This is a genomic window from Nocardia sp. GTS18 (assembly GCF_013839555.1).
Taxonomy (GTDB): Bacteria; Actinomycetota; Actinomycetes; order Mycobacteriales; family Mycobacteriaceae; genus Nocardia; species Nocardia rosealba.
On the sequence record NZ_JACBIU010000017.1, the window covers coordinates 1 to 55,302 of the forward strand.

Annotated in this window: 60 protein-coding genes and 1 rRNA gene; 35 read left to right on the forward strand and 26 right to left on the reverse strand. The window is 68.0% G+C overall.

Translation table 11 applies throughout. From position 1 onward, the window contains the following. The first annotated feature begins 3 nt into the window (after positions 1-3). Positions 4-120 (forward strand): 5S ribosomal RNA (gene rrf / locus HYG95_RS15360). Between the two features lie 34 nt (positions 121-154). Here rrf and HYG95_RS15365 read toward each other — a convergent pair. After that, positions 155-1,933 (reverse strand): hypothetical protein, encoded by a 1,779-nt coding sequence (locus tag HYG95_RS15365; protein WP_181698697.1) that lies wholly within the window; start codon positions 1,931-1,933, stop codon positions 155-157. A gap of 126 nt (positions 1,934-2,059) precedes the next feature. On the opposite strand from HYG95_RS15365, the gene HYG95_RS25175 reads away from it, so the two are divergent. The 6 genes from HYG95_RS25175 (at position 2,060) to recN (ending at position 8,370) form a co-directional block, all read left to right on the forward strand. Continuing rightward, positions 2,060-3,226, forward strand: coding sequence for a hypothetical protein (locus HYG95_RS25175; protein WP_370465812.1), 1,167 nt, complete (start codon positions 2,060-2,062; stop codon positions 3,224-3,226). Between the two features lie 426 nt (positions 3,227-3,652). Then, positions 3,653-4,546: an HAD-IIA family hydrolase gene (locus HYG95_RS15375; RefSeq protein WP_181698619.1), complete on the forward strand. Its 894-nt coding sequence runs from the start codon at positions 3,653-3,655 to the stop codon at positions 4,544-4,546. A gap of 13 nt (positions 4,547-4,559) precedes the next feature. Continuing rightward, complete coding sequence (locus tag HYG95_RS15380) at positions 4,560-4,844, forward strand: hypothetical protein (protein WP_181698620.1); 285 nt, start codon at positions 4,560-4,562, stop codon at positions 4,842-4,844. Between the two features lies 1 nt (position 4,845). Then, positions 4,846-5,667, forward strand: coding sequence for a TlyA family RNA methyltransferase (locus HYG95_RS15385; RefSeq protein WP_181698621.1), 822 nt, complete (start codon positions 4,846-4,848; stop codon positions 5,665-5,667). Next, positions 5,664-6,620 (forward strand): NAD kinase, encoded by a 957-nt coding sequence (locus tag HYG95_RS15390; protein WP_181698622.1) that lies wholly within the window; start codon positions 5,664-5,666, stop codon positions 6,618-6,620. Before HYG95_RS15385 ends, HYG95_RS15390 begins: the two co-directional genes overlap by 4 nt. Beyond that, the gene (recN, locus tag HYG95_RS15395) at positions 6,598-8,370 is read left to right on the forward strand and encodes a DNA repair protein RecN (protein ID WP_181698623.1); all 1,773 of its coding nucleotides are present in this window, start codon (positions 6,598-6,600) and stop codon (positions 8,368-8,370) included. The genes HYG95_RS15390 and recN overlap by 23 nt, the downstream gene beginning before the upstream one ends. Here the strand turns inward: recN and HYG95_RS15400 are convergent, their stop codons facing one another. After that, entirely contained in the window at positions 8,371-8,790 is a 420-nt protein-coding gene (locus tag HYG95_RS15400) for an SRPBCC family protein (protein WP_181698624.1), read from the reverse strand. A 114-nt stretch (positions 8,791-8,904) separates the two neighbouring features. On the opposite strand from HYG95_RS15400, the gene steA reads away from it, so the two are divergent. From steA to der, 11 genes are all read left to right on the forward strand, one after another. Next, entirely contained in the window at positions 8,905-10,104 is a 1,200-nt protein-coding gene (gene steA / locus HYG95_RS15405; RefSeq protein WP_181698625.1) for a putative cytokinetic ring protein SteA, read from the forward strand. Further along, the gene (locus HYG95_RS15410) at positions 10,101-11,042 is read left to right on the forward strand and encodes a copper transporter (protein WP_181698626.1); all 942 of its coding nucleotides are present in this window, start codon (positions 10,101-10,103) and stop codon (positions 11,040-11,042) included. Before steA ends, HYG95_RS15410 begins: the two co-directional genes overlap by 4 nt. Before the next feature lie 193 nt (positions 11,043-11,235). Next, positions 11,236-12,957, forward strand: a complete 1,722-nt coding sequence (locus HYG95_RS15415; protein WP_067493949.1) for a CTP synthase — start codon at positions 11,236-11,238, stop codon at positions 12,955-12,957. Positions 12,958-12,975: 18 nt separating this feature from the next. Beyond that, complete coding sequence (locus HYG95_RS15420; protein WP_181698627.1) at positions 12,976-13,629, forward strand: NUDIX hydrolase; 654 nt, start codon at positions 12,976-12,978, stop codon at positions 13,627-13,629. Between the two features lie 62 nt (positions 13,630-13,691). Beyond that, positions 13,692-14,630, forward strand: a complete 939-nt coding sequence (gene xerD, locus HYG95_RS15425) for a site-specific tyrosine recombinase XerD (protein WP_181698628.1) — start codon at positions 13,692-13,694, stop codon at positions 14,628-14,630. A gap of 191 nt (positions 14,631-14,821) precedes the next feature. Next, positions 14,822-15,715: a ParA family protein gene (locus HYG95_RS15430; RefSeq protein ID WP_067494410.1), complete on the forward strand. Its 894-nt coding sequence runs from the start codon at positions 14,822-14,824 to the stop codon at positions 15,713-15,715. After that, positions 15,712-16,593 carry a ScpA family protein gene (locus tag HYG95_RS15435; protein WP_370465808.1) on the forward strand — a complete coding sequence of 294 codons (882 nt, stop codon included), beginning with the start codon at positions 15,712-15,714 and terminating at the stop codon, positions 16,591-16,593. Before HYG95_RS15430 ends, HYG95_RS15435 begins: the two co-directional genes overlap by 4 nt. Before the next feature lie 52 nt (positions 16,594-16,645). Next, a complete protein-coding gene (gene scpB, locus HYG95_RS15440; RefSeq protein ID WP_181698630.1) occupies positions 16,646-17,302 on the forward strand; it encodes an SMC-Scp complex subunit ScpB in 657 nt (218 codons plus the stop codon). An 8-nt stretch (positions 17,303-17,310) separates the two neighbouring features. Then, positions 17,311-18,666 (forward strand): pseudouridine synthase, encoded by a 1,356-nt coding sequence (locus HYG95_RS15445; RefSeq protein ID WP_181698631.1) that lies wholly within the window; start codon positions 17,311-17,313, stop codon positions 18,664-18,666. Between the two features lie 68 nt (positions 18,667-18,734). Beyond that, positions 18,735-19,409, forward strand: a complete 675-nt coding sequence (gene cmk / locus HYG95_RS15450; protein ID WP_067494413.1) for a (d)CMP kinase — start codon at positions 18,735-18,737, stop codon at positions 19,407-19,409. Further along, entirely contained in the window at positions 19,406-20,821 is a 1,416-nt protein-coding gene (der, locus tag HYG95_RS15455; protein ID WP_181698632.1) for a ribosome biogenesis GTPase Der, read from the forward strand. Before cmk ends, der begins: the two co-directional genes overlap by 4 nt. A gap of 46 nt (positions 20,822-20,867) precedes the next feature. Here der and HYG95_RS15460 read toward each other — a convergent pair whose 3' ends face one another. After that, positions 20,868-21,464 (reverse strand): TetR/AcrR family transcriptional regulator, encoded by a 597-nt coding sequence (locus HYG95_RS15460; RefSeq protein WP_181698633.1) that lies wholly within the window; start codon positions 21,462-21,464, stop codon positions 20,868-20,870. Between the two features lie 94 nt (positions 21,465-21,558). Here HYG95_RS15460 and HYG95_RS15465 point away from each other — a divergent pair, with 94 nt between their 5' ends. Both HYG95_RS15465 and HYG95_RS15470 read left to right on the forward strand, forming a co-directional pair. After that, a complete protein-coding gene (locus HYG95_RS15465; RefSeq protein ID WP_181698634.1) occupies positions 21,559-22,464 on the forward strand; it encodes an alpha/beta fold hydrolase in 906 nt (301 codons plus the stop codon). Between the two features lie 95 nt (positions 22,465-22,559). Then, complete coding sequence (locus HYG95_RS15470) at positions 22,560-22,835, forward strand: YggT family protein (RefSeq protein WP_181698635.1); 276 nt, start codon at positions 22,560-22,562, stop codon at positions 22,833-22,835. Here the strand turns inward: HYG95_RS15470 and HYG95_RS15475 are convergent. Continuing rightward, positions 22,825-23,946: an ACT domain-containing protein gene (locus HYG95_RS15475; protein ID WP_181698636.1), complete on the reverse strand. Its 1,122-nt coding sequence runs from the start codon at positions 23,944-23,946 to the stop codon at positions 22,825-22,827. The two genes, HYG95_RS15470 and HYG95_RS15475, sit on opposite strands and share 11 nt — an antisense overlap. A 202-nt stretch (positions 23,947-24,148) precedes the next feature. On the opposite strand from HYG95_RS15475, the gene HYG95_RS15480 reads away from it, so the two are divergent. Beyond that, a complete protein-coding gene (locus HYG95_RS15480) occupies positions 24,149-25,405 on the forward strand; it encodes an aspartate kinase (RefSeq protein WP_181698637.1) in 1,257 nt (418 codons plus the stop codon). Positions 25,406-25,411: 6 nt separating this feature from the next. Here the strand turns inward: HYG95_RS15480 and HYG95_RS15485 are convergent, their stop codons facing one another. Further along, positions 25,412-26,131 carry a GNAT family N-acetyltransferase gene (locus HYG95_RS15485; protein ID WP_181698638.1) on the reverse strand — a complete coding sequence of 240 codons (720 nt, stop codon included), beginning with the start codon at positions 26,129-26,131 and terminating at the stop codon, positions 25,412-25,414. A 565-nt stretch (positions 26,132-26,696) separates the two neighbouring features. Here HYG95_RS15485 and HYG95_RS15490 point away from each other — a divergent pair. Further along, complete coding sequence (locus HYG95_RS15490) at positions 26,697-26,990, forward strand: hypothetical protein (RefSeq protein WP_181698639.1); 294 nt, start codon at positions 26,697-26,699, stop codon at positions 26,988-26,990. Here the strand turns inward: HYG95_RS15490 and HYG95_RS15495 are convergent. From HYG95_RS15495 to HYG95_RS15510, 4 genes are all read right to left on the reverse strand, one after another. Then, the gene (locus HYG95_RS15495) at positions 26,966-27,121 is read right to left on the reverse strand and encodes a hypothetical protein (RefSeq protein ID WP_157104676.1); all 156 of its coding nucleotides are present in this window, start codon (positions 27,119-27,121) and stop codon (positions 26,966-26,968) included. The genes HYG95_RS15490 and HYG95_RS15495 overlap by 25 nt on opposite strands. A 12-nt stretch (positions 27,122-27,133) precedes the next feature. Further along, the gene (locus tag HYG95_RS15500; protein WP_181698640.1) at positions 27,134-27,865 is read right to left on the reverse strand and encodes a metallophosphoesterase; all 732 of its coding nucleotides are present in this window, start codon (positions 27,863-27,865) and stop codon (positions 27,134-27,136) included. Between the two features lie 5 nt (positions 27,866-27,870). Beyond that, positions 27,871-28,683 carry a nucleotidyltransferase gene (locus HYG95_RS15505; protein WP_181698641.1) on the reverse strand — a complete coding sequence of 271 codons (813 nt, stop codon included), beginning with the start codon at positions 28,681-28,683 and terminating at the stop codon, positions 27,871-27,873. A gap of 71 nt (positions 28,684-28,754) precedes the next feature. Further along, positions 28,755-28,955, reverse strand: a complete 201-nt coding sequence (locus HYG95_RS15510) for a hypothetical protein (RefSeq protein ID WP_067988858.1) — start codon at positions 28,953-28,955, stop codon at positions 28,755-28,757. A 180-nt stretch (positions 28,956-29,135) separates the two neighbouring features. Here HYG95_RS15510 and HYG95_RS15515 point away from each other — a divergent pair, with 180 nt between their 5' ends. Beyond that, positions 29,136-29,630, forward strand: a complete 495-nt coding sequence (locus HYG95_RS15515) for a DUF6328 family protein (protein WP_181698642.1) — start codon at positions 29,136-29,138, stop codon at positions 29,628-29,630. A gap of 1 nt (position 29,631) precedes the next feature. Here the strand turns inward: HYG95_RS15515 and HYG95_RS15520 are convergent, their stop codons facing one another. After that, the gene (locus HYG95_RS15520) at positions 29,632-30,045 is read right to left on the reverse strand and encodes a low affinity iron permease family protein (RefSeq protein ID WP_255495389.1); all 414 of its coding nucleotides are present in this window, start codon (positions 30,043-30,045) and stop codon (positions 29,632-29,634) included. A 143-nt stretch (positions 30,046-30,188) separates the two neighbouring features. Here HYG95_RS15520 and HYG95_RS15525 point away from each other — a divergent pair, with 143 nt between their 5' ends. Both HYG95_RS15525 and HYG95_RS15530 read left to right on the forward strand, forming a co-directional pair. Beyond that, a complete protein-coding gene (locus tag HYG95_RS15525; protein WP_067493989.1) occupies positions 30,189-30,422 on the forward strand; it encodes a hypothetical protein in 234 nt (77 codons plus the stop codon). A gap of 8 nt (positions 30,423-30,430) precedes the next feature. Next, positions 30,431-30,898 carry an SRPBCC family protein gene (locus HYG95_RS15530; protein WP_370465809.1) on the forward strand — a complete coding sequence of 156 codons (468 nt, stop codon included), beginning with the start codon at positions 30,431-30,433 and terminating at the stop codon, positions 30,896-30,898. Between the two features lie 3 nt (positions 30,899-30,901). Here HYG95_RS15530 and HYG95_RS15535 read toward each other — a convergent pair whose 3' ends face one another. Then, positions 30,902-31,885, reverse strand: coding sequence for an NAD(P)H-dependent oxidoreductase (locus HYG95_RS15535; RefSeq protein WP_181698643.1), 984 nt, complete (start codon positions 31,883-31,885; stop codon positions 30,902-30,904). A 99-nt stretch (positions 31,886-31,984) separates the two neighbouring features. On the opposite strand from HYG95_RS15535, the gene sigJ reads away from it, so the two are divergent. Then, complete coding sequence (gene sigJ, locus HYG95_RS15540; RefSeq protein WP_181698644.1) at positions 31,985-32,872, forward strand: RNA polymerase sigma factor SigJ; 888 nt, start codon at positions 31,985-31,987, stop codon at positions 32,870-32,872. On the opposite strand, the gene HYG95_RS15545 is transcribed toward sigJ, so the two are convergent. Beyond that, a complete protein-coding gene (locus HYG95_RS15545) occupies positions 32,869-33,720 on the reverse strand; it encodes an SDR family NAD(P)-dependent oxidoreductase (protein ID WP_181698645.1) in 852 nt (283 codons plus the stop codon). The two genes, sigJ and HYG95_RS15545, sit on opposite strands and share 4 nt — an antisense overlap. Positions 33,721-33,775: 55 nt before the next feature. Here HYG95_RS15545 and HYG95_RS15550 point away from each other — a divergent pair, with 55 nt between their 5' ends. Continuing rightward, complete coding sequence (locus HYG95_RS15550) at positions 33,776-34,747, forward strand: alpha/beta fold hydrolase (protein WP_370465810.1); 972 nt, start codon at positions 33,776-33,778, stop codon at positions 34,745-34,747. A gap of 13 nt (positions 34,748-34,760) precedes the next feature. On the opposite strand, the gene HYG95_RS15555 is transcribed toward HYG95_RS15550, so the two are convergent. From HYG95_RS15555 to HYG95_RS15580, 6 genes are all read right to left on the reverse strand, one after another. Further along, the gene (locus HYG95_RS15555; protein ID WP_181698647.1) at positions 34,761-35,351 is read right to left on the reverse strand and encodes a dihydrofolate reductase family protein; all 591 of its coding nucleotides are present in this window, start codon (positions 35,349-35,351) and stop codon (positions 34,761-34,763) included. After that, positions 35,348-36,142, reverse strand: a complete 795-nt coding sequence (locus HYG95_RS15560) for a metalloregulator ArsR/SmtB family transcription factor (protein ID WP_181698648.1) — start codon at positions 36,140-36,142, stop codon at positions 35,348-35,350. Before HYG95_RS15560 ends, HYG95_RS15555 begins: the two co-directional genes overlap by 4 nt. Before the next feature lie 99 nt (positions 36,143-36,241). Then, positions 36,242-36,415 (reverse strand): CsbD family protein, encoded by a 174-nt coding sequence (locus tag HYG95_RS15565; RefSeq protein ID WP_067494014.1) that lies wholly within the window; start codon positions 36,413-36,415, stop codon positions 36,242-36,244. 99 nt (positions 36,416-36,514) lie between these two features. Continuing rightward, positions 36,515-37,231 carry a beta-phosphoglucomutase family hydrolase gene (locus tag HYG95_RS15570; RefSeq protein WP_181698649.1) on the reverse strand — a complete coding sequence of 239 codons (717 nt, stop codon included), beginning with the start codon at positions 37,229-37,231 and terminating at the stop codon, positions 36,515-36,517. Next, positions 37,228-39,558 (reverse strand): glycoside hydrolase family 65 protein, encoded by a 2,331-nt coding sequence (locus HYG95_RS15575; RefSeq protein ID WP_181698650.1) that lies wholly within the window; start codon positions 39,556-39,558, stop codon positions 37,228-37,230. Before HYG95_RS15575 ends, HYG95_RS15570 begins: the two co-directional genes overlap by 4 nt. A 33-nt stretch (positions 39,559-39,591) precedes the next feature. Beyond that, entirely contained in the window at positions 39,592-41,070 is a 1,479-nt protein-coding gene (locus HYG95_RS15580; RefSeq protein WP_181698651.1) for a sugar porter family MFS transporter, read from the reverse strand. 246 nt (positions 41,071-41,316) lie between these two features. Between HYG95_RS15580 and HYG95_RS15585 the strand changes: the two genes are divergently transcribed. Beyond that, positions 41,317-41,637 carry a hypothetical protein gene (locus HYG95_RS15585; RefSeq protein ID WP_181698652.1) on the forward strand — a complete coding sequence of 107 codons (321 nt, stop codon included), beginning with the start codon at positions 41,317-41,319 and terminating at the stop codon, positions 41,635-41,637. A gap of 35 nt (positions 41,638-41,672) precedes the next feature. Here HYG95_RS15585 and HYG95_RS15590 read toward each other — a convergent pair whose 3' ends face one another. Beyond that, complete coding sequence (locus HYG95_RS15590; protein ID WP_067639812.1) at positions 41,673-42,041, reverse strand: DUF5313 family protein; 369 nt, start codon at positions 42,039-42,041, stop codon at positions 41,673-41,675. Continuing rightward, the gene (locus HYG95_RS15595; protein ID WP_181698653.1) at positions 42,038-42,499 is read right to left on the reverse strand and encodes a MarR family winged helix-turn-helix transcriptional regulator; all 462 of its coding nucleotides are present in this window, start codon (positions 42,497-42,499) and stop codon (positions 42,038-42,040) included. Before HYG95_RS15595 ends, HYG95_RS15590 begins: the two co-directional genes overlap by 4 nt. 111 nt (positions 42,500-42,610) lie before the next feature. Here HYG95_RS15595 and HYG95_RS15600 point away from each other — a divergent pair, with 111 nt between their 5' ends. Together HYG95_RS15600 and HYG95_RS15605 are read left to right on the forward strand one after the other, a co-directional pair. Beyond that, a complete protein-coding gene (locus HYG95_RS15600; protein WP_181698654.1) occupies positions 42,611-43,720 on the forward strand; it encodes a glutamate--cysteine ligase in 1,110 nt (369 codons plus the stop codon). After that, on the forward strand, positions 43,717-44,178 hold the full coding sequence (locus tag HYG95_RS15605; RefSeq protein ID WP_181698655.1) for a VOC family protein: 462 nt from the start codon (positions 43,717-43,719) through the stop codon (positions 44,176-44,178). Before HYG95_RS15600 ends, HYG95_RS15605 begins: the two co-directional genes overlap by 4 nt. 5 nt (positions 44,179-44,183) lie before the next feature. Here the strand turns inward: HYG95_RS15605 and HYG95_RS15610 are convergent, their stop codons facing one another. Both HYG95_RS15610 and HYG95_RS15615 read right to left on the reverse strand, forming a co-directional pair. Continuing rightward, a complete protein-coding gene (locus HYG95_RS15610) occupies positions 44,184-46,223 on the reverse strand; it encodes a CocE/NonD family hydrolase (protein WP_181698656.1) in 2,040 nt (679 codons plus the stop codon). Then, entirely contained in the window at positions 46,224-47,510 is a 1,287-nt protein-coding gene (locus tag HYG95_RS15615; protein ID WP_181698657.1) for an acetyl-CoA carboxylase biotin carboxylase subunit family protein, read from the reverse strand. A gap of 129 nt (positions 47,511-47,639) precedes the next feature. On the opposite strand from HYG95_RS15615, the gene HYG95_RS15620 reads away from it, so the two are divergent. From HYG95_RS15620 to HYG95_RS15630, 3 genes are all read left to right on the forward strand, one after another. Then, positions 47,640-48,701: a hypothetical protein gene (locus HYG95_RS15620; RefSeq protein ID WP_181698658.1), complete on the forward strand. Its 1,062-nt coding sequence runs from the start codon at positions 47,640-47,642 to the stop codon at positions 48,699-48,701. A 135-nt stretch (positions 48,702-48,836) separates the two neighbouring features. Next, a complete protein-coding gene (locus tag HYG95_RS15625; protein ID WP_220139476.1) occupies positions 48,837-49,922 on the forward strand; it encodes a sorbosone dehydrogenase family protein in 1,086 nt (361 codons plus the stop codon). A gap of 126 nt (positions 49,923-50,048) precedes the next feature. Beyond that, complete coding sequence (locus HYG95_RS15630) at positions 50,049-50,744, forward strand: type 1 glutamine amidotransferase domain-containing protein (RefSeq protein ID WP_181698660.1); 696 nt, start codon at positions 50,049-50,051, stop codon at positions 50,742-50,744. 39 nt (positions 50,745-50,783) lie between these two features. On the opposite strand, the gene HYG95_RS15635 is transcribed toward HYG95_RS15630, so the two are convergent. Both HYG95_RS15635 and HYG95_RS15640 read right to left on the reverse strand, forming a co-directional pair. Beyond that, positions 50,784-51,212 carry a helix-turn-helix domain-containing protein gene (locus tag HYG95_RS15635; protein WP_255495391.1) on the reverse strand — a complete coding sequence of 143 codons (429 nt, stop codon included), beginning with the start codon at positions 51,210-51,212 and terminating at the stop codon, positions 50,784-50,786. A gap of 94 nt (positions 51,213-51,306) precedes the next feature. Next, on the reverse strand, positions 51,307-52,029 hold the full coding sequence (locus HYG95_RS15640) for an alpha/beta fold hydrolase (RefSeq protein WP_181698661.1): 723 nt from the start codon (positions 52,027-52,029) through the stop codon (positions 51,307-51,309). A gap of 94 nt (positions 52,030-52,123) precedes the next feature. Here HYG95_RS15640 and HYG95_RS15645 point away from each other — a divergent pair, with 94 nt between their 5' ends. Continuing rightward, positions 52,124-52,693, forward strand: coding sequence for a TetR/AcrR family transcriptional regulator (locus tag HYG95_RS15645; RefSeq protein ID WP_220139477.1), 570 nt, complete (start codon positions 52,124-52,126; stop codon positions 52,691-52,693). A 9-nt stretch (positions 52,694-52,702) separates the two neighbouring features. Here HYG95_RS15645 and HYG95_RS15650 read toward each other — a convergent pair whose 3' ends face one another. Next, positions 52,703-53,002, reverse strand: a complete 300-nt coding sequence (locus HYG95_RS15650; RefSeq protein WP_181698662.1) for a DUF1905 domain-containing protein — start codon at positions 53,000-53,002, stop codon at positions 52,703-52,705. A gap of 164 nt (positions 53,003-53,166) precedes the next feature. Between HYG95_RS15650 and HYG95_RS15655 the strand changes: the two genes are divergently transcribed. Continuing rightward, positions 53,167-53,715 (forward strand): hypothetical protein, encoded by a 549-nt coding sequence (locus tag HYG95_RS15655; RefSeq protein ID WP_181698663.1) that lies wholly within the window; start codon positions 53,167-53,169, stop codon positions 53,713-53,715. A gap of 41 nt (positions 53,716-53,756) precedes the next feature. Here the strand turns inward: HYG95_RS15655 and HYG95_RS15660 are convergent, their stop codons facing one another. Then, positions 53,757-55,247, reverse strand: coding sequence for an aminotransferase class V-fold PLP-dependent enzyme (locus HYG95_RS15660; RefSeq protein ID WP_220139478.1), 1,491 nt, complete (start codon positions 55,245-55,247; stop codon positions 53,757-53,759). Positions 55,248-55,302 lie beyond the last annotated feature (55 nt).

Consider the following 55,302-nt stretch of genomic DNA (forward strand, 5'->3'; position numbering starts at 1 on the left):
TGTTACGGCGGTTATAGCGGTGGGGAAACGCCCGGTCCCATTCCGAACCCGGAAGCTAAGGCCACCTGCGCCGATGGTACTGCACTCGACAGGGTGTGGGAGAGTAGGACACCGCCGGACAATCATTGCGATAGGGGACCCTTATTTGGGTCCCCTATCGGCGTTTGTGGGGCAGAAATGTCCCCGGCACGCCAGGCGGACGATGCCCCGTTGTCCGTCCGTGGTTGAATTCTTTGCAGGCGGGGCCATGACAACACTCCCCGGAGGCCGGGGAACCTAGAAAGGGATCGCCGTGTCGGAACACAACGACGGACGGAAGTCTTTCCGCCGGGACGGAGACGCCCGCGGTTTCGGCCGGCGCGGCGAACCGACCGACCGCCCCCGTGGCGGTCAGGGCGACAATCGTGGCTCGGCAGGCGGCTCCGGCCGCGGCGGCTACAACCGTGACGATCGCGGCGGTTCCGGCGACCGAGGCGGTTTCCGCCGCGACGACAGCGGCGATCGTGGGGGTTCGGACCGCGGTGGCTACCAGCGCCGCGACGACAGCGGCAAGGGCGGCTACCCCCGGCGCGACGACGCCGCACGCGGTGGTTCCGGTGATCGTGGTGGCTTCCGCCGTCGCGACGAATCCGACCGTCCCGCAGGCGGTTTCGACCGCGGTGGTGACCGCGGCGGCTCCCGTCGCAACGATGACGACCGCCCCCGTGGCGGTGGTGGATTCCGTCGCAACGAGGGCGATGACCGTTCGCGCGGTAGTTCGGATCGCGGTGGGGATCGCGGTGGCTTCCGCCGGAACGAAGGTGACGACCGTTCGCGCGGTGGATTCGATCGCGGCGGAGACCGTGGTGGTTTCCGTGGCACCGACGACCGTCGAAGCGGTAGTTCGGACCGTGGTGGCTTCCGACGTAATGAAGGTGACGACCGTTCGCGCGGCAGCTCGGATCGCGGTGGGGATCGCGGTGGCTTCCGACGCAACGAAGGCGACGATCGGTCGCGCGGTAGTTCTGACCGCGGTGGTTTCCGCGGCAATGACGACCGTCGTGGTGGTTCCGATCGTGGCGGTTTCCGGCGCAATGAAGGTGATGATCGTTCGCGCGGTAGTTCGGATCGCGGTGGGGATCGCGGCGGTTTCCGACGGAACGAAGGTGACGATCGTTCGCGCGGCGGGTTCGATCGCGGCGGAGACCGTGGTGGTTTCCGTGGCAGCGACGACCGCCGAAGCGGTAGTTCGGACCGTGGTGGCTTCCGCCGCGAAGGTGATGATCGGTCGCGCGGTAGTTCGGATCGCGGTGGGGATCGCGGCGGTTTCCGACGCAACGAAGGCGACGATCGTTCGCGTGGCTCGTCGGATCGTGGTGGCGATCGCGGCGGCTTCCGCCGTAACGAGGGCGATGACCGTTCGCGCGGCAGCTCGGATCGCGGTGGGGATCGCGGCGGCTTCCGCCGTAATGAAGGTGATGACCGTTCGCGTGGTTCCTCGGATCGTGGTGGTTTCCGTCGCACCGAGGGCGGCGACCGTTCGCGCGGTGGAGTCGATCGCGGTGCGGACCAGGGTGGGTTCCGACGTGGTGAGAGCGATGACCGTTCGCGGGGTGGCAGCTCCGATCGGGGCGGGTACCAGCGACGCGATGACGATCGCGGTGCCCGTCGCGACGACGACCGTGGACGCGGCGGGTTCAAGCGCAATGCCGGGACCGGCGGTCGCGGCAAGTTCGTCGGCGAGGACGGCGCGCCCCTGGACGGGACCTACCGTGAGAAGCGGAAGGAACGCGAAGGCGATGTGCTCGGTGTGATCTCGGCGGGCGACGTCGAGGGTGTTCCGGCAGACCGCGTTGCCGAGGACGCGTCCACTGAGCAGGGTAAGTCGGCGACCGAACACGTGGATTCCGGTTCCGGGCGTGAAGAGGCAGGCGGCCCGAGCGAGTCCGAGCACCGGAAGAGCTCGGACCCCGACGACCAGCCTGGTGACTCCGGTGCCAATCGCTCCGAGCTCTCGGACCGCGATGACCATGCAGCTGGCTCGGGCGTCGATGATCGCCGCTCGGCGAGCAACAGCCCGATCGACGACATCGATGGCAATACGAAGTCGCGCGGCTCGGACAACGCTGCGGAATCAGCGGGCGGCACCGATGTCGACAGCTCGAACGCCGGCGAGAACGAGTCGGATCGCGCGAGCTCCGGACCTGACCGTGGCAACGACGATTCGGCTCGTGACTCCGCTCGCGCATCGCGTGAGAGCGAGGATTCGGCCCGTTCCGACGATCGTTCGAGCCGTGAAGACGTCGGCTCGGACCGCGGTGCAGACGACTCGAACCGTGCGGATGACCGGGCACGCGACGATGATCGCTCCAGTCGTGGGGGCTTCCGCTCGGATCGTGGTAGCGACCGCGCACCGCGTGGCGACGATCGTTCGGACCGCCGCGACGACCGCGGCGGGAGCGGTTACCGTGACTCGGGCGCCAGCCGGTTCGACAACGATGATCGCCGTCGTGGCGGAGAGGGTGCTCGTGCCGCGGGCGGTAGGCCGACCGATCGTCGGGCGGCCCGTCCCGAAGAGCCTGATATCCCCGAGGACGTGCAGGCCTCCGATCTCGACCCGGCTGTGCGCCGCGATCTGCTGAGCCTGGACAAGAGCAATGCCGAGACCGTTGCTCGGCACATGGTCATGGCCGTCGAACTGCTCGAAGACGATCCGCGGCTGGCGCTGGCCCATGCCAGGGCCGCCAGGCAGCGGGCGGGGCGGATCGCTGTGGTGCGTGAGACGGCCGGTGTGGTGGCCTATCACGCCGAGGAATGGGCCGAGGCGCTGTCGGAGCTGCGGACCGCTCGGCGCATGTCGGGTGGGTCCGGGCTGCTCGCTGTGATGGCCGACTGTGAGCGTGGGCTCGGGCGGCCGGAACGGGCCATCGAGTTGGGGCGTAGTGAGGAAGCTCAGGCGCTCACCGGTGACGAGGCGACCGAGTTGCGGATCGTTGTCGCTGGTGCCCGGATGGACCTGGGGCAGTTCGATCAGGCTGTGGTGACGTTGCAGTCCTCGGATCTGGATCCGGCGCGTACGGGGTCGGCTGCTGCGCGGCTGTTCTATGCGTATGCGGATGCTCTGGTGGCTGCTGGGCGTACTGATGAGGGTTTGCAGTGGTTCCTCAATGCTGCGGCTGCCGATGAAGATGGTGAGACTGATGCGGAAGAGCGCGCTACCGAATTGACCGGTGGGGACGCTCAGTAGTTCGTTGAATGCGCAGCCGTCGGCTGGGGTCTGTAAGGGCTTCCGGTCGGCGGCTGTTGCTGTGTGTGGGCTGCGGAAGATGCAGGCCGAGACCGCACGTTCGGTCCATGTTCGGTGCTTGGCGTCGATATCGAGAGTGCCTGCTCACTAGTCCCGACAACTCTCGGCATTACTTGAGGCTGCGGTGGTCGGTCTTCCGACTGCGTTCGAGTGTTGGAGGAGTGATGCCGGAAGGGCTTGTTCGACGGCAGCGGTGGGGCGACGCGCCGGGGGACGGGGTGAACATGGGCACTCTGGGGGTCGGGGGTGGTGGGGATGCTCGATCATGAAGGTGGCGAGGGCGATTCGGGGTGAGCCGAATTTGTCGGTGGTCTCGCTTAGGGTCGCAGATGTACTCGGCCCGGCACGACGACGGAGTGAGGGTGTGTGAATCGGCTACGGGATCAATATGAGGCCTTGCTGCTCGATCTGGACGGGACGCTGTACCGCGGGCCCGAGGTGATCGATGGCGCACCCGAAGCGCTTGTGCCGCAGGGTGATTCAGCGCAGCGGTTGGTTTATGTGACCAATAACGCGGCGCGTGGGCCCGCGAAGGTGGCGGGGCATCTGGCCGAATTGGGGTATCCGGCGGCTGCCGAGGATGTGGTGACCAGTGCGCAGGCGGCTGCGCGCATGCTCGGTCAGCGGCTGTCGGCGGGGGATGAGGTGCTGGTTGTCGGCACCGATGACCTCGCGGCCGAAGTCGAGGCGGTCGGTCTGAAGCCGGTTCGCCGGTTCGCGGACGTGCCGCCGGCAGCTGTGGTGCAGGGGCATTCGCCGGCTACCGCCTGGCCCGACCTTGCCGAGGCTGCCTACGCCCTGCGCGCGGGGGTGCTGTGGGTGGCCGCCAATACCGACCGGACCCTGCCGAACGAACGGGGGCTCGCGCCCGGCAACGGGTCGATGGTCGCCGCGCTGCGGACCGCGTCCGATCGCGAACCGCTGGTGGCCGGCAAGCCCTATGCGCCGCTGATGGAAGACGCCGTCGAGCGGGCGGGGACGCGAAACGCGCTGGTCGTCGGAGACCGGCTCGACACCGATATCGAGGGTGCGAACGGTCTCGGCCTCGATTCGCTGCTCGTGCTGACCGGGGTGAGCACCCTGGACGAGGTGGCCGCCGCGTCCCCCGAGCAGGTGCCTACCTACATCGCGCAGTCCCTCGACGCACTCAATGCCGAGATCGTTCCGGGAGTGGTCGCACCCGCCGATGTCGCGGATCTGTTGCGGCAGCACCCGGGCAGGGCGGTACGGGTGCGCGCGGCCGATTCGGAAATCCGATAGCGTTGACGTCACGATGAGTACTCCGAGTTCGCCGCCGCCCGGCGCGTCACCGCAACCCCGACCAGGGATCCCGATGCCCGGCAGTCACCTGCCGGGCGCTCAGGCGCATCACGTACCGGCCGACCCGAACCGGATCAGATCCCAGGTCGACGAGTTGCTCGCCGAACTCGGCGAGCGACCCGCAGCGGGACCTGCGGAGAACACCGAGACCGGGGCCGACATCACCCGCCGCGCGCGCATCCTCGAGCAGGCGCACGAGGTGCTGGTGGACGCCCTGGCGACCGTGGACAAGATCTGAGGTGGCCAGACGAGCGCGGGTGGATGCCGAACTGGTTCGCCGCGGATTGGCCCGATCGCGGGAACACGCGGTCGAGCTGATCGGCGCGGGCCGGGTCTTGATCGCCGGGACTGTCGCGGTGAAGCCGGCTACCGCCGTGGAGGCGGGCACGCCGCTGATCGTGCGCGAGGAACCCGACGAGGTGTCGTGGGCGTCGCGTGGCGCCCACAAGCTGCTGGGTGCCCTCGAGGCGTTCGAGCCGCAGGGACTCGAGGTCGCCGGTAAGCGGTGCCTGGACGCGGGCGCCTCGACGGGCGGGTTCACCGACGTGCTGCTGAGCAAGGGCGCGCGGGAGGTCGTCGCGGTCGACGTCGGCTACGGACAGCTGATCTGGCGTCTGCAGAACGACGAACGCGTGCGCGTGTTCGACCGCACCAACGTGCGCGGCATCACCACTGAAACCATCGGCGGCACCGTCGAATTGGTCGTCGGCGATCTGTCGTTCATCTCGCTGGGACTCGTGCTGCCCGCACTCGCGGCCTGCGTGAGCGACGGCGCCGATCTGCTGCCGATGGTGAAGCCGCAATTCGAGGTCGGTAAGGAACGGGTCGGTTCCGGTGGCGTGGTCCGTGACCCGGCGCTGCGCAGCGAAGTGGTGTGCGAGGTCGCGGCAGCGGCGGGCGCGCTCGGTCTGCGCACCCTCGGTGTCGTCGCCAGCCCACTGCCGGGACCGTCCGGCAATGTCGAATATTTCCTGTGGTTGCGCAAGGTCGGGCCGTTCGACTACGACGCCGAACAGGTGGCGGCGCTCGTCGCCCAGGCTGTGGAGGAGGGGCCGCAGTGAGTTCGCGTGAGAGCGGCCGCGAAATTCTGCTCGTCGCCCATCCGGGACGTGCGGAGATCATCGAAACGGCGCACCGGGTGGCGAAGATCTTCGCCGCGGCGGGTATCTGCCTGCGCGTGCTGGCCGACGAGGCCGACAGCACCCGATTCGAGGACGAGCCGGGCGGATACCCGGTGCGCGTCGTCCCGCACAGCCCGTCGGCGGCCAAAGGGTGCGAGATGGTGCTCGCGCTCGGCGGCGACGGAACGTTCCTGCGCGCCGCCGAACTCGGCAGGCCGAGCGGTGCTCCGGTGCTGGGAATCAACCTCGGCCGCATCGGTTTCCTCACCGAGGCCGAGGCCGAACACCTCGACGAAGCACTCGCCCAGGTGGTCGACCGCGACTACCGGGTCGAGGACCGGCTGACCATCGACGTCAGCGTCCGGGTGGACGATGTCGTCACCGAACGCGGCTGGGCCCTGAACGAGGCCAGCATCGAGAACGCGCAGCGCATGGGCGTGCTCGAAGTGGTGCTCGAAGTGGATGGGCGCCCGGTATCGGCCTTCGGCTGCGACGGAATTCTCATCGCCACCCCCACGGGTTCGACCGCGTACGCCTTCTCGGCGGGTGGTCCGGTGGTGTGGCCGGAGCTCGAGGCCATGCTGGTGATTCCCAGCAACGCGCACGCGCTGTTCGCCCGGCCGCTGGTGACGAGCCCGGAATCGTTGATCGCCGTGGAAGCGGTGGCCACCGGGCACGACGCGATCGTCTTTCTCGACGGGCGGCGCACGCTCGCCTTGCCGCGCGGCGGCCGTGCCGAGGTGGTGCGCGGCGAACGACCGGTGCGGTGGGTGCGGCTGGACTCCGCGCCCTTCGCCGACCGGATGGTGCGCAAGTTCCAGCTGCCGGTCACGGGCTGGCGGGGTAGACAGCGAACGGGGAAGGACACCGATGCTGACCGAGATCAGGATTGACGGACTCGGCGTCATCTCGACGGCCACCGCGCAATTCCACGAGGGACTGACCGTGCTCACCGGCGAGACGGGTGCGGGTAAGACGATGGTCGTCACCAGCCTGCACCTGCTCAGCGGCGCCCGCGCGGACGCGGGCCGGGTACGGGTCGGTGCGTCGAAAGCCGTGGTCGAAGGCCGTTTCGTCGTCGACGACGTGAACGACGCCGCCCGCGCCGCGATCGGCGAGGTACTGGAATCGGCCGGTGCCGAGGCCGACGAGGACGGCAGCGTGATCGCCGTGCGCACCGTCAACAGCGACGGGCGTTCGCGAGCCCACCTGGGTGGTCGCGGCGTGCCCGCGGCGGTGCTCGGCGAGTTCACCTCCCGCCTGCTGACCGTGCACGGACAGAACGATCAGCTGCGCCTGCAGCGGCCCGAACAGCAACTCGCCGCACTCGACCAGTTCGCGGGCGACGGTGTGGCGTCGTTGCTGCGCAAGTACCAGGTGCACCGCCGCACCTGGCTCGACGCGCGCACCGAACTCCTCGAACGCACCGCCCGCAGTCGTGAACTCGCTCTGGAAGCCGACCGGCTCAAGCATTCGCTCGCCGAAATCGACGGCATCGCACCCGAACCCGGTGAGGACACCCGGCTGGTCGCCGAGATCCGCAGGCTCAGCGACCTCGACTCGCTGCGTGAGGCCGCTGCCGCAGCCCACGAGGCGCTGTCCGGGCCCGCCGACTCCAGCGCCGACGGCGGCGGGGTGCTCGACCTGCTCGGTGGGGCGCGTGCCCGCCTCGACTCGGCCGACGACCCCGCCCTGACCGCACTCGCCCCGCGCCTCGGTGAGGCGATCGCGGTGGTCGTCGATGTGACGACCGAACTCAGCGGCTACCTGTCGGAACTGCCCTCGGACCCCAGCGCCCTGGACACGATGCTCAACCGCCAGGCCGAACTGAAATCACTCACCCGCAAATACGCACCCGACATCGACGGCGTGATCGCCTGGGCCGACGAATCCCGCGCCCGCCTCGACTCTCTCGACGTGTCCGAGGACGCGCTGGCCAAACTGGCCGCCGAGGTCGAGATCGCCGCGGGCAAAGTGCGCGAGGCCGCCCGCAAACTCAGCGCCGCCCGCACCAAGGCCGCGACCAAACTGGCCGCCGCCGTGAGCACCGAACTCGGCGGGCTGGCAATGGGCAAGGCACGCTTGGAAGTTCAGGTGCGGCCGCTGCGGGCGAGTGCCCAGGACTCCGCGCCGCTCGATGTCGACGGGACCACCCTGCACGCGGGCTCCAACGGCGTCGACGAGGTGGAATTCCGGCTGTCGGCGCACTCGGGCGCGCAATCGCTACCGCTGAGCAAGAGCGCCTCCGGTGGTGAGCTCTCGCGCGTGATGCTCGCGCTGGAAGTAGTGCTCGCCGGCTCGGATCACGGCGCGACCATGGTGTTCGACGAGGTCGACGCGGGCGTCGGCGGTCGGGCCGCGGTGGAGATCGGCAAACGCCTCGCCCGCCTGGCCCGCACCCATCAGGTGATCGTCGTGACCCACCTACCGCAGGTGGCGGCCTTCGCCGACACCCACCTGGTGGTGAACAAGTCCGACGACGGAAAAGGCAAGGTGGACAGCGGGGTTCGCACCCTCACCGACGAGGAACGCGTGGTGGAACTGGCCCGCATGCTGGCCGGCCTCGACGACACCGAGACCGGCCGGGCACACGCGGAAGAACTGCTGGAGACCGCTCGATCAGAGCGAAGCGTCTCGCTCTGATCAGCGCAGCGCCTTGCGGATGCCGCCGATGAGCTGGTTGGTCAGCTGGCGCAGGCCGAACTCCATGGCCTTGGCCGGAACGGGCAGCGACGGCTCCGATTCCATGGTGTAGACCACGCGGGTGCCGCCCTCGGCGGTGTCGGCGAAGGTGATGATGCCGACGTGGCGCTTGACCGGCGCGCCCTTGACGATCTTGTACTCCATGCGCTCGCCGGGGACCAGCGCGGTGATCTCCTCGGTGACGCCGAGCTTGCCGAAGCCGAGCAGGTGCTGGGCGCCGACACCGGTGACGGCGTCGCCCTGCTTCACGAGCTTGACCTGGATGGGCAGGTGGGGGTTCACGCTCTCCCGCTCACTGAAAAGGCGGTAGACGATGTCGCGTGGGGCGTCGAGAACCGTCTCGACAGTGCTGCTCGGCATTGTTTTCTGCTCCTGATCGAAGTATCTGTGACAGGGAGCATACGGGTATCGGGGCGGTCGGTGACTCGGCGCGCCTCCACCAAAGGTTGAGGGTTTGGCTTCATCATCGGGCTCATGAAGATGCCGGCGTTGTTGTCACGGAACACCGAAACGCTGCCCGGTGTCGCCGGGATCGCGCGGGTGGATCGCAATACCCGGCGATTGCTCGGCCGGGTCGGTGCGGGCGATGTCGCGGTCCTGGACGAGACCGATCTGGATCGCCATACCGCCGACCGGCTCGTCGAGGCGGGCGTCGTGGCGGTGATCAACACGTCGCCGTCGATTTCGGGTCGCTATCCCAATCTCGGTCCGGAGGTGCTGGTCGCCAACGGGATCGTGCTCATGGACGCGGTTTCCTCCGACGCGTTCGGCAAGATCAAGGACGGCGCGAAGATCCGCATCGACGCCGGTGTCGCCTATGCCGACAAGCTGACCAAGAAGGAACCCGAGGTCCTGGTGGAGGGCATCGAGTTCGACGAGTCGACGATCGCGGACCGGATGATCGAGGCCCGCAACGGGCTGGCCGATCACCTCGACGCCTTCGCGGGCAACACCACCGAGTTCGTGCGCACCGAGAGCGCGCTGCTGATCGACGGTATCGGTGTGCCCGACATCGAGCTGGATCTGCGCAACCGGCACGTGGTCGTGATCGCCGACGGGCCGGGGCATCTCGAGGAGTTGCAGCGGCTCAAGCCGTTCATCAAGGAGTACGCGCCGATCCTGATCGGTGTGGGCCGCGGTGCGGATACGTTGCGCAAGCTCAAGTACAAGCCGGACCTGATCGTCGGTGATCCGGACGAGATCAGCACCCCCACCTTGCGTTCCGGTGCGGAGATGATCCTGCCCGCCGACACCGACGGCCACGCGCGTGGGCTGGAACGCATCCAGGACCTCGGTATCGGCGCGACGACGTTCCCGTCGTCGGGGTCGCCGACCGATCTGGCGTTGATGCTCGCCGATCACCACGGTGCGTCGCTGATCGTGCTGGCCGGTGCGCACGCGTCGCTGGAGGACTTCTTCGACCGTGGCCGCCGCGACAGCAATCCGGCGACGTTCCTCACCCGGCTGAAGGTCGGCGCGAAACTAGTCGATGCGAATGCCGTGTCGACGCTGTACCGGCATCGGTCGACCGGTGCGGCGCTGGCGTTCGTGGTGCTGGCGGCGCTGGTGGCGGTGGTCGTGGTGATTCTGGCCTCGCAGAGCGGGTCCGAGGTGTTCGATGTGGCCGCCGGGTATTGGGACCGGCTCGTCGAGTGGGTGCGGGTCCAGCTGTGATCTCACTGCGGCAGCACGCCATTTCGATCGCGGCGATCTTCCTGGCTCTCGCGATCGGGGTGGTTCTCGGTTCCCAGACGGTGGCCGCCGATCTGCTGTCGGGTCTGCGTTCGGACAAGGATGATCTCAGCGGTCAGGTCGAGGCGTTGAGCGCCGAGAACGACCAGCTCACCAGCCGCCTGGACGCGACGGACGGCTTCATCGCCGGCGCGTCGGGCCGCATTCTGGCAGGCACTTTGGCCGACCGTCGCGTGCTCGTGTTCACCACCCCCGATGCGGATCCCGCCGATGTCGACGGTGTGCGCAAGGCACTCGAAACGGCGGGCGCCTCGGTGACCGGCCGGATCGCGCTCACCGATGCTTTCGTCGACAGCGGTGAGGGTGATCGCATGCGATCGGCGCTGACCAATGTCGTCCCCGCGGGCGCGCAGCTGCGCACCGGCGCCGTCGACCAGGGCAGCATGGCGGGCGACCTGCTCGGCCTGACGCTGTTCACCGACCCCGCGACGAACAGTCCACGCGCCACCGCCCAGGAACAGGCCCTGCTCCTGGAAACCCTGCGCGGCGGCGGCTTCCTCGCCTACGGCGACACGCCGACCGACCCCGCCCAGATGGCCGTCGTCGTCACCGGCGACGGCATCGCCGACGACGCCGGCCAGGGCGCGACCATCGCCCGGTTCACCGGCGCCGTCCGCGCCCGCACCGCCGCCACCGTCCTGGCGGGCCGCCCCGGCGCCGCCGAAGGCAACGCCCCCATCGCCCACGTCCGCGCCCAGGCCCCCCTCGCCACCACCGTCACCACCGTCGACAACATCGACCGCGAAACAGGCCGCGTAACAACAGCCCTCGCCCTCCCCGAACAACTCAACGGCGTAGCCGGACGTTACGGAACAGGCCCGTCAGCAACCTCCCTGACACTGGTAGCAATGCCCCGCTGATTGAGAACCTCACCACCACAAAAAGGTGACTTTCCGCGCCGGCGATCCCAACAAAACCCCTGATCTGGCAAGCACATGGGTAACTCCCCGGGTACGGGCCAAGTCCTCCCCAGCCAACCGCAAGCGGCCGACGCGACAGTTAACCCACCTCGGTTGCGCTTGAAGTTCCGGGGAGGCGGTACTGTGGTGGTCCGTGGGTCATCAACGGAATCAGGCTCGAAATGCCACCAAGCACATCTTCGTGAGCGGTGGCGTCGCCTCCTCTTTGGGTAAGGGTCTCACCGCTTCCAGCCTCGGTCAGTTGCTGACCGCGCGCGGTATGCGGGTGACGATGCAGAAGCTCGACCCGTATCTGAACGTCGATCCGGGCACCATGAACCCGTTCCAGCACGGTGAGGTGTTCGTCACCGAGGACGGCGCCGAGACCGATCTGGATGTCGGTCATTACGAGCGTTTCCTCGATCGCGATCTGTCCGGTGCGGCGAATGTGACGACCGGTCAGATCTATTCGACCGTGATCGCCAAGGAGCGGCGCGGCGAGTATCTGGGTGACACCGTGCAGGTGATCCCGCACATCACCGACGAGATCAAGAACCGCATCATGGCGATGACCGGTCCGGATCTGCAGGGTCATGTGCCGGATGTGGTGATCACCGAGATCGGTGGCACCGTCGGTGACATCGAGTCGCAGCCGTTCCTCGAGGCGGCGCGCCAGATCCGCCACGATGTGGGCCGCGACAATGTGTTCTTCCTGCACGTGTCGCTGGTGCCGTACCTGGCGCCCTCGGGCGAGCTCAAGACCAAGCCGACGCAGCATTCGGTGGCGGCACTGCGCAATATCGGTATCCAGCCCGACGCGCTGATCCTGCGCTGTGACCGTGAGGTGCCGCAGGGTCTGAAGAACAAGATCGCGCTGATGTGCGACGTCGACGTCGAGGCGTGCATCTCCACGCCGGACGCGCCGTCGATCTACGACATCCCGAAGGTGCTGCACAGCGAGGGCCTGGATGCCTACGTCGTGCGCAAGCTGGGGCTGCCGTTCCGCGATGTCGACTGGACGGTGTGGGGCGACCTGCTCGAGCGGGTGCACTCGCCGCGCGAGACCGTGGAGGTGGCGCTGGTCGGCAAGTACGTCGATCTGCCCGATGCCTACCTGTCGGTGACCGAGGCGCTGCGTGCAGGTGGCTTCGCGCATCGATCGAAGGTGCAGATCCGCTGGGTGCCCTCCGACGAGTGCGAGACCGAGGCGGGCGCGCAGGCCGCGTTGCGTGATGTGGACGCGGTGCTGATCCCCGGCGGTTTCGGTATCCGTGGCATCGAGGGCAAGCTCGGCGCCATCAGTTACGCGCGTAGGCGCGGTATCCCGCTGCTCGGCCTGTGTCTCGGCCTGCAGTGTGTGGTGATCGAGGCGGCCCGTTCGGTCGGCATCGCGGACGCGAATTCCGCCGAGTTCGAGCCGGATACCAAGAACCCGGTCATCTCGACCATGGCCGACCAGGAAGACGTGGTCGCCGGTGAGGCCGATCTGGGCGGCACCATGCGTCTGGGCGCGTACCCGGCCACCCTGCAGAAGGGTTCGGTCGTCGCGCAGGCCTACGGCAGCGAGCACGTGTCCGAGCGACACCGCCATCGCTTCGAGGTGAACAACGCCTACCGCGACGCGATCGCCAAGAGCGGTCTGGTGTTCTCGGGCACCTCGCCCGACGGGCATCTGGTGGAGTTCGTGGAGTACCCGGCATCGGTGCACCCGTTCTTCGTCGCCACCCAGGCGCACCCGGAGCTCAAGAGCCGTCCGACCCGGCCGCATCCGCTGTTCGCCGCGCTGATCCACGCCGCGTTGAAATACAAACTGGCCGAACGCCTTCCCGTAGACTTCCCGGAGGAAGAGCTCGCGGAGCAGGCCGCGGAACTCTGAATCGGTGGCAAGGCGGCGATGAGCGAACCCGGTAAGCACGACTTCGAGACGGTATCGAGCCGGGTGCTCTACAGCGGCGCGATCGTGGCATTGCGCCAAGATCAGGTCGCGATGCCCGACGGGCGGGTCGCCGAGCGTGAGGTCATCGAGCATCACGGTGCGGTGGCGGTACTCGCGCTCGACGACGAGGGACGGGTGGTGCTGATCCGTCAGTACCGCCATCCCATCCGCACCCGGCTGCTCGAACTGCCCGCCGGGCTGCTCGATATCGACGGCGAGGACCCGCTCACCGCTGCCAAGCGCGAGCTGGCCGAGGAGACGGGCCTGGCCGCCGCCGAATGGTCGGTGCTGGTGGACGTGGCGTTGTCGCCGGGTTTCACCGACGAGGCGCTGCGGGTGTTCTTCGCGACCGGGCTCACCGAGACTCATCGTCCGGACCCCGAGCACGAGGAAGCCGACCTGGAACTGGTACGGATGCCGCTCGACGAGGCGGTGCGTGCGGCGTTGGCAGGCGAGATCGTGAACGCCACTGCCGTGGCGGGCGTGCTCGCGTACGCCTCGGCTCAGGCGAACGGGTTGACCCTGCGTCCGGCCGACGCACCGTGGCCCGGTCAGCCGACGGCGTTCCTGCGACGCAAAGCAGCCGAGGCGCGAACCGACGCCCGGTCGTGACGCGGCTTCCGGAGCACGTACAGGCAGCCGCGTTCCGGTACGGCGGCGGCGGGTAGGCGCGGATGAGCGTGCTGGCGCGGGAGATCGACGCCTACCTCGACCATCTGGCGGTCGAGCGCGGCGCCGCGCGCAACACGCTGGGCGCCTATCGGCGTGACCTGGCCCGCTACCAGGGGTTCCTCACCGCTCGCGGTGTCGGGTCGTTGCGCGACGTATCCCAAGGGGACGTCGCCGAATTCACGATGGCCCTGCGTGCGGGCGGCGAGGATCATCCGCCGTTGGCCGCGGGGTCTGTCGCCAGGGCATTGATCGCGGTGCGCGGGTTGCACCGGTTCGCGGCCGCCGAGGGCATCACCGACACCGATGTGGCGCACGCGGTGAAACCACCCGCGCCGGGTCGGCGGTTGCCGAAAGCCTTGCCGTACGACCAGGTCCTGCGCGTACTCGAAGCAGCGGGCGGTGAGGGCGGCGTGGACGACGGCGGACCGCGCGGTCTGCGGGACCGGGCGCTGCTGGAATTGCTGTACTCCACGGGCGCCCGCATCTCGGAAATGGTCGGTCTCGACGTCGACGACATAGACACCGAGCAGCGGTGCGTCGTGCTGCGCGGCAAAGGTGGCAAACAGCGCCTCGTCCCCATCGGCAGGCCCGCGCTCGCCGCCGTCGACGCCTACCTCGTGCGCGGTAGACCCTCGCTCGCCGCGAACGGAAAGGGAAGCGGCGGCGCCCTTTTCCTCAACAACCGGGGCGGCAGGCTGTCACGGCAGAGCGCCTGGCAGGTGTTGCAGACCGCGGCCGAACGCGCGGGCATCGGTGCGACGGTGTCGCCGCACACGCTGCGCCACTCCTTCGCCACCCACCTGCTCGACGGTGGCGCCGACGTGCGCGTGGTGCAGGAGCTGCTCGGGCACGCCTCGGTGACGACCACCCAGATCTACACCCTCGTCACGGTGAGCACCCTGCGTGAAGTGTGGGCGACGGCCCACCCGCGTGCCCGCTGAGGGTGACCTCTCCACTCCGGGTGAAGCGGGTATCGTGCGAACACGCCCGGCGTTGCCATGCCGTACCCGAGCGGTGCGAGCGGTAGCGTCTACCCGGAGCTGGACCGTACGAAAGTGAGGCGGGTGGCGAACCGGCCTCGCTACCCTCGACAGGGGTTACCGGCAAGGAAACGTATAAGGAGCAGCGGATCGTGACGACAGCGGAAACACCGTGGGACGGTGGGCCGGAACAGGTCACCGAGGCCGTCGAGATCGGCCCGACGGGCCGCCCGCTGCGCCTGGTACCCGAACCACCGCAGGTCAAGCAGCACGGCGACGCGCTCGTCGTGGCCATGTGCAATCAGAAGGGCGGGGTCGGCAAGACCACCTCGACCATCAATCTCGGTGCGGCACTGGCCGAATACGGGCGCCGCGTACTGCTGGTCGACCTCGACCCGCAGGGCGCGCTGTCGGCCGGTCTCGGCGTCGCCCATCACGATCTCGACCTGACCGTGCACAACCTGCTGATCGGCGGCAAAGCCTCGGTCGACGACGTGCTGCAGACCACCAAGGTCGACGGCATGGACCTCCTACCCAGCAACATCGACCTCTCGGCCGCCGAGATCCAGCTGGTGAACGAGGTGGGTCGCGAACAGTCCCTCGGCCGCGCGCTGGCCGGAGTGCGTGATCGCTACGACTACATCCTCATCGACTGTCAGCCCTCCCTCGGGCTGCTCACCGTCAACGCGCTCGCCTGCTCCGACGGGGTCATCATCCCGATGGAATGCGAGTACTTCTCGCTGCGCGGACTGGCCCTGCTCAACGACACCGTGGAGAAGGTGCGCGACCGCCTCAATCCGCGGTTGAGCCTGTACGGGATCGTGGTCACCATGTTCGATGCCCGGTTGCTGCATTCGCGTCAGGTGATGTCGCGCGTGGTCGAGGTGTTCGGCGACCTCGTCTACGACACCGCCATCTCGCGCACCGTGCGGTTCCCGGACGCCAGCGTCGCCGGTGAGCCGATCACCACCTGGGCGCCGAAATCGGCGGGCGCGGAAGCGTATCGCGCCATGGCACGCGAGGTCATCCACCGGTCGGGCCGGTGATCGAGGCACAACCTGCGGTGCAAGCAGTACCCGAAGAGGCAGTACCGGCGGAAACCAGCGGATTCCATCTGCGGCTCACCAACTTCGAGGGGCCGTTCGATCTGCTGCTGACGCTGATCAGTTCACGCAAACTCGATGTCACCGAGGTGGCGCTGCACAAGGTCACCGACGAATTCATCGCCTACACCAAGGCATTGACCGCCGAGCTGGCCGAGAACACCAAGCTGCGCGCGGACAAGATCCTCGATCAGACCACCGAATTCCTCGTCGTCGCCGCGACTCTGCTCGATCTGAAAGCCGCCCGGTTGTTGCCGTCGGGGGAGATGACCGACGCCGACGACCTCGAACTGCTCGAGGCACGCGACCTGCTGTTCGCCCGGCTGCTGCAGTACCGCGCGTTCAAACAGGTGGCCGAACTGCTCGCCGAGCTGGAAGCCGCCGCGCTGCGCCGGTATCCGAGGTCGGTGGCGCTGGAAGATCAGTTCGCCGGGCTGCTCCCCGAAGTGACCCTCGGAGTGGATGTCGCCGCGTTCGCCGAGATCGCGGCCGCCGCGTTTCGGCCGCGTCCGATCGCCGAGGTAGGGCTCGGACATCTGCACATGCACACCATCTCGGTGGCCGAACAGGCCGAGCTGGTGCTGGCCCGGCTCAAGGAACGCGGACCCGGCGGGTGGACGACCTTCGCCGAGCTGGTGTCCGATTGCACGGTTCCGGTGGAAATCGTGGCCCGGTTCCTGGCGTTGCTCGAGTTGTATCGCGGCAAGACGATCGCCTTCGACCAGCCCGACCCCCTCGGCCCACTGGCCGTGAGCTGGCTCGGCGAACTCGACCCCGACGCCGAGGCGGCGGCACTGACCTTCGAGGAGGATTACGGGTGATCGGCGCACCGAAACAGACCCGAGGGCTCCCGAACAGCCAGCAGGAGGCGGCATGAGCGAGACAGTGGCTGAATTCACGTCCGAGCAGCTCGACGACGCGGAACTGCGGTCCGCGCTCGAGGCCATGCTGCTCGTCGTCGACGCTCCCGCGCCGGTAGAACAGCTGGCCGCGGCCCTGGACGACACCAGCGAACGGGTCGAGGAAACCCTGCGCGCGATGTCGGCGGAACTGACCGCACGCGGCAGCGGCATCGACCTGCGTTTCGTCGGTGACGGTTGGCGCTTCTATACTCGACAGGAGTACGCGCCCTATGTCGAGCGGGTACTGCTCGACGGGGCCCGGACGAAGCTCACCCGGGCCGCCTTGGAAACCTTGGCGGTGGTCGCCTACCGCCAGCCGGTGACCCGCACCCGGGTCAGCGCGGTTCGCGGGGTGAACGTCGACGGAGTGATGCGCACGCTGCTGGCGCGGGGCTTGATCGCGGAAGCGGGTCAGGACCCGGAAACCAACGGCACGCTCTACCGCACCACCGAGTTGTTCCTCGAACGGATCGGGCTCGCCTCACTGGGCGACCTGCCACCGCTGGCGCCGCTGCTTCCCGGCGTCGATCTGATCGACGAGATCAGCGAGAGCCTGGACACCGATCCCCGGTACACCAGGCTGCAAAAACCCGCCGAGTCCGACATGGATCTCGGCACCGACGATTGACAGGACAGATGAATAATTCCGCTCGCCGAGATGGCACACCGGATCGAAGAAAACGCAGCGACCAGCCCCGAAGTGGCGCGAACCGAACCGCGGCTCCCCGCGGCGGCAGTGCGCGCACCGGTCAGGCCGGTACCCGTGGCGAGGCCCCCGGCCGCCGCGGCACCAGCGCGGGTGGCTTCCAGCGCGGCAATCAGACAGCGGCCCGATCGGCCGGCTCCTTCCAGCGTGACGCCGAATCCGGTGGTCGCCGCGGCTCGACCGGGGGCTACCAGCGCGACGACCGTCGCAGCGCCCCCGGTGGTTACCAGCGTGACGATCGACGCAGCGCCCCGGCCGGTGGCGACCGTCGTGGCCCGTCCGCCGGTGGTTACCAGCGCGACGACCGTCGCGGCGCAGGCGCTTCCAACGGTGGCGGTTACCCGCGTGGTGACGCCGACCGCGGACAGCGTGGCGACACAGCCGGACAGCGCAGCGGCACTTCGGCCGGCACGCAGGCCTTCGTGGCGCGCAACAAGAAGTCCGCGAAACCGCAGCGCAAGGTCGTCGCCCCGACGATCCTGAACAACGCCAAGCCTGCCCGTCATCAGCACGCCGACACCGCCGAGGGCCCCAAGAAGCTCCCGTGGGGTGAAGGCGAACGTCTGCAGAAGGTGCTGGCCAAGGCCGGTGTGGCCTCGCGCCGCGCCGCCGAGGAGATGATCGCCCAGGGCCGCGTCGAGGTCGACGGCAAGATCGTGCGCGAGCAGGGTCTGCGCATCGACGCCGAGAACGCCGTCGTGCGCGTGGACGGCACCCGCGTGGTCGTGCGGGACGAACTCGTGCACCTGGTGCTGAACAAGCCCAAGGGCTGGCAGTCCACCATGTCCGACGACCTGGGCCGCCCCTGTGTCGGTGACATCGTGGCCGAGCGGATCGCCGCGGGTCAGCGCCTGTTCCACGTGGGTCGGCTCGACGCCGACACCGAGGGCCTGCTGCTGCTCACCAACGACGGTGAGATGGCGCATCGCCTGATGCACCCGTCGTTCGAGGTGCCCAAGACCTACCTGGCCACCGTGTACGGCGAGGTCAACTACCGGCTCGTCGGCAAGCGGCTGCGCGAAGGCGTCGAGCTCGAGGACGGGCCGGCCAAGGTCGACAAGTTCATGGTGCTCGAGTCCTACGAGGGCCGGTCGCTGGTGAAGCTGGTGCTGCACGAAGGCCGCAAGCACATCGTGCGCCGCCTGCTCGACGAGGTGGGTCACCCGGTGATCCGCCTGGTCCGCACGCATCTGGGCCCGGTGGCCCTCGGTGATCAGCGTCCCGGCACCCTTCGGGTGCTCGGCCGCGACGAAATCGGCAAACTCTACGAGGCGGTGCAGCTGTGAACGGAGTGGATTTCTCGGTGGAACCTGCCCAGGGCAGGCTGGCCGGCGACGGCACGCTCGTCGTCGCCATGGACGGCCCGTCCGGCACCGGCAAGTCCAGTGTGTCGCGTAAGTTGGCCACCCGCCTGAACGCCCGCTACCTCGACACCGGTGCCATGTACCGGGTGGCGACGCTGCGGGTGCTGCGTGCGGGCGTGGATCTCACCGATGCCGAGGCGATCGCGCAAGCCGTTGCGGCGCTGCCTCTTTCGATCGGCACGGACCCCAGTCACGAGGTCGTCGAACTCGACGGTGACGACGTGTCGGCCGAGATCCGCGGTGACGCGGTGACCAAGGCCGTTTCGGCGGTGTCGGCGGTGGCGCAGGTGCGCGAGCAACTCGTCGCCCTGCAGCGTGAGATCGCCGCCGTGGCCGGCCGAATCGTGGTCGAGGGCCGCGATATCGGCACCGTCGTGCTCACCGACGCCGACGCCAAGATCTACCTCACGGCCTCCGCGGAGGCGCGCGCCCAGCGGCGCAATGCCCAGAACATCCGCGAGGGACGCGGCGACGACTACCCGGCCGTGCTGGCCGACGTACAGCGCCGCGACACCCTCGATTCCACCCGCAAGGTCTCGCCGTTGCGCCCCGCCGCCGACGCGGTGCTCGTCGATACCAGCGATCTCACGATGGAACAGACCATCGACGAGCTGTATCGCGTGGTGGCCCAGCAGCTTTCGGCCACGACAGGAGGGTCGCGATGATCGAGGACGTACTCGAGGGCGACGGTATCTGGACCGATGAAACCGACTGGGAGATCACCGATCTCGAAGGTGAGGGCGAGGGTGAGGAACACCTCGCCATGCCGACGGTCGCGGTGGTCGGCCGTCCGAATGTCGGCAAGTCGACCCTGGTGAACCGCATCCTCGGCAGGCGCGAAGCCGTTGTCGAGGACGTTCCCGGTGTTACCCGTGACCGGATCTCGTACGAGGCCAGCTGGGCCGGACGCCGCTTCCTCGTGCAGGACACCGGCGGCTGGGAGCCCGACGCCAAGGGCCTGCAGCAGCATGTGGCCCGTCAGGCCGAGGTCGCGATGGAAACCGCCGACGCGATCCTGCTCGTCGTCGACGCCACCGTCGGCGCGACCGCGACCGACGAGGCCGCGGTGCGTAAGCTGCGCCGCTCCAAGATCCCGGTGATCCTGGTCGCCAACAAGGTCGACGATCAGAAGGTCGAGATCGAGGCCGCGACACTGTGGTCGCTCGGCCTCGGCGAGCCGCGCATGGTCTCGGCCGCGCACGGTCGCGGTACCGGTGACCTGCTCGACGATGTGCTCGCCGCACTGCCCGAGACCCCGCGCGAAGGCACGGGTGTGGCCGGGCCGCGTCGGGTGGCGCTGGTCGGCAAGCCCAATGTCGGCAAGTCGAGCCTGCTGAACAAGCTGGCCGGCGACGAACGTTCGGTGGTCCACGATGTCGCGGGCACCACCGTCGACCCGGTCGACTCCCTGGTGGAGCTCGGCGGCAAGGTGTGGAAGTTCGTCGACACCGCCGGTCTGCGCCGCAAGGTCTCCAATGCCACCGGCACCGAGTTCTACGCCTCGCTGCGGACCAAGTCGGCGCTCGAGGCGTCGGAGGTGGCGATCATGCTGATCGACGCCTCGGTGCCGATCACCGAACAGGATCTGCGGGTGATCAGCCTGGTCGCCGACTCCGGTCGCGCGCTGGTGCTGGCGTTCAACAAGTGGGACCTGGTCGACGAGGATCGCCGCTACATGCTCGAGCGCGAGATCGATCGCGACCTCGTGCGGGTGCCGTGGGCGCAGCGGGTGAACATCTCCGCGCACACCGGTCGCGCCGTGGCGAAGCTGGTGCCGCAGATGGAGACCGCGCTCGAGTCCTGGGACAAGCGCATCTCCACCGGCCGGTTGAACACCTGGCTCAAGGAAGTCATCGCGGCCACCCCACCGCCGATGCGCGGCGGCCGACAGCCCCGCGTCATGTTCGCCACCCAGGCCAGCACTCGTCCGCCGACGTTCGTGCTGTTCACCACCGGTTTCCTCGAGGCAGGTTACCGTCGCTTCCTGGAGCGGCGCCTGCGCGAGGAGTTCGGTTTCGACGGCTCGCCCGTGCGCATCTCGGTGCGCGTGCGCGAGAAGAAGGAACGCAGAAAGTAGTTCGACCCGACGAGGCCCCGGCGTACACCGCCGGGGCCTCGTTTCGTTATGCGTCGAAGACGCGATCGAGCAGGTGCTCCACCAATTGTGGTGAGCGCGCGGCGTAATCGTTGTCGGTGAGCATGCCCTGGGCGAGTCCGCCGAGCGTGAGCAGGATCAGCTCGGCGTCCGCGACGATCGTCGCATCGTCGGCCTCGTCGCCGCGCGCACGCCGGAGCTGGTCTGCCACTGCGTTCACGATGTACTTCGGTGCCCCGGTCATATCGGCGGCCGCGACGTCGGAACCGGTGAGGGCGGCCGCGTGGAAGATCCCGAGAATTACCGCGTTCTGCCTACTCGCTTCGTCGCGGGGGAGTAGCGCGAGCAGCATCGCGCGCACGACGTCGCGTGGCCCGGACCCCGGCCCCAACGCCGCGAGTTCCCGCCCGAACCGCTCCCCGGAATCGATCACCACCGCCTGATGCGTGGCGACCAGGAACTCCCGTTTTGTCCCGAAGTAGTACTGCACCGACCGCACCGAGACCCCGGCTTCGGCGGCGACGGACTGGAACGTGGCCGCGTCGAGCCCGCCCCGCGCGATCACTCGCCGCGCGGCATCGGTGATGACCCCGCGGCGCTCGTCATGGTCGGCCAAACGCGGCACCCTGCCTCCTTCGTCGCTGTCGGCGAAATCTTTATGGTACGCCCATATCACCTATGTGGTACGGTCATATCATCAACGACGAACAGGGGTGGTTATGGCCAAGATCGGGCGATTCAAGAACGACGCCGCGCGCGAGGAGTACCTGCGGACCTATCGGGAGCTGGAGAAGCAGTGGCCCGTTTCGTCGGAGATGCTCGACATCCCTACTTCCTTCGGCATGACGAAGGTCCGTAAATCCGGTGCGGGACAAGGTATTCCGTTCGTGCTGATGCACTCTCTCGGCGGTAACAGCCTGATGTGGCGCCACGTGATCGAGGACTTCGCCCGCGATCACGTGGTGTACGCGCCGGAGATGATCGGTGCGCCTGGTCTCAGTGTGCAGACCGCACCGATCGACGAGACGAAGTTCGGTGCCTGGTTGGGGGAGGTGCTCGACGGACTCGGCGTCGAGCGGGTTCACCTGGTCGGCTACTCGCAGGGTGCGTGGCAGGCGATGGCTGTCGCGACCACTCAGCAGGCACGGCTGGCGAGCCTGAGCGTCGTGGAGCCGAGCGGCACCTTGACCAAGATCAAATGGAGCCTGTTGTGGACGATGCTTCGCGTCGGTGCCCGGCCGACGGACAAGAACCTGCGCGCGATGAACGCACGGCTCAATCCGGGCGTCACCCTCACCGACGCCGAATTCGCCGGTGTGAAGGCGGCTCTCGGGTATGCCCCGACGATCGGCTATCCGAAGATGTTCACCGACGAGCGACTCGCGACGATCACGACACCGACCCTGCTGCTGCTCGGGTCGGAGTCGTTGGTGGTCGATCCGCAACTGGCCGAACAACGCGTGCGCGACAACCTGCCCACCTGCGAGGTCGAGATCTTCCCCGGTGTGGGGCACGGTCTCTTCTATCAGATTTCCCGGCAGGTGACCGCGCGCATCCTGGACTTCGCCCGCCGCTACGAACACATCGACGCGCGCCACGCCGAACAGCTGACCTATCCGGACTGATAATCCGCTGAGAACGGTGCATAGTGGACACCTTGGGGGCGGCTGAGGCGTTGTTTCGGTAAGAGGTCGACGGTGGCCTCCGGAAGGAGTGCGTCATGAGTCTCATCGGAACCCTGCTCGGGTGGGTACTGACGGTGTTCTTGGTGCTGTTGATCGCGCGGATGGTGGTCGACTGGCTCGAAACGCTTGGCAATCGGTCGCCGTGGGTGGGGAAGGTCCGGTCGGTGACCCATGCGGCGACAGAACCGGTGATCGCGCCGGTGCGCAAGGTACTCAAGCCGGTCCGGCTGGGCGAGGTCTCCATCGACCTCGCCTTCACGGTCGTGTTCATCGCCGTGCTGATCCTGCGGGCGGTGGCGTTCAGCCTGTGACCGGCGCACCTTCCACCCGCCACCTGGTGAGCACCGCGCTCACACAGGTGGCGTCGGTGAGGGCGTCGACCGTGTCGGCCAGCGCCGATTCGCGGGCGCGGTGGGTGAGGACGATGAGATGTGCGTCGTCGCCGTGGTGTTCCTGACGCACACGTTCGATGCTCACCCCGTGGTCGGCGAAGATCGAGGCCACCTGCGCGAGCGCGCCCGCGTGATCGGTGACCCGCAGGTTCAGGTAGTAGCGGGTGGGAATGTCGCCGAACGGCGCGACCGGTAGCTCGGCGTAATACGAGGCGCGTGGAGCCCGGCCACCGTTCACGCGGTTGCGCGCCGCACTCACCAGATCACCGAGCAGTGCCGAGGCAGTGGCCCGCGTCGCGTCGCGACCGGAGAACATCAGTCGCCCGGCGCCCTCGGCGTCCACCGTCACCGCGCTGAACGGCGCCTCCACCTGGGCCAGCGGGTGCGCGGCAGGCAGCAGTGCGGGATGCACCCGTACCGAGATCCATTCCTTGCCACCGTCTTCGGGCTCACTGATGCGGGTGCACACGGTCAGCTGACGCAACCGCAACGACAACGCGTCGGCAGCCGCCAGGTCGTGTGCCGGCGCCACCCCGAACTCCTCGAAATGCACATCGGTGACCTCCACCCGGGTATGAAAGGCCAACGTGGCGAGGATCGCCGCCGCGTGCGCGTCGGCCGCGGCGAAGACGCCGAGCACCTCGCGCACGCGATCGCCCGACAGCGACTGCGTGAGCGGCCGGACCACCGGCACCCCGCCCGCAACGGCGGCCTCGAAACACAGATCCGCCCCGAATTCCTCGGCAGCCGACATCAATTCGGCACCGTGCGAGGCGATGAGCGCGGTATTCGCGGTCACCACCGAACGCCCCGCCCGCAATGCGTCGAGGACGGCGTCCAAGCTCTCGGCGGTCGCGGTGGTGTCGACGACGAGGTCGGCCGCGTCCGTGTCGAGGGTCAATCGCGCCCCGGCTCGTGCGCTCAGTTCGTCGGTGGATTCGGCGATGATCCGCACCACCTCCCCGGCCTGCGCCCCGGTGCCGAGCACCGCGACACGCAACGAACGGGAACGAAAGTGCCGAGTAGCCATACGAATTCGCCTAACGCCGAGAACCGCCGAACATCGGAGCCGGCGCACGCGCGCCACCCCCATGCGGCCAGTATCCCGCCAGAAACGGCACGGCGGCACCACTTTTCGCGTCACAAACCGCCCAGCCACGCCCGGATTGCCGGGATACTCGACGGGAGTTACCCGCGAGTACCTCGCGGGCGAGCAGGGAGAGGACAGCGGGATGGCCCTGGTTGTACAGAAATTCGGTGGCTCGTCGGTCGCGACCGCGGAGCGCATCCGCCGGGTCGCCGAGCGGATCGTGGAGACCAAGAAGCAGGGCAACGACGTGGTTGTCGTGTGCTCGGCGATGGGCGACACCACCGACGAATTGCTGGATCTGGCGGGTCAGGTGGCGCCGGCACCGCCGCCGAGGGAGATGGACATGCTGCTCACCTCGGGCGAGCGGATCTCGAACGCGTTGGTGGCCATGGCCATTCATTCCCTCGGCGCGGAGGCGCGTTCGCTCACCGGTTCACAGGCCGGGGTGATCACCACCGGCGCGCACGGCAACGCCAAGATCATCGAGGTCGATCCCGGCCGGGTGCGGCGCGCCCTCGACGACGGCGAGATCGTGCTGGTCGCGGGCTTCCAGGGCGTGAGTCAGGACAGCCGTGACGTCACCACGCTCGGTCGAGGCGGCTCCGACACCACCGCCGTCGCCTTGGCGGCCGCGCTGCACGCCGACGTGTGCGAGATCTACACCGATGTCGACGGCGTGTTCACCGCCGACCCGCGCATCGTCGGCGATGCCCAGAAACTCGACCAGGTCTCCTACGAGGAGATGCTCGAGATGGCGGCGTGCGGTTCCAAGGTGCTCATGCTGCGCTGCGTCGAGTACGCCCGCCGCTACCAGGTCCCGGTGCATGTTCGCTCGTCCTACACCGACACCGTCGGCACCACCGTGTTCGGCTCGATGGCCGACATCCCCGCCGACCAGGCCGTGCTCACCGGGGTCGCGCACGACCGCAACGAGGCCAAGGTGACCGTGGTCGGCGTGCCCGACGAACCCGGTTACGCCGCGCAGGTGTTCCGTGCCGTGGCCGATGCCGAGGTGGGCATCGACATGGTCGTGCAGAACACCGGAACCGGCCGCACCGACATCACCTTCACGCTGCCCGCCGCCGACGGCGACCGCGCGGTCGCGCTGTTGCGCTCGCGTCGCGCCGAGATCGGCTTCGCCGATGTGCGCTACGACGACCGCGTCGGCAAGGTATCGCTCATCGGTGCGGGCATGCGCAACAATCCCGGCGTCACCGCGACCTTCTGTGAGGCACTGGCGGCAGCGGGCATCAATCTCGACCTCATCGCCACCTCCGAGATCCGCATCTCCGTGCTGGTCCGCGACACCGACCTCGACGAGGCGGTGCGCATCCTGCACCGCGCCTTCGACCTGGGCGGGGCCGAGGTGGCCGTGGTGCACGGCGGAACGGGACGCTGACCTGGTTCAGCCGATCGAGGCGGTGAGGGCGCGCAACGCCTCGGCGGTGGCCGGGATGAGCGGCGCCCGTCGTTGCGCGGCGCGGGCGGCCAGTTGTTCCATGATCCGCTCGCGCACCCCCGGCCATTCATCGCGCAGGATCGAATAGAACGCGGTGTCGCGTACCTCGCCGTCGAGGCCACGGGAATGCGCCCGGCGCACACCGTCGCTGACCGCGCCGAGCCGTTCGATGGCCGCCCGGGAGCGCAGGTTGCGGGCGTCGGCGCGCAGGGTCACCCGGCGCACCCGCCACGTGTCGAAGGCGTGGGTGAGCAACAGCAGCTTGGAGTCGAGATTCACCTGGCCCCCGCGCACGGCGGGGGTGAGCCAGGTGTTGCCGATCTCCACGGCGTCGGGAATCGCGCCGCCGGGGGAGGCGGTGACCGGTTCGGCCGACAGCGGCCAGGTGAGCGGACCCTGCCAGTAGTCGAGGCGGGTGAAGCGGGTGGCGCCGACCACGCATTCGTCACCGATCATGACGATGGCGAAGGCCAGCGCCGAACCCGCCAGCTGGGCGGCCTCGGCCTGGAAGACATACGTGCGCGCTTCCTGTTCGCCGTGCGGGACGACGGTGAACCCCGGTTGGCCACGCAGCGCCTGCGCGGCCGCTGCCAGACCGGGAACGTGGTGGGGTGCAAGGGGTTCCAGCCGTACGATGCGGCCGTCGAGGATAACGGGTGCGGGCATGGTGACCGGCGTCCTTCGTTTGAGAGGGTCACCGAATCACGAGGCGTGGATCCTCACGCGGCACATGATTCGGCGAAGCGACACGAACGATCCAGCAGCATCGAAAAGAACTGGATGGACGATAGCCGAACGTGCGCCGTTCAAACACTCGAACGCACCCGTATGTCGCGCGCGTGTGCACGACACGAAATGGGCGCCGATTCCGGTGCCGCCGACTCGGTCCGGTCACAAACCGCTCCGATGTCTGTCTCGAGGCACGTTTACGCACCTCAGAGGCTATAACGGTTCTATAAATCACATCATTGTCGGCTTGCTGGGCAATTGTCCAGAATTGTCGGACTATTCCAGTTCGAACGCCTATTCCTGGGAAATGTAACAACCGTTATCGCTTCGTGTCGAACACCTATTCGATGTGACCCAGATCACATGGTCTGTTATCCTCCGGTTAGACCTGGCACGCTCGATATTGCTGAACGTTAACCGTTTGTGATCACTGCGCGCGCCACCTGCGTGGTTTGACCTACCGGCTGTGTCGGGACGGCCGTCCGGAAGGGAGCTCGTGACTATGAGCAGCATCTACTTCGAACCGAACAGCAATCTGTCAGTTACCAAGCGTGACCGCCACGTCACCGACGACTCCATCGCCCCGCTGGCGATTCCGAGCCTTGTGCTCGGCATGTTCCTGGTCGGCCTCGGCCTGATCGCGCTCCTGCGCCTCGGCGACTGGTTCGCCAACTATGGGCCCGAACTGGTCATTTCCGCCTATGCCCTCTATATGGCGGCGTCCGGTTGGCTGGTGGTCTGGAGCGCGGCGACCGTCCGGTCGCAGCGCGGTCACGGACCGGCCGGGTCGTCCTGATCGTCTCGGCCCGCCGCCGCGAGTGCCTCCGACAGTTCCCGGCGCAGACGCTGCGCCGTTGCCTCGTCGCCCGCGTCGGCGGCCGTGGTGATGTCCTGGCGTAGCTGGGCGATGGTGTCCTGCGAAACCATGAGAATCCTCCTTCAGATGTATGCCGACGACGTGGCGGGCGCCAGGTCGTAGACGGCGTATTCGGTACCGATCACCGGCTGGGCGACATTGCGCACCCGGATTCCGCCCGGGGTGGTGCCGCGTTCGGTGCCCGCGTGGGCGTGACCGTGGACCGCCAGGTCGGCGCCGCACGCATCGATCGCCTCCCCGAGCAGGTAGGAGCCGAGAAACGGGTAGATCTCCGGCGGCTCGCCGTGCAAGGTGTCCGACACGGGCGAGTAGTGGGTGAGTGCGATGGTCACGTCGGTGTCGAGCCGGCTCAGCGCCGTGTGGAGCTGTTGCGCGAGCTCGACTGTGTGGGTCGCGAACTCGCGCATCTGCGGTTCGCCGAACGCGCTCGCGCACTTGCCGGCGAACCCGCCGCCGAAACCCTTGGCCCCCGCGATGCCGAGCGTGCGTTCACCGATGGTGAGCACCGTCGAGGTGCCCTCGAGCACGGTGATGCCGTGCGCGGACAGCAGCGCGCTCATCTCCTGCTCGCGGTCGCTGTGATAGTCGTGATTACCGAGCACCGCCACAACCGGGACGTCGAGATCGCCGAACTCGCTCGCCACCACCTCCGCCTCCTCGAGGGTGCCCAGGCGGGTGAGGTCACCGGCGAGCAGCAACACATCCGCGTGCTCTGGCAGCCGTTCGAACACCGGCCTGCATCGACCACGCGAATCCGCGCCGAGGTGCACATCGCCTACCGCCGCTACGCGCATCCCACTCACCTCAGCACTTCCGGTTCGGCCGGTTCGGCGGGTCTGCGTACCCGCACATCGTTGTGGACCCGCAGGTCACCGATCCGCTCGTGCAGCACGGCCTCCAGTGCCCGCCTGCTCTGTTCGTCGGCGACCTCGCCGGTGAGTACGACGACATCGGAGCGCAGCGTCACGTGCACACTCATCGTCGCGGTCCGCGGATCCTCGGCGAAGGCGCGGCGCAGGTTGGCGACCACGTACTGCGGTGGCTCGGCGGCGGGCGCGGGTGGTACGTGGTGGACGCCGAGGTCGTCGAGCAGCCCGAGAAATGCCCGCGCGTAAGGCGATTCGGCCGTGTCGCGGTGCACCTGGGCCCAGTCGATCTGCTCGCGCAGGGCGCGGGCGACCTCGAGCAGGCGGGTGAAATCGAGACGGTGCGCGTCGAGCACCATGAGTTTGTCGACCAGCACGTCGGTGGCGGGGAGCACCGGTGCGGTCGCGGGGCCGACCGGCATCGACTCGGCGCGGTCGAGCAGGTCGTCGTCGACGGTGCGATGGTTCGTGCGGAAGATCAGGTCGACGAGGATCTCGCCGTCATAGACCTTGGTCAGCCAGTTCTCCGGTGGATCGACGGGCCGTAATCCCTTGGCCGCCAACGTGTCCCGCGCGGCATAGGCGTCCTCGGCGCGGAGGAAGATGTCCACGTCGTGATCGCTGGCCGGACCGCCGTGCGCGTACACCGCGCAGCCGCCGGCCACCGCGAAGCGAATGCCGTTGTCGTGCAGGGTGTTGACCACACGGGTCAGCGTCTGCAGCAGGTCCGAGATCTCGGCGGTCATCAGGCCACCACCTTTCGCCGGGGACACCCCGGGCCCGGCATCGTGCCAGGCCCGGGGTCGGTAGCAGGGAGTCAGCGGCCGCCGTGGCTGTGCTGACCGCCCTCGCGCTTGGCCTCGGTGGGCTGCGCCTGGGCGCCCTTGCGGCCTGCCTCGCGCGGGTCGGCGGAATTGCGATCGCCGAAGCTGCCGCTGCTGGCCTGGCCGCCACGGGCCGCTTGCTCCTGGGTGTCGTTTCGGTTGCCGAACTGTCCAGGGTTGTTCGGATCAGGCATGAATGCCCTCCTCGTGTCGTCTGGTCTTCTGGCATGTGGCCGTTGTTCTCGACCACACCGTCGCACTACCCGGCCGCGCGCCGCTCAATCACGGGTACGCCGGTCGGTGGCGGGATTCGGGCGGTGTGTGCCGGGTATGCGCGCAAAGAGGGCATCGGCCCCGGGCGACGAGGAGCGGTGATGGACGACGATGACGCCGACTGGAATCGACGGGTGCGTGGCGAGAACACCATCCAGCGTCTCGACCGCAACTGGGCCTCCTTGCTGCAAGAACTGCGGGTGCTGCAGACCGGTGTGCAAGTACTCACCGGTATCTTGCTGACCTTGCCGTTCCAGTCCCATTTCGACGCCCTCAGCACGGAATTGCGGGTGGTATACCTCGTCGTCGTCACCGCGTCGATCGCCGCGACCGCCCTGCTGGTCGCCCCGGTGGCAATGCATCGGCTGCTGTTCCGCAGGCACCGGCTCGATGCCCTGGTCACCGGCGCGCACCGGCTCGCGCTGGCCGGTATCGCCCTGCTCGGGGTCGCGCTCACCGGCATCGCCGTGCTGATCTTCGATGTGGTGGCCGGGACCACGGCGGGCATCGTCGCCGGAGTCGTCGCCTCGATCGTGTTCCTCGGTCTGTGGGTGGTCCAGCCGCTGGTCTACCGCAAGGGGCCGGAGACGGACTGAGCTATTCGCTGCTTTCGCGATCTTCCAGGCCAACGGCGTCGGACAGTTCCTGCCGTTCCCTGTCCAGTGCCGGATACTCGTTGCTCAATTCGCCCATCAGTGCCGCGAGACCGGCGGCGAGCGCGTTGAGCTTGTGCTGGGCGGCGTCGTCGTTGCGGGCCTGGGTGTTCTGCAGCAGTGCCACGAGCAGGAAGGTGACGATCGTGGTCGCCGTGTTGATCACCAGTTGCCAGGTGTCGATGCTCGGGAAAAGGAACACCGAAGGTGCCCAGATCAGGACCAGGGTGAGGCAGGCGGCGAAGAACCATGCCTTGGACGCGAAATTGCTTGCACCCGTGGCGAAACGGTCGAAGAAGGGCTTGTGATTCGAGATGTCCGACGGCATCGTCGCATCGTTCGACTTGTGTCCGGACATGTCGACCACCCACCTTCACCGGGCCGGGCAAAGAACTCTGTGACAGGCGAATATCCGTTTCTCGGGATTTCAACCAAAAGGTCGGTTCGGTTCGGCCGCACCGGGTAAACGCCCGCTGTCCACCGATCCGAAAGAGGTGAAGCATGGCCGTCTGTGAGACGTGTGGCAACGACTACGCGCGCGCGTTCACCGTGAGCCGCGACGGGCAGAGCTGGACGTTCGACAGCATCGAATGCGCCGCATCGAAGCTGGCACCCGACTGCGCGCACTGCGGATGCCGGGTTCTCGGCCACGGGGTCGAGGCCGGACAGACCGTCTTCTGCTGCGCCAACTGTGCCCGCCGCGCCGGGCACGACGCCCTCGTCGACAGCGTGTAGGAGGAGCCGTGCACGAGGACATGATCTGGGTGCAACTCACCGTGCCCGCCGGGGTGGACGACGTCTTCGCGGTGCTCGCGGACGGGTGGTCGTATTCGGGCTGGGTCGTGGGCGCCTCGCACATCCGCCGCGTCGACAAGGGGTGGCCCGCGGTCGGTACCCGCATCCATCACAGCGTGGGGCCGTGGCCCCTCGTCATCGAGGACACCACCGAGGTGCGGGCATCGGACGCACCGCACACGCTGGAACTCGACGCGCGGTTGTGGCCGATGGGCGCGGCTGTCATCCGCTTCGAGCTGCGCGAGGTCGCCCCGGCCACGACCGAGGTGCGGATGGGGGAACTGGCCGTGCGCGGGCCGGGCAAGCTCGTCCCACGCGCCGCGCAGGAGGTGTTGCTGACCCCGCGCAACCGCGAAACCCTGGACCGGCTGTCGGATCTGGCTGTCGGCCGGAGCCGCGCCGCGGCCGGAGGCTGACCGTCAGGGCTCCAGGTCGGTGAGCGCCTTTCCGCTCGGGATATCGAGCGGCACCGAGACCTGGTCGTGGGCGATCAACCAGCTGCCACCGACCTTGCGCAGGCACAGCGTCGCGCGCACCCACATGCCGTCGGTGACAGCGCCGTCGCGCAGTGTGCCGCGCAGCCTGCCGAAACCGTGCCCGTATGCCACGTCGGTGCCGGTCGTGAAGGTCAGGTCGCGGAACTCGTAGGTCAGGGTGTCGAACACCTGGAATACCCGTGCCCAGTTCGCCAGCTTCGCTGCCCTCCCGCAGTGTTGCAGGGGTGGCTCGATATCGAACGACACGGCGTCGTCGGTGTAGAGGGCGCCGATGCCGTCGAGGTCCTTGTTCCGCAGACACTCGACCAGCCGGTCGATCTGTGCGCGGATCTCGGCGGTTTCGTCGGCGGGCCGCCGCAGCGGTGCCAGGGCTGTGGTCCACGCGACGAGCTGGTCCAGCGTCTTGCGCAACGCGAGGTCGTGGTGCTCGCGCGCGACGAAGGTGGTGGCGTTCTCGAAATCGGTGAGCACGCCGATCGAGACCGAATGGCCGATGTCGGCCATCCCCAGCGTCCCGCACACGGTGCGCAATTGCACCACGGAGCGGGCGCCGCCGTTGACGCCGTACCCGACGAAGGCGACGGTCTTGTCGGTCCATTCCGCGAAGGCGTGGTCGAGGGCGTTCTTCAGGACGCCGGGGACACCGCCGTTGTACTCGGGGGTGATGATGACGAACCCGTCGAACGGTGCGATCCGGGCGGCCCAGGAGCGGGTGTGTTCGTTCTCCGACGGGCCGAACATCGGTGGCGTTGTCTCGTCGAAGTGTGGGAGCGGGTGGTCGCGCAGGTCGACGAGCTCGAATTCGGCGTCGCCGCGTCGCGACGCCGAATCCAGCACCCATCGGGCGACCTGGGCTCCGTTACGGTTGGATCGGGTGCTGCCGAGAATGATGCCGATTCTGATCATGACCTTCCGACGACGCGGACGCCGGAAATGTCAGGCCCTCACAGATCGGGGCGCTGTTTCGTCGGTCATGGTGAGGGAACCGACCGCGAGGAGCCGATCATGACCGACCCCCACCTGTCCGAGGTGATGAGTGAGCGCCGCCAGTTGCTCAATCTCGCGTACCGGCTGCTCGGATCGCTGGCCGAGGCCGAGGACGTGGTGCAGGAGACCTATGCGCGCTGGTACGCGATGAGCGAACAGCGCCGCGCCGAGGTGACCACGCCCGGTGCCTGGCTGACGACGGTGGCGGGGCGCATCTGTCTCGACCTGCTCGGCTCCGCCCGCGCCCGCCGGGAACGCTATGTGGGCGAATGGATTCCGGAACCCGTCCCCGGCCGCTCCGACTTTTTCGGCGGTACCGCAGCGCCCGACCCCGCCGATCGGGTGACGCTCGACGAGTCGATCAGTATGGCCTTCCTCGTCGTGCTCGACTCCATGACCCCCGCCGAGCGGGTGGCCTTCGTGTTGCACGACGTGTTCCGCTACTCCTTCGCCGAAATAGCCGAGGTGGTGGGGCGCACTCCGGCCGCGTGCCGTCAGCTCGCCTCGAGCGCCCGCCGTCGCATCGACACCTCACCGCGCCCACCCGAAACCGCGCGCGCCGAGGTGGTGCGGAATTTCAAACGGGCCTGGGAGGCGGGCGATATCGAGGGACTCGTCGGGTTGCTCGACCCGACCGCGATCGCGACGGCGGACAGCGGTGGGCTGGTTCCCGCCTTTCGGGAGCCGCTGGTCGGCAGCAGTGAGATCGCGACGGCGTGGATCCACATCGGCACGCGGTTGTCGACAGTGGTGCTGGTGGAACGCATGGTGAACGGGCAGCTCGGTCTGGTCGCCGAGGCCGACGGGAAGGTTATCTCGGTCTACTCGTTCGACATCATCGACGATCGGATCAGCCGGATCTGGGTGATGCGGAATCCGGAGAAACTGCGTGCGTGGACAGGCTAGGGATCGTTGCGGGGAACGCGGCCGTCCACGTCGGTGAATCCGTAATCCTCGGCCAGATCGGCGACCTTCCACGCCTTTCCGGTGCGCGCGAGCCGGTCGGGGTCGGCGGCCAGGGCGACAACGGCCCGGCCGGGAAACCTCGGTGTCTCGGCGGCGTTCAGGTCGAAGGTTCCTTCGCCGGGCAAGGTCACCAGGCGACGGCCCTGGTCGTCGGCGGGAACCATCTGCAGCAGTTCGGTATTCACGATGCCGGGCCAGAGGGATACCGCGGTGGTCGCGGTGCCGTCGAGATCGTGGGCGAGGTCGGCGGTGAGCCGGTCCAGGGCGGTCTTGGCGACCCCGTACACCGCGTTGTGCAGGTAGCGCTGCGAACCGGGGGAAGAGATATTGACGATCAAACCCTTCGACTCGATCAGCAACGGCGCGGCGAAAACGCTTGCCGCGTAATGCGATCGGACGCCGATGTCGAATGTTTCGTCCCAGGCCGCAGGCGGCACCTCCCAGAATTTGCGGCCGAGCCAACGGGCGGCGGCGGGGGAGTTGTAGACATTGTTCACCAGCACGTCGAGGCGCCCCTGTTCGGCGCGCACCCGCGTGAACAGTTCCTCGACCGCCCCGTCGTCGCGATGATCGCAGACCACCGCCACGCCGAGCCCGCCGAGGGCGGTCACCTCGGCGGCGGTGTCGTGCACGGTGCCGGGGAGCCTGCCCGCGGTGGTCGTGCGACCGGTGACGTACACCGTCGCGCCCGCCGCGCCGAGTTCCTGGGCAATGCCTTTGCCGATGCCGCGGCTGGCTCCGGTCACTACCGCGACCCGTCCGCCGAGAATCTTGGGTGTTCCGCTCATGGCCTCGGGACACTACCTTGAAATAGGAACACGTTCTAGATTCTTGGAGGCGCTGGTGGAACTTCGGCATCGATTCCTGGACGCCTGCGACGTCCGGTTACATGTGACCGAGCAGGGGCAGGGGTATCCGGTGGTGTTCTGCCACGGCTTCCCCCACACCGGCTACATCTGGCATCGCCAGCTCGCGGCCGTCGCCGAGGCGGGTTTCCACGCGATCGCGCCCGATCTGCGCGGCTACGGACGCACGCAGGCGCCCGCCGATGTCGAGGCGTACACGAATGCGGCCGTGATCGGCGATCTGCTCGCCCTGCTCGACGACATCGGCGCGCGGCAGGCGGTTTTCGTCGGCCTCGACTTCGGCGCCCAGCTGGTGTGGGAGCTGTCGTTGCGTGCGCCCGAGCGAGTGGCCGCCGCGGTGGTACTGAACAATCCCTTCGCACCGCGCCCACCCCGCCCGCCGTCCGATTTCTGGACCAAGGCCGCTCAGCGCCACTTCCTGCACCTGTCCTATTTCCAGGAACCCGGCCGTGCCGACGCCGAGCTCGCCGAGCGGCCCCGCGAATTCCTGGCCAGGGTCTACTACTCGCTCTCCGGCGACTACCACTACCTCGACACCTGGAAGAACCCGCCGGGGCTCGGCTATCTCGATGTCCTGCCGAAGGCTCCCGACCTGCCGTGGAACTGGCTCGGCGAAACCGAATTCGACACGCTGGCCACGGAATTCGAGCGCACCGGGTTCACCGGTGGCCTCAACTGGTACCGCAACCTCGATCGCAACTGGCACCTCACCGAGTCGCTGGCCGACCGTCGCGTGACCGTCCCGACCTACTTCCTCTACGGCGAGAACGACCCCGACATGGAAGGTTTCAGCGGTCGCGACCCGCTGGCCACGCTGCGCGCCAATGTGACGGATCTGCGTGCGGTAGTGCAGGTTCCGGGTGCGGGGCATCTGGTCCATCTGGAACGCACGGACCCGGTGAACGAGTTCGTTCTCAACGCGCTCGCTGACCTGGCGCCACGGCCGTAGCGGTCGGGTCGGTTCAGCGTGCGCGGTCGTAGACGAGGGCGAGCTCGCCGGACGCACCGGCGGTGTGGCTGGTCAGTGTCCACCGGGAAGCCGGCAGCCCGTCGGTGAAGAACAGCGCGCCGCCCCCGGCGATCTCGGGAACGATCATCAGATGCAGGCGGTCGATCAAATCGGCGGCGAGCAGATCGGCCACGATCGTCGGGCTGGTGTTGACCAGGATGTCGCCGGTACCAGAGCTCTTCAATTCGGTGATCACCTCGGCGGCGGGTGCGTTCACGACGCGCGTTCGCTCCCAGGGTGATTCGGTGAGCGTGCTCGACAGCACCACCTTGTCCACGTCGACGAGCCACTTCGCGTAGGCGCGGTCGCGCGGATCGGCGTTCTCGTCGGCGGCGACGGTCGGCCAGTAGCCGAGGAACCCTTCGGCGTTGCTGCGCCCGAGGACCGCCGTTGTCGCGTCGGCGTGAATTCCGCTGAGGTAGTCGCGGGCGGTTTCGGTGCTCGCGTAGGTGACGATGGCGCCGAGATCGGACGGGCCGGCCGGTCCGTGGTAGCGGCCGTCGAGGGTGAGGCTGATGTTGGTGGTGACGCGGCGAGTGCTCATGATCGGGCTTTCCTGTCGAGGTTGTCGAGGACCTGGGACCAGCCGGTTTCGATACCGGCGATGAAAGAGGCTGCCGCCACCGTGGTTTCGGCGATGACGAGGTCGAGCCGGAATCGGGTCCCGGGCCCGTCGGGCTCGAAGGTGAGGGTGTAGTGGCCGGTGAAGGAGACCTCGCCTGCCGCGTCGAGTACCGACAGGTCGAAGGCGAGGCGGTGGTGTTCGTCGGCCTCGATGACCCGTCCGGTCGACCGGTAACGCCCGCCGTCGTCGTCGCGGTAGTCGAGCACCACCCGGCCGCCGGGAAACGGCTCGATCCGGCAGTCGGTGATGGTCATCGACGGCGGCACCCACCAATCCGCGAGCAAATCCGGATCCACCCAGTGCCGCCACAGTGCCTCGGGTGCGACTCCGAACGTCCGCTCGAAAGCGAAGCTGCGCCCGTCGGCCCACCGATCATGCTGCGCGGCAGCGGTTTCGGCTTCGACGGCGGCCAGATAGCGCTCCACCACATCTCGCTCGTCGGCGTGCTCCTCGATGGTCGCGAGCATCGCGCGCAACCGCTTGTCGAGCTCCCGCAACGGTCCGGGTTTCACGGCGTAGACCCGGCGTTGCCCGAGCGGGAACACCGAGACGAGGCCCGCCTTGGCGAGGGTTTGGAGGTGCTTGGTCGTCTGCGGCTGACGCAACCCGGTGTGGGTGGCGAGTTCGCCGACCGACCGAGGCCGCTGCGCGAGGAGTTCGACGATGCGCCATCGTGCGCTGTCGCCGAGTGCGGCTGCGATCTCTTCCATGAGCAGAAGTATTCACTATGAAGAATATTCCTGTCAAGGAATACAACTGTGGCCCCCGGCTTTGTCAACCGGGGGCCACAATTCGAAAGAGGAGCCGGATCAGTCGCGGAAGGCGTCCTTGACCTTCTCGCCGGCATCCTTCAGGTTGGACTTGGCCTGGTCGCCGCGGCCCTCGTTCTGCAGATCGCGGTCGTCGGTGGCCTTGCCGGTCGCTTCCTTGGCCTTGCCGGCCAGCTCTTCGGCCTTGTTCTTCGCCTTGTCTGCCAAGCTCATGGCATTCCTTCCGGACAGAACGCTCGACCACAGGTGATCGATGGGCCATCCTTGGGACCCACGGGGCGTCTACCCGGGGCCACCGAACGCAAACAGGGCCTAGGTGAGAAGGTCGGCCAGATCACCGATCACCACATCGGCGCCCGCGGCGCGCAGGGCGGCCGGGCCCGTGCCGCGATCGACCCCGATCACCCGGAAACCACCCCGACGACCTGCCTCGACGCCCGATACCGCGTCCTCGATGACGATCGTCTCGGCGGGTTCGACACCCAGTGCTCGGGCGGCAGCGAGAAACATCGCCGGATCGGGCTTGCCAGCAAGCCCGTCACGCTCGGCGACGGTGCCGTCGACGATCACCGCGAACCTGCCGAGCAGTCCGGCGGTGTCGAGCACCAGCACCGCATTGCGCGAACTGGATACCACTCCCATCGGAATCCGGAGCGCCGCAAGAGCATCGACCAGACGCAGCGAGCCGTCGAACACGTCGACCCCGTCGCGGTGCACGATCTCGGTGAATCGCCCGTTCTTCCGGTTGCCGAGGCCGTGCACGGTGGCTGCCTCGGGCGCGTCGTCGACGGTGCCGTCGGGTAGTCGCAGCCCGCGCGAGGACAGCACCGCTCGCACGCCGTCGATCCGTGGTTTGCCGTCGACGAGGTCGTAGTAGTCGTCATCGGTGAACGGTGCGACCTGTGGTGGCAGGAACTCGGTGAACAGCGTGGTCCACGCGCGGCGGTGCACGGCAGCCGTATCGGTCAGTACCCCGTCCAGGTCGAACAGCACGGCGGCGGCCTGCTGTACGGCCACCCGCTCGGTCACGAGGCGACGCTTTCGGGCGCGCGCACCTCGACGACCTCGCCCGGCCACACCCGCACGGGGTCTCCCCACACGCTGATGGTTTCGGCGGGGCCGTCGCCGATCAACTCGAATCGGGCGTCGTGGTGGCCGAGGTCGACGCGCACCACCCGCCCGTGCCAGTGCACCGAGAACCGCAACCGCTGCCACGACGACGGCAGCGCGGGGGCGAACCGCAATCCCTCGCGGGTGGCCTGGAAACCGCCGAACCCATGCGTGGCGACCTGCCAGGTGCCCGCCGCCGACGCTATGTGCATGCCCTCTCCCGTATTGCCCTGATTGTCGTCGAGATCGACGAATGCCGCACGGCCGAAGTACCTTTCGGCCGTGCCCGCCTCGCCCACCCGCAAGCCGACGATGGCATGGATGGAGGGGCTCAGCGACGATTTGTGCAGTGTTCGCGCCTCGTAGAACAAGTAGTTCTGCCTGCGCGTCTCGAGCGAGTACTCCTCGGGCAGCAGGTGCATGAGCATCACCACGTCGGGCTGTTTGAGCAGCGACGTGCCCTCACAGTTGAAGTGGTCGAAACCCGCCGGGTATCGCGGCATGTCGTTGTCGTCCCATTCGGTGATGGGGACGACGGTTCGTTCGAAATAGCCGTCGAACTGCTCGATCACCCCGCAGTCGGGGTCGACCGGCACGCGGATTCGCCGGGCCGCATCGACCCATTGCTCGGCTTCGGCCGCCGACAGCGCCAACGGTTCGGTAAGGGCGGCAAGCAGTTCCGGTTGTTCGGCGGCCATCCGCCGATAGACCGCCGCGGCCTGTTCCAGGTGCCAGCGCACCAGCCGGTTGGTGAAGGCGTTGTTGTCGACGTGGGAATGGAATTCGTCCGGCCCCATCACTGTTCGCAGCACCAGCGCATCGCCTTCGGGTTCGCATCGCTGTACCCAGTAGCGGGCGGTCTCGAACAGGATCGGCGCACCCTCGGTGAACAGGTACGTCTCGTCGCCGGTGACCTCGGTGTAGCGCATGATGGCGTACGCGACATCGGCGGTGACGTGCAGTTCCTCCTCCCTGGTGTAGAAGCGGCCGGAGCCGTCGTGGGTGTACTGCGGGCATTCCTCACGGCCTGTGTCCGCCGATTCCCACGGAAAGCGGGCACCACCGGTGGCCCCGTTGTCGGCGGCGACCTCGCGGGCACCGGGCAGGGTGTGGTGGCGGTAACCGAGCAGGGCGCGAGCCGCACGCGGCTGGGTGAACAGGTAGAACGGCAGCAGCATGATCTCGGTGTCCCAGAAGACGTGGCCGCGATACCCTTCGCCGGACAGGGATTTGGCGCCGATGCTCACCGTCGGGTCGTCCGGGTTGGCGGCGATGAGCAGGTGATAGACGGCGAACCGCAATGCCTGGGTGACGCGGTCGTTGCCGACCACCTCGCAGTCCGATTCGGCCCACAACCGGTCCCACGCCGCCGCGTTCGCCGCGCTCGCCTGGTCGAAATCGGTGACCCGTGCGACGGTCGCTCGCGCCCGATCTTCCGGTGCCGCAGTGGCTTCCGGATCACGGCTGGTGGCGATGCCGACGAACTTGTCGACGCCGACCGTCTCGCCCGCCGCGACGGCGAAGTCCACCTCGACCGCGATCGACTCGTGACTGCGCGCCTCGACCCGGCGTCGCGGTGTCGTCGGCAGGTCGGTGCGCAGGGCGTAGGCCAGATCGACACCGCTGTCGATCGTGCGGCATTCGAGCATTCCCACGCCATCGGTGAACCCGGTTCCGGTGGAACGTAAGTGGGTGGACCGGGCCCACTTGTCCCACTTGCGGTCGTACCCGAACTCGGTGTCCTCACGGTAGGTGGGCAGCCGCTCGAGATTGCGCCGGTGCCCGTCGATGCCGGTGCGGATCGTCACCGTTGCCGCGCGATCCAGCGCGGTCACCCGAACGCGCAGGCAGCACAGATCGCGATCGGCCATGCTCGCGAAACGTTCGGTGCGCAGCACGAATCGGGCACCGTCGGGCAGCGCGAATTCGGTCTCGCGGGTGAGGACCCCGCGGCGCAGGTCGAGCTCGCGGTGATGGCGGAGAACCGCCGCCGATTCGGTGTCGAGCCGGGTTCCGTCGGCAAACACCTCGGTGACCAGCCAGTCCGGCGCGTTCACCAGGTCGACGACCGGCGCATCGAAGGCGTCGTACACCCCGGCCAGAAAGGTGCCGGGCAGCGAGCCGGTATGCCGCTCCTCGAGCGAGCCCCTGGTACCGAGGCGGCCGTTACCGACGGTGAAGATGGTCTCGAAATAGTTGGCGCGGTGCGGGTCCCATTCTTTCTCGACAACGATCCACGGGTTCATGGCGGCCCTCCGGGAGGTGATCGAAGGTGCGGATCAGGCGGTCGCGGTCGGATGCTGGTAGCCGGTGGCCTCGTCCATGTCCTCGAGCGATTTGCCCTTGGTCTCGGGCACGAACCTGGCGACGAACAGCAGCGACAGCAGCGCGAACACCGCGTACATGCCGTAGGCGAAACCCAGCGAGAACGTCTTCAGGCTGGGGAAGCTGACCGTGATCGCCCAGTTGGCCGCCCACTGACCGGCGGCGGCGAGCGAGAGCGCCGCCCCGCGAATGCGATTGGGGAACATCTCGCCCAGCAGCACCCAGACCACCGGCCCCCAGCTCATCCCGAAGAACACCACGAACAGATTGGCCGCGACGAGCGCGAGGACACCGGGCACACCGGTCAGGTGCGGTTCGAGCACCCCCTCGGCATTGGGCACCTGCGGCGCGGTCCCGAAGCACACCGCCATGGTGGCCAGGGTGATGGTCATGCCGATGGAACCGGTGAGCAGCAGCGGTCTGCGCCCGACCTTGTCGACCAGCATGATCGCCACGATGGTGGTGGCGATATTGACCACCGAGGTGAACACACTGATCTGGAACGAGCTGGACTCCTCGAAACCCACTGCTTCCCACAGCACGTTCGAGTAGTAGAAGATCACGTTGATGCCGACCGCCTGCTGGAACACCGAGAGCATCAGGCCGATCCAGACGATCGGGTAGATCTTGCCCGCGGGATTCTTCAGATCGCGCCACGACGGTTTGGTTTCACCCTCGAGGCTGTGCTCGATACGGCCGATGGTGACCTCGAGGTTGCGCTGGCCGAACAGCGTCGACAGCACACTGCGTGCTTCGGGAATCCGATGGGTCGCCACGAGGAAGCGCGGCGATTCGGGGATCGTCGAGGCGAGCAGGCCGTAGACCACGGCCGGAACCGCCATCGACAGGAACATCCACCGCCAGGCTTCGAGCCCGAACCACAGCTGCTCGCCTGCGCCGCCGGCCAGATGGGCCAGGACGTAGTCGACCAGCAGCGACAAGAAGATGCCGAGGACGATGGCGAGCTGTTGCAGCGACCCGAGCCGGCCGCGGATGTTGGCGGGGGAGGTCTCGGCGATATAGGCGGGCGCGATCACCGAGGCCACGCCGACACCGAGCCCGCCGATGACGCGGCCGAGCACCAGCACCCACAGGTCGGGGGCGAAGGCCGTGCCGATCGCGCTGATCAGGAACAGCAGGGCGGCGATCTTCATGACCTTGATGCGGCCGATGCGGTCGGCGATGCGCCCCGCCGTCATGGCACCGGCCGCGGCGCCGAGCAGTGCCGAGGCGACGGCGAAGCCGAGCGCGGCGTCGGCGACATCGAATTCGTCCTGAATCGCGGCGACGGCGCCGTTGATCACGGCGCTGTCGTAGCCGAACAGCAAACCGCCGAGCGCCGCTACCGACGCGATGCGGACGACCTGCCCATTACTGGCGGAGTCGCCGTCCGGTAGGTCCGGCCGGTTGGTTGTCGCGCCACCCTCATGCATCGGTCCGATCCTCTCCGCGGCGAGACGTGTGCCTCGCGGGTCAACCGTGAACGCAGGTCACGGCAGGCCATCCGAATGGAACTGTGTACAGGCGGAACTCTCTGCCGATTGTTGCACTCCCGCAGGCGCACCGGCCGTCACGCGCGCCGCGCCCGGGCGAGCCGTCGTCGTATTCGACCGGCAGAATTCGGGTAAAGCGGGCAACGAGGCCCGGATTGCCGGGCCCTTGCGAAGGAAAGGCGAACGATGACGCTACGGAGGAAGGCCTGCGCCACGGCGCTCGCCGTGGCCGCGCTCGGCACGCTCGCGGCAGGATGTGCCGAGGCGGAGAAGGCGGTCAACAAGGGTGGGGACACCCCGTGCAGTGAATTCACCGCGCAGGACACGGACAAGAAGCGCACCACCGTCACCAAGTTCCTCGAGCAGGAACGCGGCGAGGACGCCCAGATCGATCAGAACACCATCGACCTGTCGATCGGCGCGATCGACCTGATGTGCAGTGCCCAGGCCAACCCGGACACGCCCATCAAGGAGGCCGATCTCACGGGTGCGCTGGTCCCGAAGTAGCCGGATGCGGCACAACGCGGGGGCCGCAGTGTGATTCAGGGACGATGGCGCTGCTCGTAGGCGGCCCGGTCGGCATCGGCGCGACGACGTTGCGCTGCGAAGGCGAGTTCGGGATCGAACCCGTGGCTGACCAGCCGGTGCCTGCGGTAGACGTACACCAGCGCGACGGTGAAGTAGATCAGCGGCAGATACAGCAGCGCCATCATCGACAACCCGATCCACAGCGGCCCCGGCGTCAACAGGAACAGGCACAGCAGCGGCAGCACCGGGACCAGGATGCGCAGCAGATAGCGCCGCGTCGCGCCGGGGCCGGTGAGGTCGGCCAGCACCCAGTCCGACATCGACGGCGGCAGGGTGGCGCCGCCGATGTAGCGCAGGCGCTGCCAGAGGTTCGGGGTGGTCATCGGTTCTGCCTCGATTCCTCGGCGCGGCGTGCGGCCGTGTTCACCCGGCCGAGCACATCACGCAGTTCTTCCAGTTCGGCCAGGCTCACGCCGAGTCGTTCCACCACCGCGGGCGGGATGCGTTCGGCCTCGCTGCGCAGTGCGCGCCCGGCCGCGGTGAGGTCGATCAGGAGGGTTCGTTCGTTGTTCGGGTCGCGGCGTCGGGTGATGAGCCCGGCGGACTCGAGCCGTTTGAGCAGCGGTGACAGCGTGGCCGAATCGAGCTGGACGGCATCGGCGACGGCTTTGACCGACATCGGCGTCTCGCCCCACAGTGCCAGCATCACCAGGTACTGCGGATGGGTCAGACCCATCGGCTCGAGCAGCGGTCGGTAGACGGCAAGGACCGAGCGGTTGGCCACGGCGAGGGCGAAACAAACCTGCCGATCCAGCCGCAGCGGGTCGTCGATCTCGGTCACGCAGCCAGGTTAGCCCATGAATAGTTAGTGCACAAAGTGTCTGTTGTTTGGCTCACTCACCTGCGGGTACCGTCCCAGCACGCTCGTTCACGCCGGTGGAGGAGGATCGCCGTGGGTAGGCCCGCACAGGTACCGACCGTCGGAGTCGAAGAGGAGTTCCTGCTCACCGACCCCGTCAGCGGTGCGCCCGCACCGAAGAACACCGAGGTCGCCGCCACCGCCGAGAAGGCGGGCATCGATCTGCAGCTCGAGCTGACCAGCTGTCAGGTGGAGACCAGCACCGGCGTGCACACCGACATCGGTGAGCTGCTCACCGAACTGCGCACCTCCCGTCGGCGGGTCGCCGAATGCGCCGCACAGCACGACGCCTCCCTGCTCGCCGTCGCCGTGCCGCCGACGGTTCCCGAGGGGTACCCGGTCACCGATACACCGCGCTATCAGCGCATCGCCCGCACCTTCGGCATGATCGCCCAGGAGCAGGGGCTGTGCGGGTGCCATGTGCACGTCGGGGTACCCGACCGGGCGACGGCGGTGCAGGTGAGCAACCACGTGCGTCCGTGGTTGCCGGTGCTGCTCTCGCTCACCGCGAATTCGGCGATCTACCGTGGTCGCGAGACCGGGTACGCGAGCTGGCGCAGCATTCTGTGGCGGCGCTGGCCGAGCGCCGGCCCGCCACCGTATTTCTCCTCGCTGGACGAGTACGAGGCGATCGTGGCCATGATGCTCGCCAGCGGAAGCATCCTCGACAACAAGATGGTGTATTGGGACATCCGCCCTTCGGAATCCTTTCCCACAGTCGAGATCCGGGTGAGTGACGTGCCCGCCACCGCGGAGGAATCGGCGCTACTCGCCGCGCTGATTCGGGGGATCGTCAGCACCGGGCTCGCCACCATCGCCCGCGACGAACCCGCCACGGCGGTCCCGAGCGAGGTGCTGCGCGCGGCGTATTGGAACGCCGCGCACTCCGGCTTCTTCGGTGACGGGCTCGACCCGATCGAGGGCCGGGTGCTGCCGCATCGCGAACTGCTCGCCGAGCTCATCGACCGGATCGGCCCCGCGTTGCGCGAGGCGGGCGACCTCGAGTTCGTGACGGGGGCGGTCGCCGCCCTGACCGAGCGCGGCAACGGCGCTTTTCGTCAGATGCGTGCTCTACGCTCACGACACGAAATCGCCGATGTGGTCACGGAGTCGGCGAAAGCCACCTTGGAGGGATGCCCATGAGCCGCCACGTGCAGATCACCTTCGACGCGCACGACCCACGAGCGCTGTCGATCTTCTGGCGCGAAGTGCTCGGTTATGTGCACCCCGGCCCACCCGGCGTCGAGCTCCCGGCGGGCGCCGACCCGCTCGCCGCGTGGGACGAGTTCCTCACCCGCATCGGAGTGCCTGCCGAGGAACACAATTCGCGCTCGGCGATCGAGGACCCCGACGGAGCAGGCCCGCGCGTGTTCTTCCAGCGGGTACCCGAGGACAAGGTCGCCAAGAACCGCGTCCACCTCGACGTGCGGGCCGCGCCCGGCCTCCAGGGCGAGCAGCGCATGACCGCCCTGGAAGCCGAATGCGAGCGCCTGGTCGCCCTCGGTGCCACCCGCCTGCGGCGTTTCGAGCCGGAACCACCCATGAGCGCCGGATTCATCGTGCTGGCCGATCCCGAGGGCAACGAGTTCTGCCTGGACTGACCTGCTCAGACCAGATCGCGGGGTATCCGGCGGTGCCAGTTCTGTGAGTACACTCGGTTGCGCAGCGAGCGCGGATCGGCGGGGGAGTCCTCCAGTTCGTAGGCGTCGAGCTGGGCATCGATGACGAATTCGTCAGCGGTGCAGCGCAAGACAGTGTCGGTGACCACCTCGGTTCGCCACTCGTCGCGTTCCAGGCGGCGCACCGTGCGGGTCTGTCCGCGCACGGAGGTGACGTCGTTGTCCTGGAAGCTGAACCATTCCGTAGTCGCGCGGCGCACCGAGGTCCCGATGTCGTCGAGCACGATCGTGCCCTGGTCGTTCTCGATCTCCAGGGTCGACACCCCGCTGGCCAGGTCGCGCTCGACCTTCCAATGATGTTGTCCCGGTTCGACATGCGTCGCGGGCGCGGCCGGCGCGGCCTCCGGTTCCCCGAACGGGCGAAGGGTCGCGTCCTCGGCGCGCGGCGCGCGTTGCGGCAGGGTCAGTGTGCTCGTTCCGGTATTGATCGTGAGCATCACCGGTTCCGGCGATGGCCAGGCCAGCGGCCAGTACGACGACGACACCGAAAGCCGGATCCGGTGCCCGGGCGGAAAGGAATGCGCGATCCCGTTGAGCGGCAGGTGAACCCGATAGGTGCGCCCCGGTTCGAGCGGACGTGGTTCGGCGCTGCCGTCGCGGTGGGTGAGGTTGAGCAGGCCGTAGGTGACCCGGGTCGCCTCGCCGTTGGGTGCCACGTCCGAAAGCCGGGCGGCCAGCATCGCGTTCGGGCGGTCCGCCGAGACCTCCAGATCCAGGGTCGGCAGACCGAGGATCTCGCACGACTCGTCGAGGGCCTCGGTCTCGAATACCAGGGAGCCGCCGTCCTCGTCGCGCTGGTCCGACGGCAGGTCCGGAGTCGCGGCGTAGGACGCCCACTTGCCCGCGAACATGCCGACACTCAGCGGCGACTGCAGGCGCAGGTGACGCGTCGGTGCCGGCTCCTCGCCGAGGGCGTAGCGGCCGAGAACGAACCGGCGCGGTTCGATATTCGACGACGGCCAGCTCGGCTCGCCCACCCAGCGGCCGGGGCGGTCCTCGTAGGACGGGTGCGGGGACACGCTGTCCTGCAACCACACTCGCAGCATCGGTTCGTCCATGATGGCGGTGTCGCGGCCCTTGAGCCAGTGATCCCACCACCGCACCATCTCCTGCAGGAACCCGATGGCCGGACCGGGTACGCCCAGATGCGGATACTTGTGCCCCCACGGGCCGATCAACCCCAGGCGCGGTACATCGAGGTGCTCGAGCAGGCGGAAGATCGCATTGGTGTACCCGTCGGCCCAGCCGCCGACGGCGAGCACCGGACACTGCACAGCGCTGTAGTCCTCGTTCACCGAGGCGCGCTTCCAATAGTCGTCGCGGCGTTGGTGTTCCAGCCACTGCTCGATCCACAACCCGCTGCCCGAGAGACGTTCGTGCCACATCTCGCGCCACCGGTCACCGACGATCGCCGGGTCCGGCGGGAGGCTGTTGAAAGCGAACATCACCGTCGCCTCGGACAGGTTGTCCGACAGCAGGCACCCGCCCATGTAGTGCATGTTGTCGACGTAGAGATCCTCTGTCGCCGACGCGCTGACGACGGCTTTGAGCGCGGGCGGCCGGTGCGCGGCGACCTGGAGGCTGTTGAAACCGCCCCAGGAGATGCCCATCATGCCGACGTTGCCGTCGCACCAAGGTTGTTCGGCCAGCCACGCGATGACGTCGCAGGCGTCGTCGTGCTCGGCGGGCAGGTACTCGTCGTAGAGCACGCCGTCGGAGTCGCCGCTGCCGCGCAGATCCACCCGCACCGACACATACCCGTGGCCGGCGAGGTAGGGGTGGTTCAGTGCGTCACGGCCGCGGGTCAGGTCCCGCTTGCGGTAGGGGATGTACTCGAACACCGCGGGCAGCGGTTCCTCGGTGACCGGTCGCCAGATGCGCGCCGCCAGCCGGGCGCCGTCGCGCATCGGGATGAAAACGTTCTCGGTGACCCGTACCTCGTACGGGAACGACTCGACCGTGTGCACTCAATCGACCTCCTCGAATTCGAACGGCAGTGCCTCGAGACAGTCCTGGTAGCGCTGCTCCAACTCGTCGTGGTCGGCGGCGCCGAGATAAAGGGTGGCCAGTTTGTAGCGGTAGGGGTCCTGGTTGGGCAGCTCCGAGAGCCGCTCGCCCGCAGCCACGTCGATGGTCACCACCGTGTCGGGGAACCTGCGGCGCAGCGCCTCGATCTGTGACTCGTCGGGCACGCGGGTGACGACACCGTCCTCGTAGCGCGGCACCATGCACTGTGCGGCGACCGCGAAACGCCCCTTGCGGTGGGGCATTTCGGGGGTGCGCCCGAGCGCGACGTCGATGGCGACGGCGTGGTTGGAGGTGCCGTCGACCTTGACGAACAGGTCGCTGTGCGACTGCGAGATGCGGGTGTTCACCTCGATCAACCACAACTTCCCGGTGTCGGCGTCCCACATGAACTCGGAGTTGAAGCAGCCGTTGTCGTAACCGACGTGGCGCAGATAGCGTTCGGTGACCTCGATCATGGTGTCGCGCACCGACTCCGGCACGGTGCGCGCCGGGTAGTCCAGGTGGGCGAAGCTGTGCCCGGTGGCATCCTTGCGCATGTCGAACACGCCGTGCACCCGGTACTCACCGCCTGCCATCGACCCCTCGGGCGCTGCCTGGGTGCCGGTGACGATCTGCTCGGCCAGGCAGGTGCGGCCCCCGGCCACGCGCACGTCCTCCGGCACCGTCACCCGGGCGAGGGCCTGGTCGAACGGGTCGGCGATGCGGCCGATCTCGGCGCGGATGGTCTCGGTCGCCGCCGCGAATTCCTCGGGGTCGTGCACCTCGAAACCCAGTTGGGAGGAGTGGGCCTTCACGGGCTTGACCCAGAACGGGAAATCGAGATCGATGCTGTCGAGGGCGTTCGGGTCGAAGGGGTCGAACGCGCAGAAATTCGGCACGCATTCGGGCACGGACTCGCGTTGCAACACCCGGCTCCACAGTTTGTGCTCCGAGCGCAGCACACTCTCGAGGCTGGGCGCGGGCAGGCCACGTTCCGCGGCGAGGATGGGCACGATCACGCTCGTAGGGAAATCCCAGTGGGCGATGATGGCGTCCACCGAGCCGTCGAAGGCATCCAGTTCGGTGCGGGCCCGGTCGAGCAACTCGTCGAAATCGAACTCCTCGGCCTTGACCAGCGAGTCGTAGTCGAGCAGTCCGTGCAGTCGCAGACCGCCGGGAATCTCGACCGTGCTGATGTCGGCTCGCTGCAATTCGGTCAGACCAGGTACGAAAACATTCTTCGTCATTGGTGGCGTCTAACCGGAACGGGCGGTCCGAAACAGGGTGTGACCCGGCGATCACCGGTCGTTTCCCGGCGGCGGTTCAGGGAACGCGCGAGCAGTGAGATGTGCACGGCGAGGACAGGTGGTCGGTGGATGACGGAAGTGACGATCGGTGTACTCGCCGACCCCGACCTGCCCACACGGCTCGCCCGCTCGCTGCGCGACGACCTCCCGGCGGAACTCGCCCGGGTCGTCGGCGAACAGGTCGAGTGGCGGGTGCTCGTCAACGACGATCCGTTCGAGGCGATGTATCCCGACAGCGTCCACCTGATCGACAAGGCCCGCGAATACGTCCGGGAAACCACCTGGGACCTGGCGTTGTGTGTTACCGACCTGCCGTTGCGTGACGGGCGGGCGGTGGTGGTCGCCGATATCGACCCGGCCCATCAGGTCGCCCTCATCTCGCTGCCCGCCCTCGGTGGGATGCGGCTGCGGCAGCGGTTGCGTGAGCTCGCGGTGCGGATCGTCGAAGTTCTGCGCTCGCGACGCTCAGGCGCGCTTACCCGACCGAACGCGCGTGGGCTGCGCGTGGTGGAGCGGGGCGGCGAATTGCGGTTGGTGCGGGCCGTGCGGTTCGGCTCGCTGTTCCTGCTGGCAGGGATGGTGCGCGCGAACCGGCCGTGGCAGCTGGTCGTCGGGTTGTCCTCGGCGCTGGCCGGTGCGATGGCCGGAACGGCGTTCGGGGTGCTGTACTCCTCGATCTGGTTGCTGGCAACGGCGATGGGGCCGCTGCGCTTGACGGGAATCACGGTGTCGGCGCTGGTTGCCTTGTCGGCGTGGATCATTGCCGGGCACGGGCTGTGGGAGCGACGGATGCACGGCCGGGACGATCGGTATCTGGCGTTGCGCAACGCGGGAACTGTGAGCACTGTCGCCGTCGGCACGATCGTGTTCTTCCTCGCGCTGTACTCGATCACCCTGGTGGCGGTGGCCGTCGTCATCCCGCCGGACTACCTGACCAGCACTCTCGGCCGTCCGTGTGGCCCCTCCGACTACCTGACGATCGCCCTGATGGCGACGGTTCTCGGCACGGTGGCAGGCGCGGTCGGCTCCGGCCTCGAAGACGATGTGACCGTACGCAAAGCCACCTATGGCTACCGCGAGCAAGAGCGTCGCCGGGTCGCCGAAGACCAGCGTCGAGCCCAGGAGCCATAGGGACCCAGCATGATCGGGGCCGTTTCGGATGACGGGGCGTCCTGGGCGGCTGACCGGGCTTCATCGGTGGGGGCACCGGATATCCTCGATACCGGTGGTGGTGAAGGGGCGCCCACCGGGACGGAGCGCTGGTCGATGGGCGTCAGGGCAGTGGCACGACGGCTGATCGTTGCCGTTGCGGCGGTGGTAGTCGTCGCGGCGTGTGCGAACGAGCAGGCGAGTGCGCCGACTTCACCGATCGCCTCCTCGAGCGCGCCGAGCCGGTCCGAGGGCGTACCCGATCTCGGAGTGCCCGAAGTGGTCGCGCAGGGGATCGAGGTGCCGTGGGGACTGGCCTTCCTCTCCGACGGGGCCGCGCTGGTGGCCGAACGGGACTCCGGGCGGATTCTGCGGGTGGTACCGGGTCGCACTCCTGAGCTGTTCTCCGAGGTGCCGGGGGTGGTGGCGCGCGGGGAAGGCGGCCTGCTCGGTCTCGCTGTGCGCGACGACTACGTGTACGCCTACTTCACCGCGGCCGACGACAATCGCATCGTCCGATTCCGGCCCGGTGGGCAGGTGGAGGTGGTGTTCAGCGGAATCGCCAAGGCGGGCAACCACAATGGCGGGCGCATCGCGTTCGGGCCCGACGGAATGCTGTATGTCGGCACCGGGGACGCCGGGCAGTCGTCGCTGTCGCAGGATCCCGGCAGTCCGAACGGCAAGATTCTGCGGCTGACAGCCGAGGGTGCGCCCGCGCCGGGAAACCCGACGCCCGGTTCACCGGTGCTGAGCATGGGGCACCGCAATGTGCAGGGGTTGGCCTGGGACCGGACCGGCACGCTGTACGCGGCGGAGTTCGGGCAGAACCGCCTCGACGAGATCAACCGCATCGAGCCCGGCCGCAATTACGGGTGGCCAGACGTCGAAGGCGGAGGCGGCGCCGACCGGGGCTTCACCGATCCGCTGCTCACCTGGTCGACCGACGAGGCCTCACCGTCGGGCATGGCCATCGCGGGCGACATCCTCTACGTTGCCGCTCTGCGCGGCGAAAGGCTCTGGACGGCAACTCTTTCCGGTGCGGCCCTGACCGCGCCCCGGGACTACCTGCGTGACGCCTACGGCCGCCTGCGCACAGTCGCTGTCGCCCCCGACGGCGCCCTTTGGCTCACCACCTCCAACACCGACGGCCGCGGCGACCTCCGTGACGGTGACGATCGGATCCTGCGCTTCCCGGCCCGCTGAGCGACCCATCGATATTTCGATGTCCGATATCGGCAAGCCTATTGGTCAACGGATGCGGCCCGGCCTACCTTCGGGTGGCGGAACTGTTCGACAGGCGGTCTCCCCACCCAGCCCGAAGGAGCTTCGATGGCTAAATTTCTGTTCGTGATGACCGGCGCGGATCACTGGACCCTGGCCGACGGCACCGAGCACCCCACCGGCTACTGGGCCGAGGAATTCGTGGCGCCCTACGAGGCCTTCACGGAGGCCGGCCACCAGATCGTGGTCGCCACCCCGGGTGGTGTCGTGCCGCCCGTCGACACGGGCAGCCTCGAAGCGGAGGTCAACGGCGGCGCCGCCGGTGCGCAACGCGTCAGGGAGGTAATCGAGGGCGCGAAGGAACTGCGCGACCCGGTGCGACTGGAAGATGTCGACCTGGCCGAATTCGATGCCGTCTACTATCCGGGCGGCCACGGCCCGATGGAAGACCTTGCGGTGAACAAGGATTCGGGCGCACTCCTCAACGCCGCCCTTGCCTCGGGCAAGCCGCTGGCGGTCGTCTGCCACGCACCCGCCGCGCTGCTGGCCACCACCGGTGACGCGGGCGTCTCGCCGTTCGCCGGGTACCGCCTCACCGGCTTCAGCAATGCCGAGGAGTCCCAGGCCGGCCTCGCCGACAAGGCGAAATGGTTGCTCGAGGACCGCCTCGTCGCGCTCGGTGCCGACTACACCTCGGGCGAACCGTGGGCGCCGCACGTCGTCACCGATCGCAACCTCTTCACCGGTCAGAACCCCGCCTCCTCGGCCCCGCTGGCCGCCGCGGTCCTCAAAGCTCTCGCCTGAACCCGGTGCGGCCGTGGACGACTCGTCCACGGCCGCGTTTCAGTCCGCGGCGGCGACGGTGACGTCCCAGCGGGCCCGCGACGACATCACCTCGGCGCGGTGCCGCACCGACCATTCGGCGACTACATCGAGGACCGTGAGCAAGCTGCGTCCGACCGGTGTCAGGGTGTACTCCACCTGCACCGGCACCGTCGGATAGATCCGGCGGGCCACCAGGCCGTCGCGTTCGAGACGGCGCAGGGTCACGGTGAGCATGCGCTGGGAGATGCCGGGCACGCTGCGGTGCAGTTGCAGAAAGCGCCGCGCCCCGCCGATCAGCTCGGTGATCACCAGTACCGACCACTTGTCGCCGATCCGGTTCAGCACGTCGCGCACCTCGCACGCCGCGTGGCGCAGATCCGGTGCACACCGGTCGACGACCAGCATCGTGCCCCCGCCGGTCCGATCGAAATCGTCGTGTCGAAGCATCCAATTTTCCTAACCTCGGGCTGTATCGCACCAGCTTGACGCCGCGAACAGCCCGGAACAACGACGATCTTCTCGCCGCAGCGGTAAGCCGGGCTTACCGATAGGAGGTGGTCTCGGCTGCTGTCGCAGCCTCGAGTACGAGTTCGGTGAACCGGTCCGGATGGATCAGGGGCAGATAGTGTCCTGCACCGCCGACTACGGTCAGGCGGCCGTCGCGGCACTGCCGCAGGAATCGGCGCTCCTGCACGCGGAAGTGATCGTGGCGGCCGTTGACCAGCGATATCGGCCCCGTATAGGAGCCGAGGGCGGCGAGCACGCCGAAGTCGCTGAGTTCGTCGACGACATCGGGGATGGCCTCGGTCGCTATACCCGCGGCTTCGACGGCGCGGGCGACGGCCGGTGGAAGAACGCGGTCGAACACGCGTGAGCTCGCCCGGTGGCCACCGTCGGGCTGCCGCGAAAGCACTCGATGCATCACGGTGAACGGTGTCATCAGAGTTCGCGTGGGCACGCACGTCGAACCCGCGACCACGAGCCCCGCCACCTTCGCCGGAGCCATTTCCGCAGTGGCGATGCCGACGTATCCACCCAGCGAATGTCCGACAACCAGGGCACGTCCGCCGACGGAATCTATTGCCTCGCAGACGGTGTCGGCAGATCCGGCGACGGTGAACCGTTCGCCGCGCCTGTGCCCGTGGCCGGGCAGGTCGACGGTGGTGACAGGCCGCACCCGGCCGACCCGGTCGGCGACCGACGTCCAGGCCGCCCCGCTCATCCGGATTCCATGGACGAAAACCACCGGTAGACGATCCGGCATAGCTACCCCTCCTCAAATATTGCAACGCAACGTTGCGTTGCAAACGTACCTCGACTGTAGGGGCAACGCAACGTTGCGTTGTATTGTTGGGTGGGTGACGACCTCGGGCCCCCGAAAAGCCGAAACCATCTACCACTGTGCTCTGGAGTTGCTGGCCCGAGACGGCTATGACGACCTGACGATGGAGGCGGTCGCCCGGCAGTCCGGCGTCAACAAGACAACGCTCTACCGCTGGTGGCCGTCGAAGGACGCGCTGCTCGCCGCGGCGCTGACTGTGGCCGCGCCCCTTCGCATTTCGATTCCCGACACCGGCAGCTTCGAGGGCGACCTCACCGCGCTCGGGCTCGAGATCGGCCGGCTGCTGACCGCCGAGGACACCTCGCCCATCGTCACAGCGGTCCTGTCCGCATCGGCCTCACGTCCCGAGCTCGCCTCGGTCGGTCATCGCTTCTTCGGTGATCGCCTCGAACGCGAGCAGGTGATTTTCGACCGCGCCGTCGCACGGGGTGAAATCCCGGCCGAACTGGATCCGGCGCTCGTCGTCGACCTGCTCGCGGGTTCGTTGTGGACGCATCTCGTGCTGCGCGGTGAAGGGTTCAGCGAGTCGTATGTGCGCACGGTGGTGGGTGTCATCATGCACGGAACACGCTCGCGTACAGCGTGATCGGCCTGCTTACCGGCCGGTGCGCAGCCGCACGTGTGCTGTATCGCCCTCGGCCAGCTCTTCGGCCCGCAGGACCGGCTTCTTCATGGGCAGGATGTACGTGCCGCGCTTCTTGTCCGGGAACACCGATGTCGACCAGGTGGTCGCGCCGACCGACACCGTAACCGGGACGGCGCCGAAACCGGGGCCGGTGCGGGGATGCCGGTCGGCGATATCGTCCGCGACCGGCTCGGGGACCGCGACGAAATGCCAGGTTGCGCCCGGTGCCTGCCAGACCTCGGCGGCGAATTCGTACTCCCACGGCTGCATGCGCGCAGGATAGCGCCGGGCGCCGACAGGTTCCGGTCGGCAACGGTGTTGTTGCGGGTTCGACTCGGTGTGGACCCCGGGGAGGGTCGTGGTGTGGGAGCCGGGCGGCGGCGAAGTACTGTCTCGGGCGTTCATCAGCCCAGCAGGAACGACAGAGGAGACGAATGTTCACCCGATATCGTCTGACCGGAGCCGTTGTTCTCGCCACCGCGTCGATCGGGCTCGTCCCGTTCGCCGCACCGGGCATCGCCGCGCCACCCGGTGCGAACCAGGCGGAGCCGATCATCACCTGCACCCAGAACGGCACCGTCACCTGGGCGGGCGACGGGCTCGGGGAAAAGCAGACCCGCGTCGAATGGTCGGCTACCACCGAGTTCACCGACTGCGCCGGGTCCGCCGTCGACGAGGGTGGGCCGTACCCGGTGAGCATGGAGGAGCAGGGCACCGAGGTGGCCTCCTGCGAGGGGAAGGTGACCGTCCACGAGGGCACGGGCACCATCACCTGGTCCGACGGCAGCACGAGCACCACCAGCAGCAAAGCCGCGGGCAACCAGGCCAAGTCCAAGGGCGGTGGCCCGGCCACCTTCCCGATCACCATCGACTCCGGCACGCTCGCCGGGCACTCCGCGACCGACGACAACACGGTGACCACCGAACAAACCTGTCCCGGGGTCACCGAGGCGGCGCTGACCGGCACGTTCACCGTGAGCTGAGACACGAGCGTCGCCGGGAATCCTCCGGCGGCGCTCGTCGGTCAGTTGGGTCCGGCGACGATGTCGGCCCACTCGCTCACCAGGTGCCATGCTGTTGCCACGTGTTCGAGGCGGGTCGCGCAGCCCCCGATCGCCACGCGGAGAGCGAACTGCCCGCGAACCATGGTGTGCGACAACAGGACCTGGCCCGTCGCGTTGACAGCGTCCAGCAGGGCCCGGTTGACGTCGTCGGCGGCGCGCAGGCGGAAACAGATCACCGACAGCGGATGCGGCGCCAGCACGTCGAACCGGTCGTCGGCCTCGACCCACGCCGCGAACCGCTGCGCCGCGGACACGCTGTAGCGAATATGCTCGCGCAAACCGGACGCGCCGTACCAGCGGATCACCGCCCACAACTTCAGTGCCCGGAACCGGCGGCCCACCGGCAGTTGCCAATCCCGGTAGTCCACCACCGCGCCGGATTCGGTCGCGCTGTTGCGCAGGTACTCCGGCAGTACCGACAGCACGTCCGTCAGCGCCGAGTGGTCGGCGAGGTAGCAGGCGTCGAATTCCAAGGCGGTGAGCAACCATTTGTGCGGATTGGTCGCGTAGGAATCGGCGAATTCCGCCACGCCGTCGTTGATCCAGCGCAGCTCCGGGCACATCGCGGCCACGCCCGCGTACGCCGCGTCCACATGCAACCAGGCGCCGAATTCGCGACAGACCGGGCCGATGCGGGGAACCGGGTCGACGGCGCCCGTGGAAGTGGTGCCGACCGTCGCCATCACCAGGACGGGTATCCGGCCGGCCGCGGCGTCGTGTGCCATCGCCGTACGCAGCGCCATCGGGTCCATCGACAGATCCGCGCGGGTGTCGACGAAGCGGATGGCACTGGAGCCGAGACCCGTTATCCGCGTGGCCTTTTCGAAACCGCAGTTCGCTTCGGTCGAGGTGTAGACGACGTAGCGGCCACGCTCGACACCCGCGCGGGCGACCGCTCCGCGCGACGCCCGCTGCAGGGCGGCCAGCAGGGCGACCAGCATCGCGGTGCTCGCACCGTCCTGCACCACACCGCCACCGCCGCCCGCGAAGGTGAAACGCTCGGGTAGCCCGATCAGGTCGGCCAGCCAGTCGAGAACGAGCTGTTCCAGCTCGGTACACGCCGGTGCGGTCTGCCAGAGCATGCCTTGCATACCGAGACCGGAGATCAGCAGCTCGGCCAGCGCCGACGGGCCCGACGCGCCGCTCGGGTAGTAGGCGAGGAAGCCGGGATGCTGCCACTGTGTCGAGCCCGGCACGACGATCCGATCCATGTCGGCGAGCAGTGCCTCGAACGGTTCGCCGATCTCGGGCGGCTCGGCAGGCAGTTGCGCGCGGACCTCACCGGGAACGACGTTCGACCGCACCGGCAGCGACTCCACCCGCTCCCAGTAGTCGGCCACCCAGTCCACCACGGCCCGGCCGTGGGCCCGGAATTGGGCAGCCGTCATATGCGGGGGAACGGGTGCGAGGACATGCTGGTGTGCTGGAGCAACGCGCGGGGTGGTCGCCACCGATCAGAGGGTAGAGGCCCGCCGCGCCGATCCGCCGCGCGGCGAGGCGTGTCGG

Bases quoted from the DNA above. Each gene is read 5' to 3' on its own strand.
- HYG95_RS15535 (WP_181698643.1), bottom strand. From the start codon at position 31,885: ATGATCAGAATCGGCATCATTCTCGGCAGCACCCGATCCAACCGTAAC.
- HYG95_RS15640 (WP_181698661.1), bottom strand. From the start codon at position 52,029: ATGCCGGATCGTCTACCGGTGGTTTTCGTCCATGGAATCCGGATGAGC.
- HYG95_RS15475 (WP_181698636.1), bottom strand. From the start codon at position 23,946: ATGGCTACTCGGCACTTTCGTTCCCGTTCGTTGCGTGTCGCGGTGCTC.
- HYG95_RS15555 (WP_181698647.1), bottom strand. From the start codon at position 35,351: ATGAGCACTCGCCGCGTCACCACCAACATCAGCCTCACCCTCGACGGC.
- HYG95_RS15655 (WP_181698663.1), top strand. From the start codon at position 53,167: ATGTTCACCCGATATCGTCTGACCGGAGCCGTTGTTCTCGCCACCGCG.
- HYG95_RS15470 (WP_181698635.1), top strand. From the start codon at position 22,560: ATGAGTCTCATCGGAACCCTGCTCGGGTGGGTACTGACGGTGTTCTTG.
- HYG95_RS15400 (WP_181698624.1), bottom strand. From the start codon at position 8,790: ATGCCGAGCAGCACTGTCGAGACGGTTCTCGACGCCCCACGCGACATC.
- HYG95_RS15490 (WP_181698639.1), top strand. From the start codon at position 26,697: ATGAGCAGCATCTACTTCGAACCGAACAGCAATCTGTCAGTTACCAAG.
- HYG95_RS15560 (WP_181698648.1), bottom strand. From the start codon at position 36,142: ATGGAAGAGATCGCAGCCGCACTCGGCGACAGCGCACGATGGCGCATC.
- scpB (WP_181698630.1), top strand. From the start codon at position 16,646: ATGAGCGAGACAGTGGCTGAATTCACGTCCGAGCAGCTCGACGACGCG.
- HYG95_RS15605 (WP_181698655.1), top strand. From the start codon at position 43,717: ATGAGCCGCCACGTGCAGATCACCTTCGACGCGCACGACCCACGAGCG.
- HYG95_RS15520 (WP_255495389.1), bottom strand. From the start codon at position 30,045: ATGTCCGGACACAAGTCGAACGATGCGACGATGCCGTCGGACATCTCG.
- xerD (WP_181698628.1), top strand. From the start codon at position 13,692: ATGAGCGTGCTGGCGCGGGAGATCGACGCCTACCTCGACCATCTGGCG.
- HYG95_RS15565 (WP_067494014.1), bottom strand. From the start codon at position 36,415: ATGAGCTTGGCAGACAAGGCGAAGAACAAGGCCGAAGAGCTGGCCGGC.
- cmk (WP_067494413.1), top strand. From the start codon at position 18,735: ATGGACGGCCCGTCCGGCACCGGCAAGTCCAGTGTGTCGCGTAAGTTG.
- HYG95_RS15420 (WP_181698627.1), top strand. From the start codon at position 12,976: ATGAGCGAACCCGGTAAGCACGACTTCGAGACGGTATCGAGCCGGGTG.
- HYG95_RS15485 (WP_181698638.1), bottom strand. From the start codon at position 26,131: ATGCCCGCACCCGTTATCCTCGACGGCCGCATCGTACGGCTGGAACCC.
- steA (WP_181698625.1), top strand. From the start codon at position 8,905: ATGAAGATGCCGGCGTTGTTGTCACGGAACACCGAAACGCTGCCCGGT.
- HYG95_RS15635 (WP_255495391.1), bottom strand. From the start codon at position 51,212: ATGCTTCGACACGACGATTTCGATCGGACCGGCGGGGGCACGATGCTG.
- HYG95_RS15650 (WP_181698662.1), bottom strand. From the start codon at position 53,002: ATGCAGCCGTGGGAGTACGAATTCGCCGCCGAGGTCTGGCAGGCACCG.
- HYG95_RS15510 (WP_067988858.1), bottom strand. From the start codon at position 28,955: ATGCCTGATCCGAACAACCCTGGACAGTTCGGCAACCGAAACGACACC.
- HYG95_RS15495 (WP_157104676.1), bottom strand. From the start codon at position 27,121: ATGGTTTCGCAGGACACCATCGCCCAGCTACGCCAGGACATCACCACG.
- HYG95_RS15380 (WP_181698620.1), top strand. From the start codon at position 4,560: ATGAGTACTCCGAGTTCGCCGCCGCCCGGCGCGTCACCGCAACCCCGA.
- sigJ (WP_181698644.1), top strand. From the start codon at position 31,985: ATGACCGACCCCCACCTGTCCGAGGTGATGAGTGAGCGCCGCCAGTTG.
- HYG95_RS15500 (WP_181698640.1), bottom strand. From the start codon at position 27,865: ATGCGCGTAGCGGCGGTAGGCGATGTGCACCTCGGCGCGGATTCGCGT.
- HYG95_RS15445 (WP_181698631.1), top strand. From the start codon at position 17,311: ATGAATAATTCCGCTCGCCGAGATGGCACACCGGATCGAAGAAAACGC.
- HYG95_RS15580 (WP_181698651.1), bottom strand. From the start codon at position 41,070: ATGCATGAGGGTGGCGCGACAACCAACCGGCCGGACCTACCGGACGGC.
- HYG95_RS15515 (WP_181698642.1), top strand. From the start codon at position 29,136: ATGGACGACGATGACGCCGACTGGAATCGACGGGTGCGTGGCGAGAAC.
- HYG95_RS15545 (WP_181698645.1), bottom strand. From the start codon at position 33,720: ATGAGCGGAACACCCAAGATTCTCGGCGGACGGGTCGCGGTAGTGACC.
- HYG95_RS15575 (WP_181698650.1), bottom strand. From the start codon at position 39,558: ATGAACCCGTGGATCGTTGTCGAGAAAGAATGGGACCCGCACCGCGCC.
- HYG95_RS15525 (WP_067493989.1), top strand. From the start codon at position 30,189: ATGGCCGTCTGTGAGACGTGTGGCAACGACTACGCGCGCGCGTTCACC.
- HYG95_RS15480 (WP_181698637.1), top strand. From the start codon at position 24,149: ATGGCCCTGGTTGTACAGAAATTCGGTGGCTCGTCGGTCGCGACCGCG.
- HYG95_RS15585 (WP_181698652.1), top strand. From the start codon at position 41,317: ATGACGCTACGGAGGAAGGCCTGCGCCACGGCGCTCGCCGTGGCCGCG.
- HYG95_RS15465 (WP_181698634.1), top strand. From the start codon at position 21,559: ATGGCCAAGATCGGGCGATTCAAGAACGACGCCGCGCGCGAGGAGTAC.
- HYG95_RS15505 (WP_181698641.1), bottom strand. From the start codon at position 28,683: ATGACCGCCGAGATCTCGGACCTGCTGCAGACGCTGACCCGTGTGGTC.
- HYG95_RS15615 (WP_181698657.1), bottom strand. From the start codon at position 47,510: ATGACGAAGAATGTTTTCGTACCTGGTCTGACCGAATTGCAGCGAGCC.
- recN (WP_181698623.1), top strand. From the start codon at position 6,598: ATGCTGACCGAGATCAGGATTGACGGACTCGGCGTCATCTCGACGGCC.
- HYG95_RS15630 (WP_181698660.1), top strand. From the start codon at position 50,049: ATGGCTAAATTTCTGTTCGTGATGACCGGCGCGGATCACTGGACCCTG.
- der (WP_181698632.1), top strand. From the start codon at position 19,406: ATGATCGAGGACGTACTCGAGGGCGACGGTATCTGGACCGATGAAACC.
- HYG95_RS15620 (WP_181698658.1), top strand. From the start codon at position 47,640: ATGACGGAAGTGACGATCGGTGTACTCGCCGACCCCGACCTGCCCACA.
- HYG95_RS15625 (WP_220139476.1), top strand. From the start codon at position 48,837: ATGGGCGTCAGGGCAGTGGCACGACGGCTGATCGTTGCCGTTGCGGCG.
- HYG95_RS15590 (WP_067639812.1), bottom strand. From the start codon at position 42,041: ATGACCACCCCGAACCTCTGGCAGCGCCTGCGCTACATCGGCGGCGCC.